Raw genomic sequence first — 57,671 nt, forward strand, 5'->3', positions numbered from 1 at the left:
CTGGATGTCGACGTGATCAAGTGCAGCGGTGTCGGGCTGGTGATCGAAGACGCGGCCAATGCGAACATCGTAGGTTTCTCGGTCGACGGTGGCGTCTATGGCATCTATGCCAAAGGCGTCGACGCTGCGTCATTGACTTCGCCCGCCGCGGTCAATGTCCGGCTGACAAGGTCCAAATTCACCGGCCAAAGCGACCATGTTATTCTGGCAACCGGAAACACGCAGATCTCCGTCGACGATCTGACCTGGGAAGCGATCCAGAAGGTCGGCGGGGCACAGACACTGTCACCGGCAAGCGTGTCGTTCAAAGACGGGCCGGCCAAGCCTTCGATGGTCGGCGAGGGGGGCTGATGGAAAGTCCCGGGGGCCGCGTTCCCGTTGGCTCGCGGGAAACCTCGCCTGGTGGAAAGCTTGGCTAAGAGAAACCTTGTCCGGGGTAGCGACCTTGTTGAAATCGGCGACAATGGACGGCAGCCAGTGACCGCCCGCCTTAAGCCTTCCGACGTCAGTGAATCCAGGGATGATGAAATTGCATAAAGCCGACGCTGAATCATCCGGCAAGCATACCGCTGCGTGGTCTCATCAATCACCGCAAACCTCGCCGCCGCCCGAGCCTGTAGCGCCGGACCCGGCGCCGCGGCGACCCAGATCGTTGCTGCGATACTTGATTGCATCGGTTTTCGTTTGCAGCGGAATCCTATTGATCGTCTGGCCCATGCTGGATTCCGGCAACCAATCCGACGCACCCGAATCCGCAGCCTCGGTGCCGATCCCCGCGCAGTACGATCCTGATCGGGCGATGGGGTATCTGCAGAAACTCTGTGACTTTGGCCCGCGTCCCTCCGGGTCGGAGGCGATGAAGTCCCAGCAGGACTATCTGCAGAGCTTCTTTGCCGATCGTGGTGCGACGGTGTCGATGCAGACGTTCGACATTCGGCATCCGGAAACTGGTTCGGATGTCACCATGGCCAACGTGATCGCATCCTGGGGGATCGATCGACCCAAACGCTTCCTGTTCTGCGCTCACTACGACACTCGCCCGTTTCCCGATCAAGATCGCCGCAATCGCCGCGGTGTGTTCATCGGTGCCAACGATGGTGCCAGCGGGACAGCCGCGTTGATGGAACTGTCCCATCAATTCGATCGGCTTCCGGCCGACATCGGTGTCGACATCGTGCTGTTTGATGGCGAGGAGTTTGTCTTCCAGCAAGGTCGGGACGACTACTTTCTGGGCTCGACGTTTTTCGCGCAAAAATACAAAGCGGCTCCGCCATCCGTCCCCTACCAATCCGGGATCCTGTTGGACATGGTCGGCGATCGTGAGCTGAAAATCTTCTACGAAGCCAATAGCCTCCGCTATGCGCGCGACGTTGCCAAAAGCGTTTGGCGGGTCGCTGACCAGCTTGGCGTGGACGCGTTCGTGCCCCGCAGCCGTCATGAGATCCAGGACGATCACTTGCCGCTGAACCAGATCGCGGGAATCCCGACCATCGATCTGATCGATTTCGATTACCCTCGTCCGGGCATCGGCGCACCGTCCTATTGGCACACCGAACAAGATATCCCTGCGAACTGCAGCGGCGATTCGCTGGCCGCGGTCACCTGGGTCGTCCACCAATGGCTGATTCAGCAGTAGTCCAGCCTGGCCGCCGCGCGGAGCAAGCGACAACGACCGAACCCGTCACCGTTCGGATCGGCATCAAGCCGGACCGCGATTCAACTGGCCCGAGAATCCACCGGCCCTGATTCCACCGGCCCGTCGGAGGAATGAAACCGCGTGACCCGCGGTGATGAATCGCCGCCCTAGGTTAGGACAACCTGGTCATCCAAACGACGCCGGCGATCGCCGAACACACGATCAACAGTCCCAATCCAATCGCAATCCGGATTTTGGATTTTTTGCTTAGCCCCGGTTTCTTTTTGCGTGATCCGCCTGCTGATCCCTTCCCGCCGGCGGCCGCATCGGCGCCACCCGCGGCCCCATTTTCCATTTCTAACGGGTCACCAGGAATCGGGCCGGTATAGACCGACTGGGCTCCGCTCGATGGGAATTGGCTGACGGCCGCCGTCGTGCTGGCTGTCGGGAAACTGATGCGGCCAAAATCGAAGTTCTCGTCATTCGGGTCGACCACCTTCGCCGCCGCAGCCGGCCGCCCTTGCGCTGGGGTTTTTCCTGCGGGAGCACCTTTCACGGCGATCACCGTCGCGCATTGAGGACACTTGACCCGACCGCTCGGGGGAGCCGCGGCCAACTTCAACGCGGTCGAACACTTCGGACACTTCACGTTCAACATCGTTTTTCAGTACTCTGACGATCGAATGGAATGGTGGTGGATGGCCCGCCCGAAAGGCGAGCTGCGCCGATCAGAACGGAAACTCATTTGCTCGGCCCCCCAATCCTAGCGAACTGCCGGTGTTTCGTCTTCGATACCAATCCCGTCCCAAGTCGACAATCGACGCCGGGCGATGCCCAAACGATCGGGGGCGTCGCGATTTACGCTCGCGCTAGTCGATCCGCGGTGAGGTCGTTTAGCCGTTTGGGCATTGGCCAACGCGTTTGTGCGGTTAGACGCGCGGCCCGTTGGGCACGCGGTTAAACGATTGGGGTGCGTCGCGATTTGCGCTCGCGCTGGCCGATCCGCGGTGGGGTCGTTTAGCCGTTCGGGCATTGGCCAACGCGTTTGTGCGGTTAGACGCGCGGCCCGTTGGGCACGCGGTTAAACGATTGGGGGTGCGTCGCGATTTGCGCTCGCGCTAATCGATTCGCGGTGGGGTCGTTTAGCCGTTCGGGCATCGCCCAACGCGTTTGTGCGGCTAGACGCGCGGCCCGTTGGGCACGCGGTTAAACGATTGGGGTGCGTCGCGATTTGCGCTCGCGCTGGCCGATCCGCGGTGGGGTCGTTTAGCCGTTTGGGCATCGCCCAACGCGTTGATGCGGTTAGACGCGCGGCCCGTTGGGCACGCGGTTAAACGATTGGGGTGCGTCGCGATTTGCGCTCGCGCTGGCCGATCCGCGGTGGGGTCGTTTAGCCGTTCGGGCATCGCCCAACGCGTTGATGCGGTTAGACGCGCGGCCCGTTGGGCACGCGGTTAAACGATTGGGGTGCGTCGCGATTTGCGCTCGCGCTGGCCGATCCGCGGTGGGGTCGTTTAGCCGTTCGGGCATCGCCCAACGCGTTGATGCGGTTAAACGATTGGGGGTGCGTTCTTTCGTTTAGCCGTTTGGGCATCGCCCAACGCGTTAGTGTGGTGAGACGCGCGGCCCGTTGGGCACGCGGTTAAACGATTGGGGGTGCGTTTTTTTCGTTTCACCGTTTGGGCATTGGCCAACGCGTTTGTGCGGTGAAACGCGCGGCTACACAACTTAGAACGATGCGTCGCTCGAAAAATCGCATAGCTTTTCGACCGCGTTGACGTCCAGGTCGCCGTCATAGGCGGCGAAGCGACATCGGGAAACATAGGGTTCCTGTGGCTTCAGCTGAAATTCACCCAACACCATCGGCGCGAAACAAAAGTATGGTTCCGATGGATGCATCCGGACCGGTTGAGGAGAGCGGAAATTGTCGGGATGGCTGATCGCAACAATACCCGCTAATTTCCCCTCGACTCTTCCGGACATCGATGCCCAAGTCGGTCGAGTGTGGTTTGCGGTGATGGCGTCCGGATGCGAATCGGTTTGCATCACACGGTTCTCGCCTCGCCATTGGTCGTTGCCGCGAACGCAAAGAGCACCGTAGTGATATTCCAAGATGTCGACCGGGTGCGGCAGCACGCAGACCTGTGTCGATTGGAGGTCAAAGACGGTCATCGTCGGATGTTCGACGCGAGTGATCTTCCAGGTTTCTTCGATCGCGACGCTGGGCGGCTGGGTGCCCTGATCGATGTGCTGCAACCGGACCACGATCTCGTCATCCGACGCGGAATCGATCCCGGCGTGCTGCACAAGACCTTCGATCTTAGCACTATTCCAGAAGTCGATCTTTCGACCAGAAATGCTGGAACTGGTCCATGCGAACATGATCCCATGCTGGTGCAGATGGTCGCTTGGAAAACCGTCGGTGACCGCTATGCCTGATGGAGTTCGAACGGGATCGATGAAACCGCTGCGGCCGAACCAAGGCGTCTTTGGATTGGGCGACGCTAGAAAGGCGGCGTTGTAGGTCACCACGTCGCGACCGTCCGTGCGCAGCGACAGCGATGTGGGTGACGTGGCGGTTGCTGGTCCTGCGACCTCGGATTCTGTGGCGGCAGTCTGGTTTGTGCTCGGGGGCGAACCGGTTGCCGGCGACTGCGCGGCGGCCAACGCGGGCCAGATTCCAGAAGTAGCCAGCGCTAGCCACAGCGACAATATTCCGGGTGATCTCGAAAACATGGCAGTTCTCTTGTTGGCGTTACGGTCAAACGATGTCGGATCAGATTTTAGCGGACCGGTTCATTGCCCGAGGGGGGGCAGGCCCCGTGGTGGTCGAGCCGACCGGACGCGAAAGACTACCATCCCGGCGTCAGCCGATGCGAAGAATGGTGTATAACTTGGGCCGGTAGGTTGCCCGCTTTCCGTGTCGCCGCGGGTTGCGAAAACAGCGTTCCGCCCCAGAAAGCTCTGTTGGTCGGCAGGACGCCGTCGTCTACCCCGTTCTCCTCTTTTGATTCTCGCTCATTCGTTTCTATGAAAATCCAATCTGCTAAAATCCTCGCCGGATTTCCCGAGAAAAATGCATCACTGATGAAACGTTTGGGGGTGCCGCTTGGCGACCCTGCGGCCTGGATTGAACTCGATTCCCGCCGGATCGGGTTGGTCCGTGACCTGGAAATGGATCGAGTGCGTTCGGCTGGCCACGTCGACGACGTCACTTGCCCGCCCGAACATGCACCGCCGCTAGGGCTGAGTGCTGACCGAGAAACGGCGACCGCAGAAGCGGCTGTCCAAATCCTTCGTTCGGCGCGTGTCGAAAAAGTCACCGCGGATCGATCGCTCCCCTACATCTTTGCCTGGCATCTTCAGCAAGCCGAGATCGAAGTCGGATACGACGAGGAACTGGGCGTCATCGACCGACGGACCAAGACGCGGTCCGAAATTGAGGCCCTGGCAACCGCCCAGTCGCTGACCGAAGAAGTGATGAAGTGGATGTGCACGCTGATCGCTCGCAGTGTTGCCGGTGACGATGGTGTGCTGATGCACGAAGGCGAAGCGTTGACCAGCCAACGTGTGCGTTCGATGGTTGCGATCGAATTCCTGAAACGCGACTGCACGATGTCGCATGGCGCGATCATCGCCACCGCACCGCAGGTCGCCGATTGCCACCACAGCGGTTCAGGCCCACTGAAAACCGGCATCCCGATCATCGTTGATCTGTTCCCCCGTCATGAACCCACCCGCTACTGGGGCGATTGCACTCGGACTGTGGTGCACGGAACCATCTCGGATGAAGTCAAGGCGATGCATGCGGCGGTCGTTGAGGCAAAGGCTGCATCGACGGAAGCCCTGCGAGTGGGCAATACCGCCGACGCGGTCCATCAAGCGTCCGAAGCCGTCCTGATTCGGCACGGCTATCCTCTGTCACGCGGTGCGTTGACCGATGGTCCGAGTATCCAACACGGTACCGGCCACGGTATCGGTTTGGATCTGCATGAACCGATTCTGTTGGACCACGGCGGTGGCGAGATCCTCGAAGGCGAAGTGTTCACGATCGAACCCGGTCTGTACGGGCGAAATTGCGGCGGCGTACGAATCGAAGATATGCTGCTGGTCACCGGCGGCGAAGCTAGGAACCTGAACTCGCTGCCCGATTCGCTGACCTGGGACTGATGTCCTGGGGCATCGGAGCCGTCGGCGGCAAAGCTTGTCAGCCCGGATGCCGATCAACTCGAGCGTGGGTCAACCCTAGCGCCGGTTCGACTAGAAATCGGATCGACTAAGAATCGGATCGGGTGTCGACGATGATGTCGGCCAGCGCTTCGGTCAATGGATCGTCGTCGGCGTCACAGAAACCCCAGTGTTCGCGGCGACGCCAACCTTCGGCGTACTCGAATCGACCGCTCATTTTGCCGACTTCGCGACCAACTTGACGACCAGTCTCCAGATAACTATCCATCCCCTGGCTTTCATCCAGCCATTGTTTCTGGCTGACGTGACAGGCTAGCGATTCGATCTTCTGCTCCATCACCGTCGTGACGTCCACAAACAGATGTGGGATCACCCATTCGCCCGTCGGGATTCGGTTGTGGACGGGCTGGCCGTGATAGACCGTCACCGGATCCATGTAGACCGGTGTCGGCGGATCGCTTTCGAAGTTTGGCATCCCGTGGGCGAACGCGGCGCTGACGGCCAACCGACATGCGACCTCGTGGTCTTCCATGTAATCGATCGGGCTGTGCGTCAGAACGATCGATGGTTTGGCTTGTCGAACCACCGCCGCCACCTTGGCTAGATGTTCGGTGGTGTAAGCGGCTTCCATGTCGCGGTAAATTGGCGGGTAGAATTTAGCGCCCAGGACGTCGCAAGCGTTCTTGGACTCGACAAGACGTGCTTCCGCACACTCGTCAAGCTTCATGGTGGTCGATCCACGCGAACCGTCGCAGCAATTCATGTAGTGCAGGTCCCATCCTCGTTTCGCCAGATGCAGCATGGTGCCAGCAAACAGGAATTCGATATCGTCGGGATGTGCAGCGATGGCGAGGGCAGATGGCATCTCGGGGACTCGTCGGGCGTGGTGTAGTTCGGATCGATGAACGGAAATTTTACCGGCTAGGGTCACCGTCTTCATAGGCCATCATGACGCGCACTGCGGAACCCAATCGCGATTCATCGCAGCGAATGCATTTCCATTCCTGTTTCCCCATTCCGTTTCCACCGATATCCGAAGTCAGCGACCGATCATGATTGCCCGACACCGAGCCCTGGCACTGCTGAGCGAATGTACCGGAGAAACTCTTTGGCCGGTCGCCTACTGTTTGGACCGAGGGGTGCCGCAAGTCTGGATCGACCAGCTTGCCGATTCATTCGAATCTGGGTTCGATCATGATCGCAATACGATCTATCGATCCGAGTCCGATTTTCAGCAAGGCCAGGCAACCAACCAATTTCATGGCATTCGAGATGTGGATCTGGCTGTCATGATCGGGCGGCACTTGGGTGTCGACGTCGACCGGCTACAGCAGACGGCGTTGGGAAGATCAGCCCTGGTCGATCGCATCCGCGAATCAATCATGGACGGCGAGTGAACAGCGGATGAACTGCCCGAAGCTCGGAACGGCTAACAGTCAGTTTCGAAACTGGACTGAACCAGCAAGCCGTTGACGAGACCCGGTACAGGCCAGCAGCACTGCGGGACCTATTCGTGGTGGGTGTGCTTCTGTGGATCGCGGTCGTGGTGGTTCTGGTTGATGTGAACGTGCAGGTGAGAATGATTGGTGAACAGCCATTGCCAACCCGCTTCGGTCACCGCGGAATCGTCCAGGTACAGCGATTCCAACAGAGGCATCTCTGCGATCGTTTTCAGACCTTCGTCCGTGATCGGTATGCCAATCAGGTGGACGGTCCGTAACGTTTCTAGCTTGGCGATCTGTCGGGCGGATTCGTTTCCGAGATTCGGCGAACCGATCCGCAACTGACGCAATCGGGGCAGCACGCTCAGTGACTTGATGGCTTCGGTCGAACAGGTTGACTGCGGCAGATTCAAAAACATCAGCGTTGGACACTTCTGCAGCTCTTTGACGCCATCATCGCTGATGGGTGACTTCCGCAGTCGCAGCTGGCGAAGGTTGGGCAGCGAGGCAATGGTCGCCATCGATGCGTCGGTGACCGCACCTTGGTCCAGGATCAACGTTTCCAGATGATCCAGTTCGCCAATATGCGCCGCCATCGCATCGTCGACTTCGAACTCCGTCACGCGAAGGGTCGTTTCACTGGGGTCTGCTTTGATTTCCTTGCACATCATTTCCAACAACACCGGCGGTGCGATGCTGAGATCCGATCCACCCAATTGGCCACTGAGACGCTTGATCGACCAAATCACCGCATAAACGAGGGAGCAGATCAGGATGGCGATCAGGATCAGTTGACGGCGGCGTCGAATCCGAGCCGTTCGTTCCGAAGCGATCCCCAAGACGGCCTGCTGGACATCGGCATCCACCACTTCGGCGTCGCCCTTGTCTACGCTTGCGTCGCCGGTGTCGCCGCTGCCGGTGTCGTCGCCGCTGTTGGGGCGGGCGTCGGGTTCGTCATCAGGGGAAGGCGATTCGGTTGCCACTTGATCTCTCCGGTGGGCACTGGTTCGGGCACCAGTCGGAAAATTCGGGATTGGATTCGGCCCGCCAGAAATCGCAGACCAAAATAAAAAGCATCAGGGCGCCGCCGTTGGCAACGCCCTGATGCAACAGTGAAGTTTCAACGTGAAGCTGCTGGTCGAGACGATTGACCCAGAAACCGTCGCAACCAACTTACTCCGCTTCGACCGCACAAGTGAGGCCGGTGAACATTTCCCGCAAAGCATTCACCTCGCCGAAACTTCATCGTGGAAGGTCTAGACCGCAGCCCAAGCCAGCAAGCTGTGCACCGCAGTATGGGTTGGATTAACAGGCCTTCGGAATTCGCGTCAACCGCGATTCAATCATTCCGCCCCCAAAGTTTTTTCGGACGCTGGATCTGGGGGCCTCGCCGATGCGGCTTTGGCGGCGTTGGCGACGCCGATCGGGAACAGGCCGACCGCGGCCAATCGCCGCGTTTCTGGGCGTTTGCGGCCCTGGTTGGCATCCGGGTGCTACGCGAATGCGACGGCCGTTTCGGGGACGGATTTTTCATCCAACCCGATAATGTACCGGCACGGCAATCCCCGCCGGACGCGAACCGGTCTGGCTAGAGCGTGTTCGGACAAACGTTTAAATTCGTCCGCGGTGAAAGCGGCGCGCACTGCCTGCCCAGCGTCATGATGGACGATCCGCGATCGTGAAATCAGATGCGAAGCTACCGCAGCGAAGACTAAATTGATCCGCGACCGATCCCAGTCACAGATCAGAATGCCCTCGTCGGTGACCGCTTGCATCGCCTGCAACAGCCTTGTCGCGTGATGGTTGTCCAATCGGTGCATGAACATCGAACAGGTCACCAGGTCAAATCCGGCTGGCAGCGGGCTGGCCAAGCAATCAAGCTGGATCGAATTCAGTGGGACACCCGCCTGTTCAGCTCGTCGCTGCTGCTGATCAATCGCTGCGGGGCAGATGTCGGTCGCGGTCACTTTCAACGGGATTCCGTCGATCGCCGCACGTCGGCACCACGCGATCGGCACTTCACCCGCACCGCTGGCGATATCCAGAACACGCAGTACGTTTCGCCCACCGCGATTCTTGCCACGCGCGATCGCTGCGCGACGCACATATCGGTACATCGCCGATGCGACGCCGGTGTAACGGTTCAGCCGAGAAAATCCGTTGAGGGTCTGATGCTGCAGATCCAGCGGTAAATCCAGATGGCTCATCCAATCGGGATGTCGATCGCGCGATAGCATGATCAGGACCTAGCGGTTCGGTGAGGTTTCCGAACGTAGGGCTGCGGTTTTCGATGAACGGTACAGCCACGCCAGGCCGCCGAGCGAAAGTGAAAACACGACAATGCTGACCCACTGAGAGATAGACAAGTTGGTTCCGAACTGACCCGCTTCGTCGACGCGTATCAATTCCAATACGAATCGAAGCACAGCATAGGACGCGAAGCCCAGCAACATAATGGTGCCGGTGCGGAAATCGAATCGTGACAACCCGCACAACGCCAAACATAACACAAGCGAACTTATGCTGCTGATCACTTGGGCTGCCTGGACCGGCAGCGCCTGATTGGGCAACTGGTCGGCTGACCAACGATGTCGACGTCCATCGACGGTGACCACCACTCCCGTCGGCACGTCTTCGGCCGGGATATCACGTGGTGCGGACTTCCATTCGCTGCGGTCGTCGTTCAATTCGTTCAATCGCCCGCCCACGCGGATCCCGGCTTGGTCGGCCAGCGATCCTTCGCGAACACTGGTGATTTCGCGAGTCTCGGCGTCGTACGAAAAACCCAACAATTGGCCATCAAACAACTGGTCCTGGTAAACCTTCGCGCCGGGGGGAAACTGCAGTGCCATCGGCCCTTCTTCGCACCGACCGCCATAGCAACATCCGTTCATCACACAGCCGATTCGGCCAAAGAAGACCCCAAGGAACATGCACGGCACGATCACGTCGCCAAACTTCAATACCGGCAATTTGTGCCGAATCAAAAAGTACGTGACGGCCAGGGACCCGCCGATGAACGACCCATAAACGACCAGCCCACCCTCGGTGAACCTCAACATGTTGCCGACGGTTTCAAAAAACGTGTCGCCAATGAATTGTCGGTGATACTGGGCCACAAAAAAGGCTCGGGCACCAAAGATGCCGCCAAAGAATGCCCAGGGCGCGATCGAATAGATCATGTCTGGATCGATTCCGTAGCGTCTGGCGCGATAGGCGGCCAACCAAATGGCCGACCCGACTCCCAGCAACAGCATCACGCCGTAGCCCCGAATCGCCATGCCGACCGGGTCGCCGTCCAGGTTGTGCAGCTCGACTCGCGGCAGCACCACCGTCACGGCGATTGCCGCGATTGCCCACAGTAGCCCCTCGGTCGCCAAAATCTTGCCCGGGGATTGGCCCCGGACCTTGCCGATCACGATTCGAGCGACCAGGCCGATCGCCAACAGGATCAGGAGCCAGCCGAATCCAAAGACTGGTAGCCCAGCGATCTCATGAGGAATCAGCAAAAGTGTGCGGCGCATGCAATCTATCCGTCTAACAAACGCCGTATCGGCGGGTTCAAAATTTACAAAATTGGTCGACGATTCGCCTCTTTGGGCCGCACCATCAGGGGCCGCCCATAGCCGGGGATCGTCGGTTGCCATCGCGTCGTCGGTCAGTTTTGCATTGATCTGGACGGATGGTGCACTCCTTTTCTACGCTGCTTCGGCCGGAAACGTCCAGCCGAGGTGCTCCCTTGCATCAACGCGATGCCGGCACAAACCGGGTTGGTCCCAAGATTACCGTCCGGCAGAATCGCTGTCAGACAGTAGAACACTGGCCCATCGGTGCCCCAAGCATGCCCCCCATCCGTCCTTTCGGGAGCTTCACTGCCATGTCTTCACGCCTTCATTTTATCGCGTTCTGTGTCTTGCCAATGGCGTTGGGCATGTTCGGTCCGTCGGTTTGCCCTGTGGTGGCGCAGGTTCCCGGTCAGACTTTTGTCAGTCAGCCGTCGCCCAGCCGACCTCATCACGGCAAAGTCGCCGGCACCGATTCAAGATTCACGGTGACGGTGAAGACCTTTGTGGGGGCCCAGTCGGATCCCATCGCCGAGCACCGCATCGTTTTCGACAACGGCCTGATATACGACTTGCCCCAGATCGATTCCGCAACCGTGACCGTCTATGACCCTGCCCAAGGGCATGTGACATTGATGGATCGTCCGCGTCAGGTCCAGTCGACGATCAGTATCGATGATCTGGTGAAGATCACCGCCCAGGCGCGGGCGTCGGCCGACACACCGGACAAACAAGAACAATTAGGCCTGACCGCGACGGTGCAAAAAAGCAATCGGATGATCGGTTACTCGATTCATTTCGCCGGCGCGACCTACCACATGTCGACCCAAAAGCCTGCTCACCCGACAATGGCGTCCGAATTCGGGCAATTCTCGGATCTGGCCGCACGCATGAACCTGGTTCGGCAAAGCTGGTTGCCCCCCTTCGCTCGCATGACGCTTAGTGATCGCATCACCGCGGCAGGCGAAATCCCCTTGGAAACCTCACTGACAATCCAGCGTGGCGATCGTACCGATGAATACCGGACAACGATGCTGATCGGTGAGTTGACCGAAGACGATGCGAAATCGATCCAGGAAGTTCGCGGGATGCTGACGCTGTACAAAACAGTGTCGCTAGACGAAGTTCCCAAGGCATAGCATTTCCAAGCCATAGCCGCGCTGTGTCCGTCCGCCAACGGTGCAGGCTTGCGACGCATTCGGCATGACCGACCGAATCATGGCCCGGAAACCGTCGCTGTAAATCGCGGCCGGTAGGTGCCGTTTGGGATCACGCCGCCCTAGTTTTCAAGCCGCAGAATATTTTCTACTGAAATGGACTGCGACTTGGCGGTCGTTTGGTCACGGCAGAAACAATGCAATGCCGCCGCCGATCATGCCCAAGAAGGGTGCCACGAAGACGATCATCACCAAGGGCCCGAGTCCGGCATTCCCGCATGCCGCGGAGCCGGGTGGCAGCGATGCGGCGTACTCCCACGACTGATACAGTCCGTACCCGCCAAACAACAACGGCAGCGCGGCACCGATTGCCGCCCCCAGCAACAGTCGCCGAAACTCAGAACGCGGTTGCTCTAGCAACGCTCTCGGGTCGGCGTCGGTGGGCGAATATGGGTTCGGGTCAGTCATCGTCTTCGCCTAAGAAGTCGGGATCGATCGGGCCGAAGGAATCGTCGTCTTGGCGTTCGAACGCGCACGGCGGCGGTGTCGCCAGCAATGGGATGATGTCGTGGTCATAGTTGGCAATGTCGTTGACGTTGTAGATCATCGTGTTTTCTGGATCGTCAACGTACTCCTGCGTTTCGTCGCCGGAAAAGAACCGCCATCCGCTGTCGTTGGGGTCATCAGGTTCCTCGCGGTACATGAACCCCACAGACGTGGCATCGACCGTGATCCGGTCCGTGGCAAAGCAATAGCCCATGGACTCCACCAGTGGAACGATTTGCTTGGCTGTCAGTGCGAATTTCTTTTCCATAAGAGCGTCGGTGTCGCGATTTCAGTGGTTCAGTGGATTCGGAATGGCGGGCTTCCCAGCCACCAACTTGCTTCATGATGATGGTTTTTCAGGACCCCGGCAAGCTTCCTTGGAAACGAAGCAAAACGGGGCGCTGGGATGCTACCGCGTCGAGGCGAGTCTGGGCGTGGGGGGCAGGTGGGAGCGCGCCTAGCGGTTCGAAATCGACACACGATCATCGTCCCGCCGCGTTTTCTGGACGCTTCAATCGGTGCCGTCGGTTCGAAGGAATTGGTCCAGGAAGTGGCCGACCCGGGATTCGTACTCTGCTGGATCCGCCTGGTGAAGATCAACGTGACCTGCCCCGTCGACCAACCAAAGCTCTTTCGGTTCCTGTGCGTTGTCAAAGATCGCAACCGTTTCAGCAGCGGTCGTGTGCCGGTCATCCGATCCAGACATGACCAATGTTGGGCAACCTGTCTCTGCGACTTTGTCGATCGGGCGAAGTTTCCAACGTGGGATTCCTAGTCGAGGTTCCAATTGAATCAGCAACAAGGTCGACGGAAGCCATGACAGGGGGCCCACCACCGCCGCGACGCGGTTGTGGATCGCGGTGTCAATGTCCGGATAGACCGATTCGACCACCACCGCGTCGACTTCCATCGGCGACCCCAGCAGGGTTGCCGCACCGCCCAGTGAGACGCCGATGATGCCGATCGGTTGGTCGGGGTGCTGCAGACGGGCGAACGTCACCGCCGCGCGGACGTCGTGTTTTTCAAGCTGACCGATCGTGATCGTCTCGCCTGTGCTTTCGCCGTGCGACTGCAGATCGATCATCACGGTGGCGTATCCCTTTTGATGGAGCCAGCGAGCACGTTGGATCATTGACAGTCGCGAACCGCGAATCCCGTGCACCAAAACGATCACCCCCTGGCTACCGTCGATGCTGGTGTGCCAACCATGGATCGTGGCGCCCGATTCGCTGGGGATCGTAAAGGGTTTCGCTTGCAGATCCGCAGGCGGTGCCCCAATCACGCGGTGGTTCGCTGCTACCAACGCACCTGCGACATACCAAGACACTGCAAGGCCAACTGCAGTCACCATCGCAGATGTGATCGCCAAGATCCGGACGATGCGTTTTCGTCGACGAGGTAGCATGACTATTGAAACGCTCCAATCGAACCAACTTCTGGAAGGTCTTCGAAACAAACTTGAAGGAATGTCTTCCTGTGCAATGGCGTCTCCGCCGTCCAGATCCGCCCACGGATGCCTGATCGTGGGCCGATCGTCGCGGTGCCGAATCGTCGCGGTGCTGGTCGTCGCGGTGCTGGTCGTCGCGGTGCTGGTCGTCGCGGTGCTGGTCGGCGGCGGCATGCACGACGTGCGACTATCGATCACTGCGGATAGTGGCGTTTACCGAGGTGGGCTGGGACTCTAAACCCACGGTGTTGACGGTGACCACGGAATAGTCGTGGTCGTCATCGTCCGTAGCGGTCTCATCAACGAACTCCATCTTTGCGAGCGGCTGAGCGGGCGTGTCGCTGTACTGCAAGTCCTGAAACAGTTGCCGTCCGTAGCGATTTTTGCCGCGACCGGCAACTTCCGCCAAGAACTTGCCATCGCGAAGAATCTTGAATTTCTGAACTCCACTTTCAACGTCCGCTTCGGCACGCCAACGCAAACGGTTTCCATCCAGTTCGACAGATGATGGTGCCGGAGGCGGTGTCGCATCGACCACATTGGTGTCCTTTCGGAATTGCATCCACAATTGGGCGGTACTCTCATCGGGAAGCCATCCGGCTTGCAGTGGATCACCCTTGTATTTCGTGGCGGGCATTGCGGTTGTTCCCGTTGGCTCGGCTAGCCACGCGGACTGAAGGGAAATTTCTCGCAGGGGCTGTCCTGATCGCAGCGGCAATCGCAGGGCGAGGCATTTGTCCAGCCACGGAATCGCCATGTATCGAGAGTTGCCGCATTCGTGAGCCGTCAATGGATCAATTGCGATACCGGTAAGGCCTCCACCACCGCGGACCTTCGCAAAGAATGCTTGGTTCGCGGGCCAGACCTTTGCGAAGCGACCGTCTGCCACGGTCACGCCTTCTTTGGTGCCGGGGTTGCACATCGTCGGAACGCTCAAGGCCGCCTTCGGTAGTGCATGCGGTTGGATTCCTGGTCGATCAGAATCCGCGTCCATCAACGGCACGCCCGAACGAAGCCAAGCTGCTGCGATACGCTCGGGTTGCGTCATCAACATCCCGCCGCACCAGTGCCCGCCTCCGCTGTGTCCCCACAGCGCAAGCGGTACGGATGCAAGTTCGGGATGGCCCGAGAGTTTGCCGAGATCAACCAGCGATCGATCAAACGCATCGCCGGATCCATTGCGTGGGTCGCACCACAACTGACAATCCGCGTTCTGCGGTTGTTCGTAGGCGGGAGACAACAACGCGCAGTCATGCTTCTTGGCCAATGCTTGCCAGTGCAGATCATACGCACCGGTTAGCCCGGAACTGCACGAACCTTCTCCGCAACCATGTTGATGAACCACGATTCCGCGAAGTGTATCTACGCCTGTAGGTATCCAAACGGTGTAGTTCACTGGAATTGTCAGTTCACCCGGTTCTTCCGATGCCTCGTAACGCACACGATAGTAAGGCGGCTTGGCTTCGGGGACCACGTCGTAAGGGGGGGCTTGAGCCGATGAGTCAACAACGGCTACCAAAGCAAACAACACGGCCGGGAAAAAGCAGCGACACAGCAAGGATTGCATGATGACAGTACGGTCTCAGGAAAAATTGGCGAGTAAAACGGGGCGGATGTCGATGGTCCAAATTGTAGCACAAGCAACTTGCCGCATTGCCCAGGTTGCCCTCTGTTGCGCTCTCTGGGTTGCATGTCCGCAGAGAATTCCAGTGGCGCCCTCGCTTGAAGCCGCCGCCGCAGCAGCGGTCGTCGTCGGCGAAGAAATCGATGATCGTCTTCAACCGCTGGGCCAAAACCGTTGAGTTGTCCGGCAAACTCCGGTGCAGATACTGGACTGTATTTTGCGTGAATTTACACTTGTCTCTCTGTCTTGGGCGGTCAGTATTTCCGGATCATATGTTGCACGACATGTCCTAGGATTCTCCGCCACGCCGCCTCGATCTTGTCGTCCCACTGATCGTCAAATTCGCTGGCCGTTGTGATGATGGATTCAAACCACAGGTCGTATAGCCGGGGTGCGATATTCAGGTGATCGCGATCGTGCGTCTTCGCTCGCATATTCATTTCCGCCAACGAATCCGCCTCGCCCGTCGTCGCCCCTGCACACAGTTCCAGCGATCGACGCAGCATCTTGTTCTGTTTTTCGAAGTCCGTGAATCGGAACTTGCGACGGATTTCGTCCGATGTGTTGATGAACCGATCGTAGAACGCAGGAATGAAAGCCTCGTTTGCTAAGCATCGCTCAGTGCTTTTCAGGAACAGTTCTTTTGGGGTCGGTTCGTCCATCATGAACTGCGTTCTAGCATCGGCGAGGAATAGGGCGGCGGAAGCAAGTGTGGATAGGGATCCGTCATCTTAGCAATGGCTGCCGTGGCGTGGGCTGATCGCGGTGCGACGGTGCCCATGGCGGCGCGGCACCCTGTTGATCGATTGCTCGATAAGAGCATGCGGGCAGCAGCCGCGATCGCGTCCGGATTGTAACGTGGTCGCCGTCCTCGGGTCAGGCATCGCTCGATCCATGTTCCAAGTCCCGCGTCCCAAATCCGCCCGACAATGCGGTTCACGCGTTCACGCTTTCCGGGCGATACCGTGCTAGCCGTGATTCTGGGCCGACTTGGGCGCAGCGGTGACGGCCGTGCCGCAGCAGCAAATCATCAGCATCGAATTGCCGACCGTCGAATAGTCATAACGCATTCCGACGACTGCGTTTGCGCCCAACGCATTAGCGCGTTCGGCCATCTCTGTCATTGCCGTGTTACGTCCCTGAACCAACAACGCTTCGTATTGACCAGAGCGTCCGCCGACGACATCCGTGATCGCGGCAAAGAAATCTCGAAGCACGTTCGCACCGTAGATCGTCTCTCCGAAGACCGGACCAAGATATTCTGAAATGTCGTGTGTTTGAAACGTCGGGGTCGTCGTGATCATCATTCCTGCAGTGGTGACCGCGGCGCCCGCATCGGATTCGGGACGCGGGCTTTGGCATGTCCAGCAGATGTTGTATCCAAGGTCGGTTTGGTTACCGCAGGATGGGCATGTCCAAGGCATATCGGGTGTCGCTTATGACTGGTGCGTGGGGTATCGGCGTCGTTTCCGTCAGAACCATCCGCTGGTTGCTGACGCTCGGGCTACCGTGTCGGTTATCGGTCACTGAAAAAGGATACTCCATCTGCAACGCCGCAACGAATCCAGCGTCGCTCGCGCCACCAGCAACACTGGCCTTAGGTATCTCGCCTGTCAGCGTCGGACGCGGCTACACTCGTCACCGATCGTTCTCGTGAAGGACCAAGAAGTCATGCAACGAGGTGGAGATGAACGATACGCCGCATTCGCATGAGCCAACGATGGCGGGTGATTCCGAATAGTCGTAATTGATCTCGAGCATGCGGTCTAAACGATGGGTGGATAACGTAAGGATGCCTTTGGCGGTCAAGACTGTGTCGGCAGTGACTTCTATCTCGCCAACGGATTCGCAGATGAATTGCTTAAAAGCGTCGACAATGATGCCAGTGGCGACGGGAACGTCATTCACCAGAAGCTGAAGATGGGAAGGCGAAAGTCGAATGGTGCGTTTTGCTTGAGGAGGGATCTTCCACAGCACCGTGACTCTCGAAGCCTCTAGGTGCTCCAGAAGAGTGGCCGCGTCTTCAATTCGAGTCACCTGTGTCTCAGACATTTTAGGTTTCTTCGTTGCTGCAGCCGGTTGAAGTTTCAGTTGGTTTGCGTTCAACGAAACGTGTTAACGGAGCATGATGTATTCGCAAGCAGGGGATCTGACTTGCAACTTCAAACGCGATTTTCAACCCCCACCGGTTCCGAGGCATCAACTTGTCAGCCATCTGATCCGCGTCCGATCGACGGTCGGCGGACACCGTCTCTGCAGTCACCCCACCCACTATACCCGCCGCCGTGGCACAACGGGCAATTGCGCTACCACGCAAACAGCAAAGTAGGCCGGATCAAGAAGCGCAGCGACGCCGATCCGGCACTCAAGTACCCCAAGCACCGCAAACCAATCCGTAGCAACGCAACGCGACAGGCTTTGCGTGTGGCCGAAACTCTTGGCGAGTCTCGCTACGGGCAATTCGCATCCCGCCAACCGCAAACCGATCCCTAACAACGCAACGCGACGGGCTTCGCGTGCGGCCGAAACTCTTGGCGAGTCTCGCTACGGGCAATTCGCATCCCGCCAACCTCAAACCGATCCGTAACAACGCAACGCGACAGGCTTCGCGTGTGGCCGAAACTCTTGGCGAGTCTCGCTACGGGCAATTCGCATCCCGCCAACCGCAAACCGATCCCTAACAACGCAACGCGACGGGCTTCGCGTGCGGCCGAAACTCTTGGCGAGTCTCGCTACGGGCAATTCGCATCCCGCCAACCGCAAACCGATCCCTAACAACGCAACGCGACGGGCTTCGCGTGCGGCCGAAACTCTTGGCGAGTCTCGCTACGGGCAATTCGCATCCCGCCAACCTCAAACCGATCCCTAACAACGCAACGCGACGGGCTTCGCGTGCGGCCGAAACTCTTGGCGAGTCTCGCTACGGGCAATTCGCATAGTGACGCGTGGGATGCACCGCGTGGGAAGGCATCCGGGATCTCGGCAATCGCCAGGTCGATTGCATTCGGCGTTCCGTGCGTGCCTCTGTGGTTTCCGTTGTCGCTAGTGGATGTCCTGGGGACTCAGGATGGATTGTTGGCGGGCTCGGTTTAGCCGCCGGGCCCAGGCTGCGATTCCAATGCACGGCAAAATGACCAGTGAGTTGATGATGATGACTGGCCACGCGTCACCAATGCTCATGACTAGCATCGCAGCGGTGATCATCAGTTGGACCCCTGCCGCGATCATCGCAGAGTCGCGGCACAGTCGTAACGAGACCGCCGATGTGAGCACCACTGCCAACACCACGGGGATGTTCGCGGCAAACATCATTCCGCCCGTATGGTCGTCGCCTCCTGATCGTAGCAAGATGACCGTGAACCAGCCGAATGCGATCGCGCAGGCTGCCGCAACGGTCGTCAGCAGCGCCGTTCCGCGCGATCGCGACTTCACACTTGTCGAACACTTCGTGCTAGGCGGTGCATACGGATTTGTTTCAGGCAGCGTCGTCACAAATTCATTCCTTCTCCAGTCGTGGGATAAGCATACTGCCTATCGATCCAAATCCTATTCCAAGAACTCCAACCGCAGAACCAAAAATTTGCTTCGTCACTGGCGCAAAATTGGTAAATTGATTTGTTGCACGGCGGCTGGTTGGCAAGGACGCATTTTCGATTCTACAAACTCGCGGGGCAAGCCATGAAAGAAATCTCCGACATCCCATCGTTCGAAGCCTGGGCGGCGAAGTCACCTGAACGCAAGCCGGCTGCGGTCCAGGACCTGGATCTCAGCAAGCATTCCAAGTTGATCACCGGCAAGAAATTTCCCGACTCGATCTTCTTGTCTTGTGACATGGACGCCGCAGTCGCCGGGCACATTGTCCAGACCGGCGGGGTCGTGATTCCAAACCTGAAAGGATACGAATTTCAGGTCCATCGCAAATCGCTGTACTCCGTCCAGGAACTCTTTGACGGGTTTGACATCAACGAACCCAAGGGTTACGAACTGACGTACGATTTCAAAGTCTACAAACAGTACTACTGCCAGGGAAAATCGCCCAAGCTGATCAACACCAGTCTCGCCCGCCGTCTGCACGACCATTCGATCACCGACGCGTTGGAAGAGGAGCTGGAGGGGCGGAAGGTCGTCGCCGTGATGGGCGGGCACGGGATGGAGCGAAAGGATCCTTTTTACGCCAAGGTCGCTCGAGTGTCGCGTCTGTTGACGAAGGCAGGATTCCTGATGGTCAGTGGCGGTGGTCCGGGAGCGATGGAGGCGACGCATCTGGGAGCGTATTTCGCTGCACGCAAAATCGATGAACTGACCGCTGCGATCGAAATGATCAAACAGCGTCCTGCCGATGGAAAACCAGGACAAGAATACGCCGATCCCGACTGGCTGCATCGTGCGTGGCGAGTGATGGGGACGTTTCCGATTCCGGAAGGGAAAGAGTTTGCGTGCAAAAGCATCGGTGTTCCGACGTGGCTGTACGGTCACGAACCGCCGACTCCATTCGCGACTCACATCGCCAAATATTTTGCCAACAGTGTTCGGGAAGACGGGCTGTTGGCGGTCGCGAACCACGGAGTCATTTTTGCACCAGGCAGCGCTGGGACGACCCAGGAAGTGTTCCAAGACGCCGCCCAAAATCACTACGGCAACCAAGGCGTTTTTTCACCCATGATCATGTTCGGCGAAGAACATTGGACCAAGACCCGACCGGTTTGGCCGCTGCTGGCCGCGGTCGCCAAGGGGAAAGAGTACGGTGAGTTGATTGCGTTGACGGATTCCGAAGATGAAATCGTTCGAAGGATCCAAATGTTTGACCCCGTGATCTACGCAAAGAAGGAAAAACCACGGTTCAAGTGCTAGGACTTCGCCCACTCGATCGCCTTGGTCCCCCAATGGTCAGACGACTCGTTACGATGTGGAACCCGCGCGGAGGTCGAAGTGCGGTTTTCGACAAGCGGAGTCCGCACCTTTCGGGATGCCGCTTGTGCAACGCCGTTTGAAAACGGCCATCGTGGCCCAGTCAGTGACGGTCGCGGGCACGTCGAGCAGAGCGAATGATGTTTGCACCACGAGTCTAAGAATCATGAATGTCAGGTCCGAAATGAAACGTTTGCTATTCGTCGGCATCGTCGCTGTGTTTTTGTTAGCGCCAAGCACCACACGCGGCGAAGTCTCTCGTGTTGAGATTGCCGAGCGCAAGCTTTTTGCAAATGGACATCCGTTCGGGCAGGTTGGGGCCTACGAGTCCATCTCTGGTCGACTGCATTTCGAGATCGATCCAATTGCGGAGGAGAACGTCCGGATCTGCGATCTAGAGCTTCCGCCCCGGAATGCAGGCGGGCAGGTCGAGTACTGGCAAGACTTCTTTCTGTTAAGACCTGTTGATCCCCGCAAGGGCAACGGTTGCTTGCTGTACGATGTCCACAACCGAGGCAGCAAGCTTGCGCTGTGGACTTTCAACGACGCTGAAATGTCTGCCACGCCATCAACGATGCAGCACGCGGGTAACGGGTTCCTGATGCGTGAAGGATATTCCGTTCTATGGACTGGCTGGAACGGTGATGTCGTCGACGATGGAACCGGTCGTCTGCTGGCGGGACTGCCGATCGCAAAAAACAGTGATGGAACCACGATTACGGGACGCAACTACGTTGAATTCATTGTCGATGAACCGAAGTTCAGTGAAGCGTTCTACTTTAGCCAATGGGGAACCGCCGCCGGATACCCGACGGTTGATTTGCACGATGCGGGCGCAAGACTGACACGACGCGAAAGTCGATCCGCTGATGCGATCGTCGTGCCTCGAACCGATTGGGCGTTTGCCGACTACGATGATGGAAAGGTCACTGCGAATCCGACAAGCCTCTACGTCAAAGCGGGGATGAAGCCGGGGTGGATCTATGAACTGCTGTATACGGCGCGTGATCCTCGAGTATCCGGGTTGGGCCTCGCCGGTATTCGCGACGCGGTTTCGTTTTTTCGATACGGCGAAGGTGATCGCTCGGCTGCGACAAATCAACCGCTTTCCGCTGCGTGTGATCGCGCCATCATTTTTGGCATTTCGCAGTCTGGGCGACTCGCCCATCACTTCATGTACGAAGGCTTCAATCGAGACTCCGACGGTCGCACGATTTTTGACGGTGCTGTGATCCATGTTGCGGGCGCCGGTAAAGGGTTGTTCAACAGTCGTTTTGGAATGGCAACAGTCTATGGAACCCAGCTGCGGCAAAATCTATCGCCTGCCGATTTCTTCCCGTTCGCTACCAGTGTGCAGGAGGATCCAGAGACCGGCGCAACGGGCGACTCATTAGCAAGATTACGAGGCCAAGGCGAACTGCCGAAACTGTTCTTCGTCCAATCCTCCACCGAGTATTGGTCCCGAGCGGCTTCGTTGCTGCATACCGATGTCAACGGATCGCGTGATGTCGATCCGGAAGCGAATACTCGCATCTATCTGATCGCAGGTTCTCAGCACTTGGGGGCGACTGCGACTGACCGTGGGATTTGCCGATACATGCGAAACCCGCTCAAACATCGTGGCCCGGTACTGCGAGCTTTGCTGACGTCGATGGACGCTTGGGTCGCCCATGAAATCGAGCCGCCGCCCAGCGAGTATCCCAGAATCGACGACGGCACGCTGGTGAGTGTCGAGGAGTTCCGAACTCAGTTTCCCAGCATTTCAAACGTGGACACGCCAACCACCTGCTACCAGCCGTTGCGATTGAATCCTGGACCGCGCTGGATGACCGATGGGATCGCCGATACAGTTCCTCCGACTGTGGGCAAACCGTATCGCACGCTTGTTCCGGCCGTTGATGCGGATGGCAATGAACGATCTGGAATCCGTTTGCCCGATGTTTCCGTGCCAACTGCCACATACATGGGCTGGAATCTGCGAGACGAGGCCTTGGGGGCGGTTGGTTCGCTGGCGGACTTAAACGGAGGCTATCTGCCGTTTCCTGCGGTTTCAGCGAGCGGCGATTCTCGTACACCCCTTACCGAGCGATATCGCAGTCAATCGGAATACCTTTCGAAATACTCCGCAGCCGTCAGCACTCTGTGGCAGCAAAGTTTCTTGCTAGCCGAAGATGCCATACGGATGTTGGCCGAAGCCCGCGATGCGGATCCCTGGAATCGATCGGCGCCCTAAGAACTGACGCGTCAACTTTCGCCCTGAATAATCGTCGCCGTTGTCGAATCGCGACTTGCATGTCGTTCGGCCTTCGTTTCGCCCGGACCTGCTCTGCACCGCATCGATGACGCTGCGGTCGTGTTCCGGGTCAGCCACGGTCAACAAGACCAACAGGTGTTGTTTCGAGATCGTCTGGATGCGTTTCAGGGATTGGCCTGTTCAAAGGCATCTAGAAATGTCTGCGGAGCCTGAGCACCAGACAACGAGATCGTATGGTTGATGACGAAGAACGGTACGCCTGTGACGCCAAGGCGCTGCGACATTTCTCTGCCGGTTGAGATGACGCTCATGCCATCGTCGCTGTCCAGCATGGCGTCGGCAGCTTGCCGGTCCAGGCCTGCTTCCGCAACGACTTCAATCAGTGTTTGCCGCTTGCCGATGTCTTTCCCGTCAATGAAGTAGGCTCGGAACAGTCCCTCGACGACCGTATCCTGACAACCCTGTTGGTCGGCCAGCCAGATGCATCGGTGGGCATCGACCGTGTTCGGTGTTCGCTCCGACTTGTCGAAGGCGAAATGGATTCCTTCCGATTCACCCACAGCAATGACTTGGGCATCCAGCTCCATCGATCGTTCCCAGCTGCCGAATTTTTGGGTGCGATACTCTTTGCGAGAGATGCCTGATTTTGGCATCGTCGGATTCAGTTGGAACGGATGCCAGTGAACCCGCACCTCGTGCTGGCCATCAACAGCAGCAATCGCCGTTTCGAGCCGCCGCTTGCCGATGTAACACCATGGGCAGATGACATCCGAAACAACATCGACGGTAAGATTCATGTCGGCTCTTTGCTCAGCGATAGAAATCGATCCAGATGAACGTGATCGACGTTGCATCAATTCTATCGCGGCACACAAAGCCGGGATAGAATTGGCGATCCCAACCTTGGAGAACACGATGACGATTTCACGCCGACAATTCTGCGGAACACTCGGGTCCGGCCTCGCGATGGCAAATGCGAACGTGTTCGCTGCAGAGCCAGAACCGAGGTCACTTCGAGTCATCGCCTACAACATTTACAAGCTCGCGGGCTGGCCACAGCAACGCCACTTGGCCGGGCAAGCTGTCGCCAAAGGCCAGATGGCAAGGCGATTGGCGCAGGAGTTGTCGCTGCACGATCCCGACATTATCAACTTCTCGGAGTCCCCCAAGGAGCAGCTGACGAAAGAGGTTGCGGAAATTTTGGGGATGAATCACGTTCGTTTCCCCAGTGGCGGAAGCTGGCCAGGAACCCTGCTGAGTAAATCCAAAATCATCGATTCCCAGAACGCGCCGGTGATTGGCGATAGACCGAAGGAGCTATTCACCAGGCATTGGGGGCGAGCAACCGTTGAAATTTCCGGCAACGAACCGCTAATTATCCATTCGGCCCATCTCTACCCAACCGCCGACCCCACGGTTCGCCTGCGAGAAGTCCGAGCCATGATCGAATCGATGCGAACGGATCTCGATGCCGGACGGTCGATGCTCTTGATCGGCGATCTGAATCACGGTCCCGACACCAAAGAATACAAGCTTTGGATCGACGCCGGATGGGTCGACACCTTTGCCAAGGTGGGGCAAGGCGATGGCCTCACGATCAAATCCGACATTCCCAAATGGCGAATCGATTACGTCATGGCCGCTGGACCGATTGCCGCCCGAGTTGTCGAATCGAAGCCGTTGTTCGAAGGAGCGTTTCGGCTGAACATCAACGACCAAGAATCCTTTGCCTTAAGCGATCACCTGCCACAGTTGGCCGTGTTTCAGTACTAGTCAAACGCCGCGAGTCACTCCCCCCTGAAACCCACCCAAGGCAATCAATTCAACATTGGGTTGGAAATTGATTGGCATCAAGTAGGCCGGATCAAGGAACGCCGATCCGGCAACCCATCACACCACCTCGCAGAATCGGACAAACGTTGCTCAATCCAATCAACGACAACCCAACCGTCCATCTGTCACACCGCCCCAACGGAACCGCGACCAGCGAACGATTTTTTAACTCCTCCATTTTCTAACCCCATACCGCCCGATCTTCCGGCCCATTCAGCTTCGCAAACAAAAGCTCCACCGGTTCAACCCGGTCCCGAAACCACATCGGCCTGATGGAACCCTAGACCTTGCCCATTGCGGTTCGGATCGTTTTCAAACGCCGAAGCAGCAACACGATATGCCCGCTTTCGAACATCGACGCCAGATGTCCTTCGCAGAATCGGTCCGCACGAACATGGGTGGTGAATAGCCTTTGGATCGTCAGAGCATCAGCGGTTTCGATTTTGGATGGCGTATCGATGAACGTCTTTGCCGTGTCCTGCCACTGAGTCCAGTTGCATTTGGGCGACACCCAATCCTTCAGATAGAGTAAGTCGAAGAACTGCCTGACATCGTCCGAAAATTGGAACCAGGGATATTGCCCGGGTTTGCCTTTCCACTCGCCAGCAACGAATCCCTCCACTTCGAATCGTTCAAGGAACGGAACAATCGAATCGATTTGTTCGGGGGTTACAGGGGGCATCTCGAGATTTTCGTCGGTCATGATTTGTATCGTTCTTGGCGCGATGGGCACGGGACGCGTGAATTGGGTCCAGCTGTGGACGCCTCCGGTCCCTTTTTGAACGTTTTCAGGGCAATTTTCAACCTGCAGTTACGCCCGGTAGTCTTCGTGTTCTCGGCCGATTGCAACAACCTATCGGACTAAGTGAATGAAGGTAAGCAATCGGTGTGAATCAACATCAACCAAAATTGTTTCCGAACACGCTTGACTTGCCTCGAAGAGCATGGCTAGCTCAAGCACCGGGAAGAGGGCCGCGGAATGTGTCAACGACATTGAGACAACTTTCTAAACGGTTCAGTGATTGATGCCAGCGCACTTGGGGGCCAGCCCCCGAACCCCCGGGATTTTTTCAGGCATCGCTCGGGTGTTCAAAGGTGTTTTCGGTGGTAAGGTTGATTCGTCCGGTGAAACGGAAGACGGCTCTGCGGGGACGCAACCGTCCAAGGGATAATCGGATCGAGGGTGCGTCAAAGACGTTTCTTCGGAAGCTCCCGGGCAGGTTGGCTCGGGGGCTTCCCTTTTGCGTTCATCGATTGGTTTGGGAGGGTTGATCCAGACGGCTTTGGGAACACTTGCTGGCTTGGGAATTCCGTGAACGAAACGCTCGGGTGTTTTTTTCCACGCACCATGAAGAGTCTGCGTGCGAGCGGCAGTAACTTCCTCGGCGCGGCCGAAGTGCAACGATGATGGAGTTAGCAACCCGATGCCGCTGTGATAGTGCTCGTTGTTGTACCAGGTGAAAAACGTGCGACAGAACTGCAAGCCGTCTTCGTAACAGCCAAAGCGTTTGGGGAACTCAGGTCGATACTTCATCGTTTTGAATTGGCTTTCCGAGAACGGATTGTCGTTGGAGACGTGCGGTCGGCTGTGTGATTTGGTGACGCCCAGCGAACTGAGTAGCTGCGCGACGCTGTGAGATGTCATCGAAGGTCCCCGGTCGCTGTGAATGATCAGTTGTTCGGGTGGAATGTTCTGCTTGTCGATCGTGGTTTCAATCAGCTGCTTGGCCAAGTCGGCGCTCTCGCTATCGGCCAGCATCCAGCCAACGACGCAGCGGCTGTAGATGTCCAGAATCACGTAGAGGTAGTAGTACGTCCATGTTTCGGGGCCCTTGAGTTTGGTGATGTCCCAAGACCAGACTTCGTTGGGCGCGGTGGCGAGCAGTTCTGGTTTGCGATACTCGGGATGCTTCAGCTGGTTTCGTCGTTCGCGTGTGCTTTGATTGTCGGCCAAGATGCGATACATCGTTCGCACGCTGCACAGGTAGTCGCCCTCGTCGAGCAACTTGGCGTAGACCTGTCGTGGTGCATGATCAGCGAAACGCTCGCTGTTGAGTTGATCAAGTACTTCTTGGCGTTCTTGCGGTGATAGAGCTCGAGCGGGCGCCGGCCTCGGCGCGGCTTGTCGATCGGGGTCGCGGCGACGATAGAACGTCGCACGCGACACATTCATCGCACGGCAAGCCGCCGCGACGCCGACTGTTTCACTCAGTTGTTTGGCGGCTGTCAGTCGTCCTTCTCGTGTGATCGTATCTGCATCATCTCCGAGACTTTTTTTTGGACGTCAATGATCAGCTCGGCGTGGCGGAGCTTCTCCTTGAGCCGCTCGTTCTCACGTTCAAGACGTTTGAGTTGATCGGCTGGTGAAGTTTTGCCGTTAGACTTTTTCGATGATGACAATGATTCCTCCCGCAATTGACGACGCCATTTTGCCAGGACCGAGGAGTAAATTCCCTCGCGTCTGAGCAACGCCCCGATTTCTCCGGGCTCGCTACAGCTTTCGGCCTCCAGGGCGATACGGCGTTTGTAGTCGGCGGTGAAGCGGCGACGGGCCGCTTTCTGTGTCACCTCGGGATCTTTTTCAATTTTTTTGTTGGCGGTATCGGTCATGCGAATGCTCCATGCCCTCAACTCTGATGAAATTCAAAGTTGTCTCACGCATGTTGGCACAGAGGGCCGAACGTTTTGGTATTCAGCCTTCCTTTTAAGAAGCTCTATCTATCCCGCTCAGCAGCTTGGAGCTTCTTGTGGAGAATCTCCACTTCTTTAGCAAGCGTTGGCTCCAGTTCGGCCAAACGCTCCGGTATGTCTTGTGACGCGTGAAGCACCGCCAAGACAATGATCGACGCCTTCTGTAGATCACAAACAAGCAGGTGCTTGTTAACGCGGTAGAAGCTGAGGTCGGTGTCAAGCCCCGGTTGAGAGCGAAGAAGCTCTGGCTGCTCTTGGATTCTGATGAGCCCGGCTTCGAGATCATCGATGTAGCGTGCAGCAACTTCGTTGCCCCAGTTCTCAATTGAGTACTGGTCGATTTCGTTGATCGATGCCAGGGCGGGCAGCGTGAGAGCTAGTCTTCGCGATTTCTTCGAACTCACGACTTGGCTTTCTTCATCGCCTTTCGAAGGTCGCCAGTGAACTCCACGGTGCGTCCCTCGATTGCATCCCGGTAGCCGGATAGAATGCTATCGCGAGCCTCAGCTGCTTCTTTCTTCAGCTTCACCTGCCGCAATACATCCCGCACAAACTCGCTGGGAGTTGCGTAGAGGGTGCCGTCGCCACAGTTCTCGTTGATGAAAGCCCGCAGTTCGTCGGTCAGGGATAAATTGAGTGAATTAGCCACTAGATCGATTCCTCGTGAAGTAATCAGACAAGGTTATCATTCGTGACGTTATTTGTCAATATTCGACACTTGGGCAGGATGGGGGGAAGAGCTGCGAATTTCCGAAGTGCCTCGGGTTGAGTCAGCTCCACGGTCGATCTTGCTCCGCCCCACTCAAACATCTGCACGTTGTTGCTGATTCGATGCCGACTGGTCTGGCATCGTGCTTGCGTGAGATTCATTCATGCCCGAATCCGCTGAACAATTGATCGCTGCTGCGTTGCAGCTTGCTCCTGCGACGTATCTGCAGGAAACGCGAGGCTTTCGCTTTCAGAAGTTCCCGTCTGTTTTCGCCTACGTCATTCGCGCCCAACAAGTCTTCGTCGTCGCGTTGGCTCACGCGAAGCGAAAGCCAAGCTACTGGCGTGATCGCTTGGAGCAATAAGCGTTGATTGCCGTCTTGCGGCAAGCAATGTGACTGAACCCGACGGCGCAGTGCATGTTGCCGAAGCGGTCGATGCTCGCCTTGCTCAGTCAATTGAGCAGCTTGACCATGAAACGGGCTGATTTTACCGCTCGTGTGCAATCCGGTGAAAAGCACTTCCACAGTCGCTGTCAGCTTCTCACAAGGCATAAAAAAAGCCCGCAAATTGCGAGCACTTTAAGTACACCCCAGTGGATTCGAACCACTAACCTTCGGTTCCGTAGACCGATGCTCTATCCAATTGAGCTAGGGGTGCATGGCGAGTTTGGCTCGCGTGGAGGGAATTTAACAATTTCTAGTTTGGGACGCCAGGGCGTTGGGGGCGGTTCGTGGCCAGGAATTTGAATTTTGGGTTTCGATGGGCTGTTCGTGACGGTCAACGCGGGTTTTCCGAGGAAATGATGCGTGGATGGTGGTGCGTGATCGAGGGGGGGATGGCGTGTGAGAGGAATTTTAGGGAATTGAGGGCTGTGGATCGGAGGGCGATGGTTGGATTTTGGATCGGAGTGGTGGGGATTTTTGTGCGCAAGGGTTGGGGGGCGGAAAGGACGAACGGTCGATTCGGTGCCGCGGTGGGGGATGGATGGGGGGCCGAAAGTCTTGGCGACGTTCGCTACGGGGCATTGTGCGGGGGCGGGTGTTGGGTCGTGGATGGAATGGGGTTTGGTTTAGAATGCTGGAGCAGGCTGAGTGGGGGGACGTTTGGGCGTTCTGTGGCGGCTTGGGCATGGCTTGTGTCCCGATTTGTTGCGGATGACGCTTGGCCGGACTGGTCGCCCCTTCTCCGCTCCCTCGTTTTCCTTTCCCCACCCCTCCGGTTCGATTCTTTTCATGGCTCTATCGAAAACCTTTTCTGCCTGCTGGCTCGGCCGTCCAATCGTTCGGCTTCCGATCGCTGTTTCGGTCTGTCTTTTCGTCATCGGCGTCGCGGCTTCAGGTCGTGCGGCGGCCGATGGCGTGTGGCCTCAGTTTCGTGGGCCTGCCGGTGACGGCATCGTGGCAGACCAGTCGGTGCCGATGACGTTTGGCGAAGATTCGCACGTCACTTGGAAAACGCCCGTCCCGGGGCGAGCTTGGTCGTCCCCGGTCATCGCTGACGGTGTGATCTGGTGCACAACGGCGATCGAGCGCGCTGCGACCGACGAAGAGAAGGTCGCGATGATGCGGGAATCGGGGATCGAGGATCGTAAAATGAAGGAGTTGGCGATTGCCAAGGCGATCGAGTTGAAACTTGTCTCGATCGATCTGGCGTCGGGAAAGATCCTGGGGACCATCGAGTTGACCAGCATTGAAAAGCCGGATGCGATCCATTCGCTGAACAGCTATGCCTCACCGACGCCCGTCATCAACGGTGACCATCTGTATTGTCACTTTGGCACCTACGGAACCTTTTGCGTTAATCGTCATACCAGCGACATCGTTTGGCAGCGTCGATTGCCGCTGGAACACGGTGTGGGGCCGGGCAGTTCGCCAATCGTCATGGACGATGTGTTGGTGCTGATCCAGGACGGCATGGATCGCCAGTATGTCACGGGCCTGAACACGCAGACCGGCGAAACGATCTGGGAAACGGATCGGCCAGAGTTCACGGGCGCTTCGCCGGAATCCAGCAAGTCGTACTGTACGCCGATCGCGATCACCGATCCATTGGGACGCGAGCAGTTGGTCTGCATGGGGGCCCAGTGGATGGTCGCCTACCAAGCCAAGACGGGCAAAGAGATTTGGCGACTGCGCCATGGCAGGGGGTTTTCGGTCGTGCCACGACCTGTCTACCACGATGGCGTGGTTTTCTTTTCGACCGGATTCGGAAAGCCCGAACTGTGGGCGGTCCGTGTCGATGGATCGGGAGACGTGACGGACACGCACGTCCAATGGACCATGAAATCAGGCATCCCCGCCCGACCATCGCCGCTGTTGCACGACGGACTGATCTACGTGATCTCGGACAACGGAGTTGCCAGTTGTTTCGACGTCGAAAGCGGAGATCCTATCTGGAAGAAGCGAATCGGCGGTGATTACTCGGCGTCGCCCACACTGATCGGCAAGCACCTGTATTTCGGTTCGCATGACGGCAAGGTGACCGTGATGACGCCAGGGCCGGATGCGGAAGTGGTGGCCGAGAGTGAATTGGATGGCAAGATCATGGCGTCGCCGGCGGTGGTCGACGGCGCGTTGATCTTGCGGACTGATCAGGCGGTCTATCGCATCGAAAACTAACGGCGTTGTTGTTTTCGTTTGGGGCCCAACTCTAGGGGACTCAGCACACGCTGGTCGTACGCTCCGTGCGTAGTACCGGCTTCAGCCGGCTTTTCTTGTCTGGGTCGGCTCCGATGTTCGGTTCCGAATCCGCCTAAAGGCGGTACTACGAACATTTTCCGAGCGCTGCTTACGCCGTTGGATCTTAAGTGGTAGCTGCAGCAAGTCTGGAAACGGTTAACCACGAATGACACGAATAGTCCAGCGCGGGTGTGTTTCTGATTCGTGTCGTCCGCGTGATTCGTGGTTAAGACGTCTTGGTTGCATTCACCTGCACACGTCCATAACGGACCCCAGCACGCAGGGCCGCTAGTGCCGCGGTCACTTCCATTGGTGGGAATCCTGTTTGCGGAATCCGGTCAATTGCAGCGTGCCGTCGGCGGTGATGTCTAGCAACGAGTAGCCGTTGTTCTGCTCCCCGCTTCCTTCGACCATCGCCACCAGGGTGCAATAATGGATGCCGCCGATTTCGTTCCAATCGTTTTGGTGGCTGTGTCCTTGGAACACCGCCAAGACGTTTCCGGATTGTTCCAGAATGCGTCGAACCTCGGCGTTGTTTTTGACACCATGATTGTTTTGGACGTCCATCCGTTGATGGGCGAAGACCACCACGGGGCGATCATTGGCGTCCAGGTCCGACTTCAACCATTCCAGTTCCGACGCTGGGACATTGGCGTCGGTCCACTTCGAATTTTTGCGTCCGTAGGGTTCACCGTCGCTGCGGAAACAAGAGTCCAGGACGATAAAGTGAACTCCGCCGCGATCGAACGAATAGTACGACCGCTGCTGTTCCACGCTACCGAGGAACTCTTCCTTCTTCAGAGTGTCGACACAGTGGTTTCCTAAGACGTAATGTCGATCATGACTGATCGCGGAAAACTTTTGGTTGACCGTTTTTAGGTACCGCAGTTCCACGTCTACCGAATCGGCGGCATCGATCAAATCGCCCAGTTCGACCAGGAAGGTCGGTCGGTCCTGCTGGAACTGTTGGCCGGCTTCGTCCAGCTTCGTCAGCGTTTCGCGGTAGTGTCGGTTTCCGGCCGGTGATTTGTCCGCGTAGTGCAGGTCGGTGATCAAGCCGACTCGCAATCCCGGGGATGATTCCTGTGACAACAGATGGGGGGCGACGCCACAGCCGGCGGTCAGTACCAGTGTACCGCCACGCAGGAAAGCTCGACGGCCGATTTGAATGGATGAATTGGAAAGGGGCATGTTCATTCCTGGTTGGGGGCGACTTGGATCTGGAATCCGGATTTGGCGTCTGGCAAGGCCGTGCGGCAACCTCCGGTGCATTCATGAGATTTGGAAGTCTTGCCGTTCGCGATCAGCAGGCGTCCGTCGGCCAGTCCTTCGATGCCCAGCGATCCGACATTTTCGTATCTTCCGACCATTTGGAAATTGGCATCCGTGACCAGCAGAATTGCGGGGTTGCCGTAACATCCGAACCACCAGCGGTCGTTTGCGAACGTGGCTGCCTGGATCCCCAGATGGGTATGGCCACTTTCGACCACGTGCTTTTTCACGAATTGAAACTTGGGGTCGTACTGGTAGACGTAGTTTTGGTTGACCGCATCGGGCAATCCGCCCACGACATAGAACTGGCCGTCGCGATATCCGATACCGCCGGCCCCGTGGAAGACTTGTTGGACTTCGTGCTTTTCAAGCTCGGTCAGATCGGCCGCATCGTAGACGTAGACCCATGAGTCTGCGTTTCCGGCGGGATCGTTGAATTTGCCAAGGTTCACCGCGACATAGAGTCGGCCGTCATGCATACACAGATCGCCGTGATGGTCGACGACGGGGATCTTTCGGATCACGTTTCCGTCCATGTCGGTCTTGACCAACGTCGTCGTGAAGCTCCAGTAGATCGCGGTTTCGTCGCTGCAGATCCCTTGCAAGTGCCGCGGATACGTGCCGCTGCATTGGACGTCGAGCACGCGTCCGCCAAGCTTATCCGCAGCGGACTGGCTTGCGATGGTTGGGACGGAAACTTTCTTGCCGGTATCGTTATCGCCGGAGGTCGTGGGTGTTTGAGCGTTACACGTTGCCAGCCCTGCGCACGCCAGCAGGATCAAAGTGGATAGTGCAGTCGTTGGATGGTTCATGATGGTGGGATTTAGGGGTGGGATGATTCCAGAGGTGGGGAGTTTTTGTTCAGCGATCGATATGTTTTCTTGGCATTGCCGAGTTTGGGTTGGTCGGCATCGACGACGTTCCAAAGGCTAATCCCTTCGGTGACCAGCGGTGCCTCGTGCCTGGGAAGGAACGATCGCAGTCGCTTGATTTCGGATACGTAGGCGGGATCGTCGGCAAGGTTGGTCCACTCTTCCCCGTCGGAATCGTGGTCGTAGAGTTCTTCGCTGCCATCAAAATAGCGGATGTAGCGCCAGTCTTGGTCCCGGGCCGAATAATTACCGCGGCCCCAGGTGGTGATCGCTGGTCGATTGATGGAGGCAGATCGGTCGCGGATCAGCGGCACCATGCTGGTTCCATCGACATAGTCGGGCGGGACGATTCCGGTCATGTCGGTCAGCGTCCGGTACAGATTGATCAACGACACGGGGGCGTCGCAATCGCCGGGCGACATTTCCGACTGTGGCCGGGGATCGTGGATGATCAGTGGAACGCGAGTCGCCTGTTCCCACAGCGAAAACTTTCGGAAGCTGCGTTTTTCGCCTAGGTGATATCCATGGTCGGACCACAGCACGACGATCGTATTGTCGGCATACGGGCTTTCGTCCAATGCGTCCAGCACGCGGCCGACGTTGAAGTCGACCCACGAGATGCATGCTAGGTAGGCGCGACGGACTCGGTTCCAAGCTTGGTCTTTGCGATAGCGTGCATCGTCGTTCAATTTCGCCATCGCTCGGCCCGCCCATGGGACATCGCTCAGATCATCGGTCTTGATCCGCGGGGCCGCGACTTCCTCGGGATACAGATCAAAGAACTGTTGGGGGCAAACAAAGGGGAGGTGTGGTTTGACAATCCCAACGGCCAAGAAAAATGGCTTATCGTGCTGTTGGCCAAGGACGTCGATCCCGTAGGACGCGACCTGGTAATCGGGATGCACTTCGACGGGATCCGTCGTGGGGCAAAACGCCATCTTGCGGGAATCGCCTTGTTGGTAGCCGGCGGCAGCGTTGTAGTGCAGTGCGTGCACGCTGCGTTGATGATAATCGGTCCATTCGTCGGGCCGTTGTTTCGAACTGTGGTGGATCTTCCCGGCTCCGAACGTCTGGTACCCGTTGGACCGAAACAGAGTCGGAAGGCTGGTGAATGGTGCCAGCACTTCTTCGGGAACTTTGTCGAGGTCGTAGAACGGGTACAGACCGGAATGGAAGGGTTCGACACCGAACAGCAAGGCGTTGCGGCTGGGCGAACAGGCGGGAGCGGCGCAGTGAGCGTTGGTGAAATTGACACTCCGACGCGCCAGCGCCGCCATGTTGGGCGTTTTCGCTTGCGGGTGTCCGTCCAGGAATTCGGTCCAGTCGTTCATGTCGTCAATCGCGATGAACAGAACGTTGGGCCGTTGTTGGGCCTGGGCCGCTGCCGAGCAAAACAGGCTGGCGACGGTCACGATCCAGAGTGCAATTTTCATCTTGTCGCCATTTTTGGGATGATGGTGAGCGGTGCGGAGCATGGGTTGCGGTGGGCTGCCAGGTAGACCGGGGCTCCGAGAAGCTTCCACTAGTTTAACCGACACAGAGTTGGCGATTGGACGTTGTTGCGACCAGCGGATGATCGTGCACCATCGCCGCGACGGCGTGCAGTATGATACGGATCGTGCGAGAAAAAAGTGTCCGGCCCCGTTTGCCGGGAACGGGCCCCTCGGGTGCTTCGCACAAAAGGGGGCGGACTCTTATTTTTCGCTCAGTCCTAAGCATCACGTCGTCCAAGTTTCTTGGACCTGAAAGGATCAAGATGAGCCAAGCCAATCCTTATGCACCGACCACTTCCATCCCCATCAACGACACGGACATCCGCCGCGTTGCCATCCGTCCGATCGGCTTATTGAAGCGTAGTTGGCGGATGCTGGGGGACCAATATTGGCTGTTCCTAGGGATCACCTTTGGCGGAATTCTGATTGGATCGGTCGTCCCATTCGGTTTGATCCTGGGGCCGATGTTGGTCGGGATCTACCTGTGCTATCTATCACTGGAACGGCGCGAGAAGGTAGAGTTTGGGACGGTGTTCAAGGGATTTGATTTCTTCAAAGAGTCGTTCATCGCCACGTTGTGTCTGATTGCGTTGACGATGGTGGTAATGATTCCGTTCATGATCGCGATGGCGGTGTTGATCATGCCTACTTTCGCTCAGGCTGCCCAGAACAATCAGCCGCCTTCGTTTCCCGTCGCGATCTTCCTGATGTACCCGCTGATGCTGATGGCCAACATCGTCATCACTCTGCCGTTCATCTTTACGTTTCAGTTGATCGCAGACCGGAACTTGTCGGCGATGGAAGCGATCAAGGCGAGCATCCAAGGTGTGAGAAAGAACCTATGGGGCATCGTATGGTTCTTTGCACTGCTGATGATCATCTCGTTCGCACTGGCGTGCATGTGCTATGTCCCCGCGATCCTGTTTTTGCCAGTGTCGTTCGGATCGTTGTTTCTGCTGTACCGTGACATTTATCCACACCAAGGCGGTGCCGACCCCGCAGCGAATACGTTCGGCTGATTCGTTGTGCTGCGAGTTGACGCAGGCAAAACCGTGAGTTGTGCGATCGACACAATTTGCCCCCTCTGCCCCCGGATTGGCGGAAGAATCGGACGAGGCATAAGCAAGCCGCGTGTGATAACCGACGCTATCGCGTGGCGGCTGATAGCGTGGCAGTTGGTTGGTTGCTAATTCGGGAAAACCGTGAGTTGTGCGATCGACACATTTTGCCCCCTCTCCCCCGGATTGAATGCGAGTTCTGCTCGCATTGAATCTGGGGGAGAGGGTTGGGGTGAGGGGCAACGCCGTTAAGGAAATTTTTCATGCTGCATTTGAGAGGTCCAGTGTAGCTTTGGCAAGCTTCTGTTGCTCTGCGGTGGCGAGTTCAATTGTGGGTGGGCCGGTCCGGGGTTCCTCTTTTCGGCGTGGGTAGTTGCGACTTTTCTTTTTACTTGCGCGGTCGTATGTATCCGTCAACGCACCGGCCAAGAGACTCCGAAGCGATTCGCCCCGCGCGGGTATCTCGTTGGGGCAGTGCAGGATGTTTTGCAATATTCGTAACACCATCGCGACGCTCGTTTGAGCCGCCGGTTCGATCCGATCGATTTGTTCGCGAAGCGCAAGTAACTGCGCCATCCAAAGACCGACAAGCGACCAGGTTAACTCGTGCTCGACGACATCCGGCGTTCGCCCGAGCAGTTTCGAACGACCGTAAGTTTGCTTTAAGGATCGGAATTGCACTTCGATTCCCCAGCGTTTTCGATAAATTTCCCCAGCACGCGAATCACTTAACTTGCGTAAGTTCAATTCGTTGGTGACGAGATAGACTTCGCCACGTCCGTCGTGAAAGCGAAGTAGCCGAAGGACCAACGGCGGCTGCTTGCGTTGCTGTTTTTCTTTCGGCCAGCAGTACACGATGCCATCACGTTCGCGAACCCGTCCAAGTTGCTTCAGGAAGCGACAATTGCTTCCGACACGCGTCAGGAAGTGATGGCCGTGGCTGTCGATCGCGTTCCAAAAGTCGTAGCCGACGAAACCAGCATCACCGCAGATGAGCGTGTTTTTCGGTAGGTCTAAAGCATTCAGCATTTCCAACAGATGGGCTCGTTCGCTGGAATAACTCGGTCCGATTTTCCATGCCCATGGCAATCGCTGTCCGACATGCCACAGTAGCGTAAGCCAGACTTGAGGACCGACGGGCTGCGGATTGTAGTTCTTCTTTTTGCTCACCGGTTTTCGTTTGTTGGCGTGTCGACCACGCTTGTTCTTCTTGTTCTTCTTGTTCTTCTTCGATCCCCTTTTGTTCTTTGGCTTGCAGAACCGCTTCTCGTTGGCCAGGGTTCGGCAAGCATCCAAGCGGGAACCGTCGACGGCCAACACCAACCAAATCCCAATGCGAAAACTTGCTTGATCTGTCTTCTCCATCAAATGATGCATTCGTTGGACCAGTGGCGGAAGGATTTGCTCGGTGTACTTCTGCAGTGCAGTGATCAGCGTCTGATACGAATGAATCCCGGTCGTACCGAATAAGCTCTCGACACTTTTGATCGCGTCTTTGGTGGATTCGACGAGCAATGATTGACTACTCCAAACCCATAGAATTGCGACCTGCATCAAGTGAGTCGGCACCCAATTGGCATTGCCGTGAACACGAACCTTTGCGAATAATTGGTCGTTGGCGATCCAGCGAATCGCTTTGGCCAGCTGTTCACCTTGAGTCATTGATTGCTTCTGTTTCGAAGCAGCATCCTTGCCACTGTTACTCATAGCCAGGCTCCTTTTCTTTCGACGGTGTAGTCGAGGATTTTGGGGGGAGCCTGGCTTATTTCATTTATGGCCCTCCAAAAGCTATCCTGGTTACCTAATTCACTCGAAAAATTTCCTTAACGGCGTTGGGTGAGGGGGCTGTGGGACAGAAGAATCGTGTGAGGCATGAGCAAGCCGCACTTAGGAACCGACGCTATCGCGTGGCGTCTGATGGGCTGGCGGCTCATTGGATGGCGTCTGCGAGCGAGGGAATTGGTATCGGTGGTTGGTTTTTGACTTGCTTGGTTGATTTGGGACCTGGTGTAGTCGGTGTTCGTGCGTTTTTTGCGTTTCTAAGCGACGTTGGTACGGGAATTGTTCTCTGAGTGGGTTGTGGCTAACGCGTTTGAATCGTTGAGAACACTTTCGAGCTTGCGAAGGCTACCTTTGTTTACAACAACACCTAGGTAACGTTCATGTTTTGGTTGATTGGTTGGATCCTGTTTGGCTTTCTGGTGGGCTTGATCGCTCGTGCAATGATGCCTGGCGTGCAGTCGCTGGGGTGCCTACGGACGATGGGCTTGGGGATCGCCGGATCTCTCGTCGGTGGAATGATCGGGTACTTCTTGACCGGCGGCTCGGTGATTCAGTCCAGCGGTTGGATTGGATCGGTGATCGGGGCCGTCGTGTTGCTGGCGGTCCAGAGTCGACGTCAGGGTCGCATTGAATGATGCGCCACATTGCGGGCGACCGCGGTGGGAATGCTGCGTGTTTGATCGCAAGCGGTTTCGCAGCGGGCCGCAACTACCAACCAAGCGTACAGGTCACCGATCGGTGATCCGATCCGACGTTTTTGCCCACTGTTTTGGATAGGCACGTTAGCGTTGGACTGATCAGCACGTGATCAATCATGATTCCGAAAGGGAACCAGCTGGGGCCGCTGTAGTGCGTGGGCGTCCAATCGAGACCGACGTTAGCGAGTCGAAGTCGAGTGGTGTTTGAAAATTGACTCAGCGCGGGCGCCCAAGGCGTCGCATTCATGTCACCCACGACGACCGTGGGCAGACCAGGCGATGTTTTGCGATCAGTAAGAATCTTCCGAGCCAAGCGAGTTAGATGATCGTTTCGCTGGTTGAAGTTGAACTCGCTGACCGGGGGCAACGGGTGCGTTGCATAAACGCGGCACTTTCGCCCATCGATATCGATCGTTGCGGCGATCGAATCGATTTCATGAGCGAACGAAAAAATCTCGCTGTGTGAAATCGGATGTTTGGAAAAGATCCCGATGCCAAAGGCGTGATCACTGATCGGACGGGTCATGCGATGCGGGTAACAATGTTCGGTGTGAGCCGAAATCTTGTCGGACAGTTCGTGGCTGAGTTCGATCACCACGAAGACGTCTGGATCGGACTGCAGAATTTCCGCAATCACTTCCCCATGTCGTTGGTTCGAAATCAACGCATTCACCACGGTGATGGTCCATGGTGCTGCATCGCGGACGGCCCGGTTGCTAGGTCCCGACGAACGCGCTGACGCCGAACTGAGCCCGATCCCTGAAAAGATCGCGGGAGCATGCATCGAAAGTGTCATCAGCAGGATGGTCAACACGATCCATTGACGCCGAAGCACTGTCAAGGCAGCGACGATTAAGATTGCGATGCACTGCTGCAGCCTTAGTTCCGCTAGCAGATTGGCGATCCAGTTGTACGGAGCCGCCGCCGTGACGACTGCGACCAATAGCAACATGCTTGCCAAGACAGCAACCACCACGTGAACTGGCGGCCGAGCTGTGTTGCCTGCCAACGCAGAGACCGGTTGCTGCCAGGGCCCTATTACCGAGGAAGCCGAATCCAGTGGTCCAGGTTGGGGGGATCTGCGTGGCACCGTGTTGGATATCCGTTCATCAAGTTTTCTAGCGATTGTCAAACGGTGACGCATCGGGCACGCGGCCAGACCCTGTCCGCGAACGTTCGCGGAACACTGAACTGGAATCCCGAACTGGAACGACAACCTTCTGTTTTGACCGAAGGCTATTTAGACCTTGGGTTGCCAGCCATCAGCATACGATCGCGACCACAGTTTCGCTGCGTCGGGGTTATCGACGATCCGGCCATTTTGCGGATCGGTGTGCAGCACCGATTCGGTTCGGTATGCGATGTTGCCCAGGTGGCACAGCAGTGTACTTTGGTGTGCGATTTCGATATCCGCATTCGGACGACGGTCGTTGCGAATTGCGTCAACGAAATCGGCAAAGTGGTCCTGATCTCCGCCTGCGCCGGTTTGCTGATCGATCTGTTTGTCCTTCATGTCGTAAAGCACAAATCCGGATCCATTGATGACGATGGAGCCTTCGGTGCCATGAAAACTGAGCCCGAATCGGGATCCGTGCGGCCCCAACGGCGACCAGCTAAGTCCTTCCCAGGTGATGGTCTTTTTGTCCGGGAAGTCGTAGGTGACCATCATCGTGTCAGGCGTTTCTTGGTCATCATCGTGACGGTACTTGCCACCACCGGCAGTGACGCGTTCGGGGTAGGTGGCCTGCAGTCCCCAGCGTGCGACATCGATGGCGTGAACGCCGTTGTTGCCCAGTTCGCCATTGCCCCACAGCCAATTCCAGTGCCAATTGTAGGGGACGACATTGTCTTTGAAGGCGACGCGTGGGGCAGGTCCCTGCCACAGGTCCCAGTCGAATCCGTCGGGCGGTGTTTGTTCGGTTCCATGTCCGATCGAAGGTCGGCGATTGTTGTACCAGCATCGCGAATAGAGTGCTTCGCCAATGGTCCCCGAGTGGATCCGATCGACCGCTTCGATGATCGCGGGCCAACTGCGGCGTTGGGTGCCCATTTGCACCACACGGTTGGCAGCGCGAGCGGCCTGGATCGCCATCTCGCCTTCGGCCGGATTGTGGCTGCAGGGTTTTTCGACATAGACATGTTTGCCCGCTTGGCATCCCATGATCGTCGCCGGAGCATGCCAGTGGTTGGGGGCTGCGCAGACGATGGCGTCGATCGAATCTTGGTCGAGCATTTGGCGGAAGTCGCTGAACACTTCGGGACGCTTGGTTTGGGACTTCGCGATCGAGTCAGCGGTTCGCTGTGCGGCCGCCTGGTCGACGTCGCAAACCGCGGCGATGTCGACGCTGCCTAGTTTCAGCATGCCCTTGGAGATCGCACTGCCGCGTGAACCGGTGCCCATGATTCCGATGGATACACGGCTGTTGGCATCCGTTTTCTCTGCCGCAGCGGCAGGGGATGACATCGCGTTTGCAGACAACGCGGATGCGGACAGTGCGGCAACGCCTTGCAGGAACAGACGGCGATCGGCGGTAGGGTTCATGGAAACAGCTCGTTAGCAAAAAGGTGGGAAACGATGCGAAGGCGGGATCCACGTCGATGGGGCATCGAGCGTGGAGTGTGATTCTAGTCAGGCGCCAACGAGGCCGGCGTTGACTTGGGGCAAGAAATTGAAATCAGTTTTCTCTTGGGTGTCGTCCCAGCGGAGCCAGGTTTTCAGCAGTTCGGCTTCGGGACTGTCGGGCCAGTTGGCCATGATTTGGACGACATGTTCGCGTGCTTTGGCGGGGTCGACGATCGGCAGTTGAGCGTTTCCCCAATCCCCAGCATACAAGCCGGCCAGCATCCAATGTCCGCGCAATTGAGTCGCCAGCGGTTGGTCGTCGGCGGTCATCTTCAGGTATTGCTGAGCCGCTTTGTCGGGTTCGCGAGATTCCAGTAGATAATAATCGGCTTCGATTTCGGTGATCAAGCTTGGGTTGGCGATGGATTCACGGAACTGCATCGCACGCCCGAGAGAGGATCGCATTTGATCCATCCGTTTGGATGCTGCATCACGCTGGCCCGTTTGGAACAGCCGCGACGCTTGGTTGTAGGCGACGTTGGACTGCAACCAGTGGGCGATCGCGTTCTTCTTGTCGGCATTGATTGCGTTTTGGCTAGCCAAGTCGGCCTCTTGCAACAGTTGCACCGAATCCTCGCTGCCCGATTCGTACTGCAGTGCCTGGTCCAGCGATTCGAGCGCACGCAGCAGGTGACTATTGGTGGCAGCGTCCTTGGACATGGGTGCGGTCAGCGCCGATTTTTGAGCCGTCATGCGGCTGACCAGCTGGGCCAACGCAACATCGTCAGGAGCTTGTGCAGAGGATGCCTTTACCAGTGCGTAGGCGACATCGCCACCGTTCTTGGCCAAGCGAATGGGGATGGCGTGTTGACCATTGTCGCGGTGATAGGTGGTGGTTTGGAACGTCGCTTGATCGGAGGCGAGTGACCCCCAGACCACGTAGTCGACACCCAGACGCGACGACAGACCGCGGATCGCTTGGGTGTCGCTAAGGCCTTCGGCGCGGAGCCGGCGAAGTTGGCTTTTGATGTCACGCGGGCTTGCCACTTGGACTCCCGCGACGCTAGCGAGTTGCGACCGCAGGGCCGTCGAGACCTGCACCGCTTGGTTGGACGCATCGAACGTCATCTGATTCAGTGGCAAGTGGGGCAAGACGGCGATGCGGACAGGATCCGAATGGGGCGATGCGGCAAGGTTGTCTCGTCGGACCGCGGCCAAATCGATCGCAGCAATCGGCTGGATCGCTGCCAAAGCGACATCGGGCTGTTTACCCGCGTCGATCATCGCCGTGCGAATTTCGGGATAAGACATGTCCAGCATCAGCCCATCGGTACCCTGGGCCAAGGCGCCAAAGAAGGTGCGTGTTTGGTTGATGGCGGTGTCGTACGAACGCGACACATTCTGGTTGCTGGTACACAGCACACAATTGACACGAATGTTCTTGGACTTTGCCAAGGCAACCAACAACGGCGTGTCGAATCGCCGAAACGCTTTGTTCTTGGGGTCTTTGAATGCGGCCGCGTAGGGCGGAGCGTCACCGAACATCAAGATCCATTTGGAAATCGATGCATCGTCGGACCATTCCAGTTCGGTGATCGCAGCGTGGATCCCCAGGTCGGGCAGTTCGTGAAAAAATGGAGCGCCGCTTTCGGGCGACAGTGCTTCGACAGCTTTCGCGATCAGTTCGTCATCGGCGGTAAACTGTTTGCTAGGGATGACGATTTCGCCCGACGGCGAACCCGCGTCGCGGTAGACGACGATTGCGGCGCGGACGTCGTTGTTTCGGTACCGTCGCAGGTCGGCCAACATTTGGTGGATCGATTGACGAACGCCCGCCAATTCGCTGGTCATGCTGTCTGTGCCGTCGACGACGATCGCGACCTCCAGTTCTTGATCGCCTTGGTCCGCCAGATCCAGGAAACTGCGTTGCAGCAATCCCATCGTTTTTCGCTTGGGGGCGCGAGCGGGCGAAAACAATGTCGACATCGCGGAACCGGCGGGCGATGTCGTTGGCGTCGTTGGATCGGGCGCGGTTTCGATGGTGGGCGAATCTTGGGCCGTCAACGCACTGGCGATCAGGCAACCTAGAAAGAGGCAGGGTACAAGATGTCGCGTCATTCGAAAGCTCCGTCGAAATGGTCCAGCATGGCGTCCGCTGCTACGATACCATGAACCCAAGGGCGCTTGATGATTCAGTGAGGCAAGCGAGCGACTTTTCTGGTTCATTCGTTCGGTTTTGGCAGTGCATGTGACATTGGAAATGAATTCAAACATCGCGACGGGATTGCGATCGGTGGTGGCGGGCTGCTTGGTGGCTGCTTGGTTGACGACGGGGGCGGTTCTATCGACCCACGCACAGACCCATCTGCCCGATGAATCCCAATTGCCCGGACAAGCGGGACCCGACCAGCCCAAGCCGCTTGATCCGTCCGGTTTGCCAAGCGAATCCGATCTGCCGGGTCAGGCGGATCCGTCGCAATTGCCGGGTGAAGATCGTTTGCCCCCTGAGTCGTCAGCCGACCAGCGGGCCGACGGTGGTGGTGAACCAGGAAACAATGAATTGGCTCCGATCGCGGGATCCGCCCCGCTTTTGCGATTGTCGTTCGACGGTCATACCGGCGTCATTCGTTCGATGGATTTGAGTGACGGTGGACGCACGTTGATCACCGCCGGTGAAGACAAGGAAGTTCATGTGTGGCGGCGGTCCGACATCGGCAGCAGCGGATGGATGCACCGGAGGACGATTCGATGGCCTGTGACACGCGGGCCACGTGGATTGATTTATGCAGCGACCTTGAAGGGAGATCAGTTGGCGTTTGCCGGATATGGGGCGTCCGGTGGTGCGGGCGAAATCCGAGTGGTGGATGTGGCCAGCGGGGATCTGCAGCGAACTCTGTTTGACGATCAAACCGGACATCGATCGAACGTCGTTTCGGTGGGCTGGGCACCGGGGGATGCCGTGCGTTTGGTATCAACCGATGTGGAGGGCAAATTGATCCTGTGGCAGCCCGATACGACCACTGGGTTCTGGTTGCCCAAGGTGTTGGTCGCTGCGGACAGCCAGACTTATTCGGGACCTGTGGCGGCGGCATTGGCGGCGGCCGATCGACGCGCCTTCGTACCGACCACCTTCGTCGGCAATGACTATGTGGTGGTTCCCCGCTATACCGGCCCCGGCGAAAACGGTTATGCGGGCTGGCAATTGCAGCGTGTGAATATGGTCACCGGGGCCTCGGATCTGTTGACGAACTTGGTCCATTTGAAACATGTGCGATCGATGTCCGCCACCGATGATGGTCGTCGATTGGCGTCCTGTGATTGGGCGGGAACGATCGGTGTGTGGACTTTCCGCGACGGGTCAATCGCATCGTTCGAATCGTTTCGACCGGATGCTGCGCCCAACTTCGTTCAGCTCAGCGATTCCGGGGACCAATTGTTTTTTGGTACCGACGCGGTGGGGGACGAAGGCGCCCAATTGCAAACATGGGACATCAGCAAAGGAAAGCCGACCTTGGTCAGCAGTCGCCGCGTGGACGGTTTGGTCCGAGCCGGTGTGATCGACGAATCCAGACGGGAGGTTCTGGTTTCGCAGGGCAACGAAGTGCACTGGTTTTCGTATGACACTGGTGGTGCCTTGGATGATTCGCCGCCGAAGCGATTGAAGACTCCGGTCGATGTGGTTCGCCGGGTGGCGTTTGCAAAGGATGGTGATTCGTACCAGATTGCGATGGGGCACAGCAAAGGTGGCGAATTCGACGATGTGTTCGATTTGTCCGAGAGCAAACTGCGGGGCGGTGCGGACATCGACGCAGATGCTTTTGTTCCTGCCCAACGCTTGCCCAACATGTGGCGAATTGGCGACCCCGAAAAAGAACCGTTTCAGTTCTTCGAATCGGATCAGGCACGCGGCACCCTGCCGCTGGTTCAACATTTGAACGGTTCGCCAACCGCGATCGCGACGATGCCCGGGTTGGTGATCGTGGGGACAGACCGCAACAACAACATCTATGCGTACCGAGCCGACGACGCCGATCCACCTGTGCTGGTCCGGCAGATGCGTGACCACAATGGCGCGGTCACTTCGCTGGGCACTTCGTCCGACGGGAAGTATTTGGTCAGCGCCGCCGAAGACGCGACGGTCTCGCTATGGAACCTTCAGGACATCGACACCGCCACCCCGATGGTCAATCGGTGGGGATGCGAGTTCGAATTGGAATCCGATGCGTTGATCGCTAGTGGAGTTCGCGAGGACGGTCCGCTGTACTTTCGCGGCGTTCGCGGTGGTGACGAATTGGTTTCGATCGGCTGGGTGAACCACGATGGAGAATTGTTTGCCGAATCGGACGTGGCTGCGATGCGTGATCGCTTGTTGGATCTGCCGTTCGACGTGATGGTCGAACTGAAGTTCAAACGTTTGCGATCAGCCGGTCCGCATTTCAACAGTTTGCCGGCTTGGCGGCCCATCGCGACGCTGTTTGTTGACCAAAATCGCGAATGGGCATGGTGGACGCCCGCCGGTTATTACGACGCGTCATTCAACGGGCACCAGAATTTTGGATGGCAGTTGAACCGTGGGCGTGACAACGAGGTAGAGTATTTTCGGGCTGCGCAGTTCAGAAAACAACTGGAACGCCCCGACATCATGCGTCGATTGCTGGCGGCTGGCAGTCTGCCGGAGGCGATGCGGCAAACCGTCAGCCAGATCGGTCCCGCGGCTGGTCAAGGTGCGATCGTCAACCAATACGAAAGCAAGCCGACCATTCGACTGTTGAAGCCAGCGGCTGGCGAGAAGATCGTCGGGGACGAATTGGTTGTCGAAGCGTCGATCGATGTCCCACTGGGGGCCAGCTTGGTCAAGCCGAAGGCATTCGTCAGCGGAGTGCCAGCGATTAGCTGCGAATTGGTCCAAACCCCGATGATCGCAGCCGGATCGACCAGTGCAGCCGAGGCAGCCAACGCGGCGGGCAATCCGGCTGAGTCCGCCGATACCGATCAGTCCAACGCGGCGATCTATCGGTGGAAGTTTCGATTGCCACAGGATCGACAGTTGCAGTTAGAAATTCTGGCTGCGACGGAAGCCGAGTCGGTGGACCGTGTGCTGGTGGAATTCGATCATCAACCCAGTGACGTCTCCAGAGCGAAGCCCCGATTGCACGTGTTGGCGATCGGCGTGGGCAGCTATCGCGATCCACAGATCCAGTCGCTGGATTTTGCCGCCGGCGCCGCCGGTACCGTCGTGAACTTGTTCCGTGAAAAGTCCGCGTTGCTGTACCAGACCAGTGCCGATCAATTGGTCGATACGGATGCGACGCGTCCGCTATGGCGTGTCTTCGCTCGCGATGCAGCGGACCGACTGCGTCCGGTGGTGTCACCGGACGACTTGGTGATCATGTATCTGTGCGGTCACGGGCTTCGAGATCGGCGGACGAACCAGTGGTACTTCGTGACCGCCGACGCCCGCTACAACGACTTGATGAATGATCGATACGATGACTGCATCGCGTTCAGTGACCTCGCGTCGTTGGCACAGTTGCCCTGTCGCAAACTGGCGATCCTGGACTCCTGCCACAGCGGTGCTGTGCAACCGCTGATGCGGACGGACGACCTGAAAAGTGCATTGCGATTCTTGCAGGACGATGTCGTGCTGACCCTGACCGCTAGTGAGGGTGACGAGGAAGCGGCGGAACAACGCGAATCAAGGATGGGACGGTTCACCGCGACGATGGTCGATGCGTTGGGCGGCAAAGCGGATCAAATGGACGAATCTTCGATCAACCGCGAGCCTGCAAATGGCGCAGCGCGTGCTGCACAGAGCGTTGACTCGCTTGGTCGTGATTCCACCGGAAACGGTGATGGAGTCATTTCGATCACAGAACTGGTCGACTATGTGTCACGCCGTGTGTCGCGAGAATCCGAAGCCGAGGGAATGCCACAGCACCCCACAGCCAGCCCGGGTTACCTGCTGCGAACTCTGACTTTGCCGCTGACCACACGCTGACCGATCGCCGCCACTGGCATCGTTTCACTTTGGGTTTGTGGACGGGCGCTGCGGCGCCGTCCGCTGGCGTGCTGCTCGGGAATCTCCACCGCCAATCGCACGGGTGACTGGGCGTTAGGGGCGGGATGGGAGGTTTGCGTTCAGTTTTGCGATCAAGTAGATCGGTCTGGTGGTGTGGTTTGTAACTAGATTAACAAGGGGGGTGTGCCGATCAGATAGGGGGTAGCGGTTGTTTCGACAGGTCCGGTTAATTTGCAGGATGCGTAGTGATGTTTCCATCGAAGTTCATTCGAGATTTGCCGAGTTCGGCAAAAAGAGCGTCGCTCGCGTCCCTATTGGCCTTGGCTTTTGGCCAGGTAGGTTTTGGCCAGGTCGTTGATTTAGCAGCCGAAACGCTGGACCGATCGGGACGCGTGATCGCAGAGGATCGTGACAGCCGTGTTCGCCGCACCGCGGTGGCTCGGATCAGCGACCAGTACCAATCGCAGGTCGTCCAATCGCCGGTCGTCCAAACGCAATCGCAGGTACCACAACCGACTCCGCTGCAGCCCGCACCGATGCAATCGATCGAGGGACAATCGATTCAGGGACAGGCACCATCGCCAGGTCAGCCGCAGCCGCTTTCCCAACCACAACCGCTGAACCTGAATCCGGGGGCGCCGATCGATGATCTTTTGCCGCCGCAACCGCCGCCGATCAACAATCTGAACAACGCCAACATTTCGCCGCGACAGCAGGCGAGTGCCGGAGCCGTACGAAATTCATTTTCCTCGGCGCCGAATATGATGGGCGACTTCTACGGCGGAGCGTATTCGAACTTTGTTGGGTCGCAAACCGTTGGTTTCAGCCAGCATCTTCCGGGCGTCATCATCATGGGCGGCAGTGGCGACCCGCAAGCGATCCTCGCGTTCGAGGTTGGGTCCGATACTTTCGCCAATGACCTGTTCACCGGCGGGATGGGGATGGACGGATCGGGCGATAGTCTTGCCGACACGTTTTCATTGTTGGAACCGATTCCGCCCAGCGACGCCCCGACATCTCCGGGGGCTTCGTTTACCTATGACGGTGGTTCGGCGACCTACACCTTCGTTGCGTCGGGTGACACGCCCGTCGACGGGACGTTTACAAACGGCGACATGTGGTTGGTCGAATACAGTTATTCGTCAACGCTGAACGGAACCAGCACGAAGGTTCGTCCTGTGCCGGGCCCGGGCGTTGCGTCTCGCCGCGTCAAGCTGTCCGAAAACTTCAGCCCCGATGTTCGCGATCGGTTCTTTGCCAACTATAACTTTTTCAACGATGCCTTTGGCGGACTGGGCGATGTCAGTCGCTATGTGCTAGGGATGGAACGAATCTTGGTCGACGACCTGGTGTCGGTCGAGTTTCGCTTGCCGATGGCGGGCACCTATTCCAGCAACCAAGATCTGGCCCAGGCCGAAGCAAGAGACTTCGAGTTTGGGAACTTCACGGTCATCAGTAAAGGCATTCTGCTGCGGAACGATCGCTTTATCTGGAGCGGCGGTTTGGGGATCAATGTTCCCACGGCTGACGACACCGTACTGCGACAAAACGGCGAAAAGCTTTTAGAGATTCGGAACCGGACGGTTCACCTTTTACCGTTCACGGGACTGTTCGTGCGGAAGAGTGCGGATACGACTTTCCAGGGTTACATCCAAGGTGACTTTGCAACCAATGGCGACCCGGTCTTTGGCAGTTTGACCGGCGGTGACCTGCCCAAACTGGGAACCTTTACCGATGCCAGTCTGGTGCACATTGATGTCGCCGGCAATCGCGTGCTATATCGCAACCGGTGTGCTCCACTGCGGCAGGTGATCGCCAACGCCGAGCTTCACTACACCGGCACGATGCAAGATTCCGACTCGGTCGGCAACGGAACACTGACGTACGAAAATCTGAAATCGAATTTCAATATCGTCAATGCAACGGTCGGAGCCCACCTGTTGATTGGAGACAAGTTGGTGCTGTCGCCCGGCATCTCGGTGCCACTGCGAGACGGTCTGGACGAACAGTTCGACTACGAAGCAATGGTTCAGTTGAACTATCTGCGATAGCGACGACCGCCGAGTTCGACCGGAATTCATTTGCGGGCGGACACGAAACGCAAATCGCGTTTTGCAGGTGCGACGTCGCCAATCCGAACGTCAACTCCGCTTCTTCCAAAAGCGCTATCGGCTTAGCAAAGTAGCAACGTAGGCCGGATCAAGGAGCGAAGCGACGCCGATCCGGCAATCACGCAGCACCGCCGGGCGTGACGGCCAGCGGCTGATTGTTCGGAGCCACCTTCGGCAATTCAAAAACCAGCGATAGCCCCGAATCCCAAACGTTTCCTACAAGTCAACGGTCAGACGCCAGCAAAGCTAGGCGACGAATCCAAGCCGACCAGTCACTAGCCGGTCAAAAACGGATGCGTGGGCTCCGTTCGTAGTACTGGCTTAGAACAGCCTCGGAGAGGCGAACGCACTCTGCCGTTGGCCTTGGCCAACGGTGCCTGCGGGCGACTCCATTCATTGGTCCTTCTCCGATCGCCGCGAACCCCGGCGATCGGAGAAGGGCTAATGAGGCGCGGTCCATTGAAACAATCCGTTGGCCAAGGCCAACGGCATGAGGGCTGTCGCTGCTTCCGCAGCTGGTTTGCTGCTTGTGTTCATCCCACTGCATCGCCGATGGCTCGCCATACAGTAAAGAGCTTCTGCCCGGTCCGCGGCTAAGCTGGTCGCTGTCTTTAGCCGGAGGATTGGGGCCCAGGACCAGGGCTGATCGAGCCAAGGATATCCGGCTGAAGCCGGTACTACGAACGGAGCGGACGAACACGTTGAGGGTCATCGATCGTCGTCTGCGACATGAATGATCGTGCGTGTGTTGAGCCGGGCTCCACCGCTTCATCTCGCTGCTCAACTACAAGGCCTGTGAGGACCGGTGCCAATCATTGCAACGAAGGCGTTTGAACCACGAATCACACGAATGACACGAATTCAAACTACACCCAGGCTGGCTTATTCGTGTGATCTGTGTGATTCGTGGTTTGCGATTCTCAGACTTTCTTTAGGTACCAGCTGAGATCCGACAGGCTAAATGCCACTGGGGAACTGGCCTTCGTGTGAATGCGGCTATCAATTTGGCCAATACCCACAAGTTACGAATCCACGTCGGTAACCGGCAAGCATCTAGCCGGTCACAAACGGATGCGTGGGCGCCGTTCATAGTACCGGTTTACAACAGCCTCGGAGAGGCGAAAGCCTTCTGCCGTTGGCCTTGGCCAACGGTGCCTGCGGGCGACTCCATTCATTGGTCCTTCTCCGATCGCCGCGGTTCGCGGCGATCGGAGAGGGAGGAATGCAGCGCGGTCCATTGAAACAATCCGTTGGCCAAGGCCAACGGCATGGGGCTGTCGCTGCTTCCGCAGCTGGTTTGCTGCTTGTGTTCATCCCACTGCATCGCCGATGGCGCGCGCTACAGTAATGAGGTTTTGCCGCTCCGCGGCTATGCTGGTCGCTGTCTTTAGCCGGAGGATTGGGGCCCAGGACCAGGGCTGATCGAGCCAAGGATATCCGGCTGAAGCCGGTACTACGAACGGAGCGGACGAACACGTTGAGGGGCATCGATCGTCGTCTGCGACACGAATGATCGTGCGTGTGTTGAGCCGGGCTCCACCGCTTCATCTCGCTGCTCAACTACAAGGCCTGTGAGGACCGGTGCCAATCATTGCAACGAAGGCGTTTGAACCACGAATCACACGAATGACACGAATTCAAACTACACCCAGGCTGGCTTATTCGTGTGATCTGTGTTATTCGTGGTTTGCGATTCTCAGACTTTCTTTAGGTACCAGCTGAGATCCGACAGGCTAAATGCAACTGGGGAACTGGCCTTCGTGTGAATGCGGCTATCAATTTGGCCAATACCCACAAGTTACGAATCCACGTCGGTAACCGGCAAACATCTAGCCGGTCAAAAACGGATTCGTGGGCTCCGTTCGTAGTACCGGCTTACAACAGCCTCGGAGAGGCGAAAGCCTTCTGCCGTTGGCCTTGGCCAACGGTGCCTGCGGGCGACTCCATTCATTGGCCCTTCTCCGATCGCCGCGGTTCGCGGCGATCGGAGAGGGACCAATGAGGCGCGGTCCATTGAAACAATGCCGTTGGCCAAGGCCAACGGCAGAGGGCTGTCGCTGCTTCCGCAGCTGGTTTGCTGCTTGTGTTCATCCCACTGCATCGCCGATGGCGCGCGCTACAGTAATGAGGTTTTGCCGCTCCGCGGCTATGCTGGTCGCTGTCTTTAGCCGGAGGATTGGGGCCCAGGACCAGGGCTGATCGAGCCAAGGATATCCGGCTGAAGCCGGTACTACGAACGGATTGGACGATCACGTTGAGGGGCATCGATCGTCGTCTGCGACATGAATGATCGTGCGTGTGTTGAGCCGGGCTCCACCGCTCCATGGCGGTGCTCGACTACAAGGCTTGTGTAGACGTGTGCCGATCATCGCAACGAAGGCGTTTGAACCACGAATCACACGAATGACACGAATTCAAACTACACCCAGGCTGGTTTATTCGTGTGATCTGTGTGATTCGTGGTTTACGATTCTCAGACTTTCTTCAGGTACCAGCTGGGATCCGACAGGATACATGCCACTGGGGAACTGGCCTTCGTGTGAATGCAGCAAACAATTGGCCGTCACCCACAAGTGTCGGATCCAAATCGGTAACCGGTAAACATCCAGCCGGTCACAAACGGATGCGTGGGCGCCGTTCATAGTACCGGTTTACAACAGCCTCGGAGAGGCGAAAGCCTTCTGCCGTTGGCCTTGGCCAACGGTGCCTGCGGGCGACTCCATTCATTGGTCCCTCTCCGATCGCCGCGAACCCCGGCGATCGGAGAGGGAAAGAATGCAGCGCGGTCCATTGAAACAATCCGTTGGCCAAGGCCAACGGCATGAGGGCTGTCGCTGCTTCCGCAGCTGGTTTGCTGCTTGTGTTTTGTGTTCATCCCACTGCATCGCCGATGGCGCGTCCCACAGTAAAGAGCTTCTGCCCGGTCCGCGGCTATGCTGGTCGCTATTCTTTAGCCGGAGGATTGGGGCCTAGGATTGGGTCTGATCGAGCCAAGGATATCCGGCTGAAGCCGGTACTACGAACGGATTGGACGAACACGTTGAAGGTCTTTACCCCTTCGGTCACGGCTTGGGCGGTTGGCTTGGTACTGCTAGCGACGATCTTGTTTTCGGACGGTTGGGGCGTGCGAGCGGGAGGTTTGCCGCGGGTCGGGCGATTGTGTTGGGAATGCGGTGACACCCGATCGCTGCATTTGATTTACAATGCCAGGGTTCGTGGTTCTTGAAAATTGAAATTTGCATCGAAAGAGTGTATCGATATGCCGTGTCCGTTTTTCCGTCGCTTGTTCCGTTTTGGCTTGGTTGCCAGTATGGCGGTTTCGTTCGCCATGGCGTTGTCGCACAGTCGCGTGATGGCGGCCGACAAACCGAACGTCGTGATCGTCATCACCGACGATCAGGGCTATGGCGATTTGTCGTGCACGGGAAATCCGGTCCTGAAGACGCCTCAGATTGATCAACTGTACGCCGATTCGGTTCGCTTAGCGGACTACCACGTGGCCCCCACCTGTTCGCCAACGCGTTCGGCGTTTCTGACCGGGCATTGGACCAATCGAACCGGTGTCTGGCACACGATCATGGGGCGGTCGATGTTACGAGCCAACGAAGTCACGATGGGAGACGTGTTCCAGGCGGGCGGTTATCAGACCGGTATGTTTGGGAAGTGGCACCTGGGCGACAACCATCCGTACCGTCCCGAGGATCGCGGTTTCGGCGAAGTGCTGCGTCACGGTGGTGGCGGAGTTGGACAGACGCCTGACTTTTGGAACAACGCGTACTTCGGCGGTCACTATTGGCACAACAGCACACCCACGGCGGTGACCGGATTTTGCACAGACGTGTTCTTTGACTATGCCAAGCAGTTCATTCAGAAGAGTGCCGAGGCGGACCAGCCTTTCCTGGCCTACATCGCGACCAATGCACCGCACGGTCCGATGCACTCACCGCCCGAGTACAGCAAGCCGTACGCGGATCAAGGAGTATCGCTGGCGAACTTCTACGGGATGATCGCCAACATCGACGACAACGTCGGCAAGCTTCGTCGTCACTTGGACGAATTGCGAATCGCCGACAACACGATCTTTATTTTTACCACGGACAACGGGACATCTGCGGGCGACAAAGTTTTTAACGCGGGCATGCGAGGCAAGAAGGGTAGCCAATACGACGGTGGCCACCGCGTCCCGTTCTTTGTTCATTGGCCGCAGGGCAAACTGGGCGGCGGACGCGATGTGGAACCGATCACCGCGTACGTCGACGTGTTGCCGACGCTGATCGATATGTGCGGCATCGCCCCGCCCAAGGACGTTGTGTTTGACGGGACGTCGATTGTGCCGCTGTTGAATTCGACGGCGACCGATTGGCCCGACCGGATGTTGGTGACCGATTCCCAGCGAGTGAAGGACCCCATCAAGTGGCGTCAGTCAGCCGTCATGACCAGCCAGTACCGACTGATCGACGGCAAACAGTTGTTCGATATCAAGGCGGACCCAGGACAAACCACCGATGTGGCTGATTCGCATCCCGAGGTGGTGAAGCGACTGCACGATTTCTATGAAGCATGGTGGACTGAGTTGGAGCCTTCGTTTGCCAACTCGACCGCGATCGACTTGGGGCATCCCGCCGACAATCCGGCCCGGCTGACTTCGCATGACTGGATCACTACCCGGATGACACCTTGGAACCAGGGCCAAGTTCGTGCTGCCATGAACGGTGATGCGAACACGGGGTTCTGGAATGTCAACGTCGTCGAAGATGGTGACTATGAAATTCGGCTGCGACGTTGGCCATTGGAAGCCGATGCGGCGATCGACCAGTCGTTGCCACCTGGCGAATCGGTGCCCGGTGTGTCTCCTTACCGAGCGAAGGCTGGGAAGGGAATCGACGCCGTCAAAGCGAAGCTGCAGATTGCCGATCAGTCGTTGGACGCAGCGGTCAGCAAGAACGACGCAGAGGTGGTTTTCGAAACCCAGCTTCGGTCCGGACGGACGCGTATGTCGGCGACCTTCGAAACCGCGGACGGCGAAGTGTACGGAGCCTACTACGCGTATGTGCTCAAGAAGTAGCCGCATCGTAGTGAATGATCCATTCCGGCTACCGGTCCGATTCTTTCGGCCGCCGGTTGGATGGTCGACCCATTGGTCGGCCATCACGCTGTCGATCGCCGTGTGGATGGTGGGGTTGGGCGGATGTCGCCCGCCCGATCCGATCCGACAGGCGATTGGGGGCACCGTCGATGTATCGGGAACAACTAGCCCGGACGCCATCGAAGGCAAGGTGACGTTTTTGCCCACGGGCGGAATGTCCGGACCGGCCGTTTCGACGGCAGTCAGCGGGGGACGGTATGCGTTTTCGGCTGACAATGGCCCGTTGCCGGGAACCTACCGAGTGGTGTTGGAGCGTGAAGTGTCGGGATCCGACTTGGCGGGGCCTGATCTGCGGCCACCGGACGACGGTGGCGTGGCGGGCAAGGCAGACTTGTTGTCGCCCGCGATGCAGGACTTGATGGAACCGAGCACTCGCAGAGGCAGCGCGATTCTGGAGATTCGAATCCGGGTGGATGAGCAAAACGCGGGCGAGCTGGACTTGCGATTCCAGGCAGGATCGTGAGGAACTGTTCCTCGTGATTTTGCGTCGAAAGTTTTGACGCGGATGCGGAAAGGCCTCTATGATACGGACATCGGTTGCCCGATCGGCCGTGGTTCCGACCGTGGCGTGCTGCGGCTTATCATTTCATCCGTCCTGCAGGAAACACGGATTGGCTTTCTCGGCATCCCTTCCAATCGATGCGAATTTCGATGCGAATTTGCGGGTCGAAGATGTTTGTCGTCGCAGCGGCAGCCCATCGGCGTCGTCATATCATCGGTCCTGGTCCCAGGGACGGTTCAAGTCCCGCGTCGGAGCACGGTCTGGGTTCACGTTGGTCGAGTTGTTAGTCGTGATCGCCGTGATCGGCGTTTTGGTGGGGTTGTTGTTGCCCGCCGTCCAGTCGGCGCGAGCGGCGGCACGGCGGATGACCTGTTCGAACAATTCGAAACAGTTTGCCTTGGCGATTCACAACTACCATTCTGCGTTTCAGCAGTTTCCCAGCGGATCGCGCCGTTCGTCGCCGTATGGATTCTGGTGGGGAATGTCGGCGGCGGCTCTGCCGTTCATGGAACAGGCTCAGCGTTTCGAGACCATCAACTTTGGTGCCGGGCCATGCGGCCAACACTTGAAAGATCTGCAGGAACTGGGGGCCGCGGACCCCGCGTCGACTCCGATCCAAACGCTGCAGTGTCCCAGTGACATTCGTAGCGGGGATCAGCTTCTAAGCGGGCCCACCGGACCTTTGCCGCGGTCCGGCGACGTGGGCTATTTGTATCCGACCAACTATTTGGGGATGGCCGGTTCCAGCGACGCGGACATCACGGATTCCATTTATGGTTGCCAGGGGATCCGCAATGGTGACGGCTTGTTCTATACCGACCAATCGCGGCGGTTTCGTGACGTCACCGATGGCACCAGTCAAACAATCCTATTTGGCGAACGTGCGATTCCCGAGGATCTGGGGTGGGGGTGGCCGCTATGTGGTGGTGACGAATGCGAACACTACGTGACGGCAAAGGCCGGGTTATTCAAAGGCAATCACAATCCGGCCGAGTACTACCTGCATCTGCAGCACTATTGGAGCTGGCATGAAGGCGGTTGTCACATCACGATGGCCGATGGCAGTGTTCACTTCATGAACTACAGCTTGGACTACGAGATCTACAACCAACTGGCCACTCGATCAGGGCATGAAGTCATCGTTGCCGAGAATCTGTTTCCGTAAGCAACGAGCGATCCATCAGTATCGCGATTCAAGTCATCTCGCCCCCGCCGCGTAGCGGTTTGCGGGGGAGAGAGTTAGAGAGAGGGGGAAGAAAGAAACGACACTTGTTGATCGTTCGTTGCTAAGTCGCCGTGTTTCGAATCCGCTTTAGCAACGAAACCGAATTCGGGCGATGCAGGAAGTCGGAAATTCTGGCGAGCGAAACTGACGTGGGGGCATCGCCGCGGTAAAACTTTCACGTGGGACAGAACTTTCGCGTTCAATAGGGGTTCAAGTTGTAGACCCGGTTCTAGGTTTCCCCGATCTGACGATTTTCCAAAGCTGTATCGACATTGTTCACGTTGTCACACAGACGTCGAACAGATCTGCCATTCGCACGGATCGAGTGCAGAAAATTCTGCGAATCAGATGCCGCCGCTTTGGTTTCGAATGTCGCTTGTGCAGCAACGGGGGCTTTCAGGGTCGCTATATTGGACAAGGCGGTTGCAGATGGAATCCGAGTTCGGAATGCCGTTGTCAACATCTCTCGCCCGCCCGTTCACCATCCTGCCCAACGATCGAGGTCCAATTGCCGATGTCCGCTCCCATGATGACGGTCGAAGAAGAAGCGCGTGTCGTCCAGCAGATCCGCGACGGCCGCGATCGGATCAACACGGAACTGTCCAAGGTGATCGTCGGTCAGCATGACGTGATTGAACAGCTTTTGATTTGCTTGTTCGCGGGGGGGCACTGTCTGATCACCGGGGCACCGGGACTGGCCAAGACGTTGTTGGTTCGCAGCGTGGCTCAGATTTTCCACCTGAATTTCCAGCGGATCCAGTTCACGCCCGATTTGATGCCAGCGGACATCACCGGCACTGAGATTTTGGAACAGGATGCTGACGGGCGCCGGAAACTGGAATTCGTCCCCGGCCCAATCTTTGCCAATGTTTTGTTGGCCGATGAAATCAACCGCACGCCGCCGAAGACCCAGGCAGCGTTGTTGGAAGCGATGCAGGAGCACCAAGTCACCGCGGCTGGACGTCGCTATCCGTTGGAAGAGCCGTTCTTTGTGCTTGCGACGCAGAACCCGATTGAGATGGAAGGGACCTACCCGTTGCCCGAGGCTCAGTTGGATCGGTTCTTGTTCAACGTATTGATCGACTACCTGCCGCCCGCCGACGAGTTGTCCGTTGTCTTGAAGACCACGTCGTCCAAACCGGAACCCATCGAACCCTTGTTCACCGGCGACGATGTGATGCGATTCCATGAAGCGGTTCGCCGGGTTCCGATTGCCGACGAAGTCGGTGCCTATGCGGTGCGGTTGGTCGGTGCATCGCGGCCCCAACGCGAAGGGACGCCCGGGTTCGTGAACGATTGGGTCAGTTGGGGTGCGGGATTGCGAGCAGCCCAAACATTGGTGCTAGGCGGCAAGGCCAGGGCGCTGTTGGCTGGCCGGGCGCATGTGAATTTTGACGACATTGCGGCGCTAGCGCATCCGACACTGCGGCACCGTGTGTTGCTTAGCTATCGGGCCGAGGCCGAGGGCGTGACGATCGAGGACGTGATTGATCGCTTGCTAAGCGATGTGCCCAAGTCGGTGACGTCGTGAGCTCGGGATCGCCCAAAGGTCAGCCGCGACAATCGACCGATCGCAACGTGGCGTCATCGGATCCCGTCTCGTTGATGCGGATCAAGAGCCTGGCGCTGCGAGCCAAGGCGGTGGTCGAAGGTTTTTACAACGGGTTGCACCGGAGTCCGTTTCATGGATTTTCGGTCGAATTTAGTGAGTACAGACCGTACACCGTTGGCGACGACTTGCGGGCCCTGGATTGGAAACTGTTCGCCCGCAGTGATCGCTACTACATCAAAAAGTTCGAAGACGAAACGACACGTCGATGCTATCTGGTCGTCGACCAAAGTCGGTCGATGGGATTTGGGACGCTGGAGTATTCCAAGCTGGACTACGCTCAAACACTGGCGGCGACGCTTGCCCACTATTTGACTCTGCAACGTGACAGTGTCGGGTTGATGACCTTTGACGCCAAGCTTGGCGACTTTATCAGCGCCAGGAATCGCCCGGGGCATCTGCGAAGCGTGTTGGTGGCTTTGTCCAGACCGGTTGCGGGTGAGGGAACCGATATCGATGCACCCCTTCGCCAGATCGCGGCGCTGGTGCCGCGGCGCGGTTTGATCGTGTTGGTGTCCGACCTGTTGTCACCGATCGAATCGCTGCGTACGAATTTGGCGTATCTACGCTCGCGCGGGCACGAGGTGATGATCCTGCGGGTGCTGGATCCGGGCGAAATGGAATTGCAGTTGTCCGAAGCGGG

General features: G+C 57.5%; 46 protein-coding genes, 1 tRNA gene and 1 pseudogene (2 of these 48 running past the window's edge). 21 read left to right on the forward strand and 27 right to left on the reverse strand.

Translation table 11 applies throughout. From position 1 onward, the window contains the following. Positions 1 to 351, forward strand: partial view of a serine/threonine-protein kinase gene (locus K227x_RS13205; protein WP_145170077.1) — the 3' end only. 3,081 nt of this gene lie to the left of the window's left edge; 351 of the gene's 3,432 nt are visible here — the last part of the coding sequence; its start codon lies off the left edge, out of view; its stop codon occupies positions 349 to 351. A 169-nt stretch (positions 352 to 520) separates the two neighbouring features. Next, on the forward strand, positions 521 to 1,636 hold the full coding sequence (locus K227x_RS13210; RefSeq protein WP_391540434.1) for a M28 family peptidase: 1,116 nt from the start codon (positions 521 to 523) through the stop codon (positions 1,634 to 1,636). Between the two features lie 172 nt (positions 1,637 to 1,808). Here K227x_RS13210 and K227x_RS13215 read toward each other — a convergent pair whose 3' ends face one another. Together K227x_RS13215 and K227x_RS13220 are read right to left on the reverse strand one after the other, a co-directional pair. Further along, positions 1,809 to 2,294 carry a hypothetical protein gene (locus K227x_RS13215; RefSeq protein ID WP_218933985.1) on the reverse strand — a complete coding sequence of 162 codons (486 nt, stop codon included), beginning with the start codon at positions 2,292 to 2,294 and terminating at the stop codon, positions 1,809 to 1,811. A 1,070-nt stretch (positions 2,295 to 3,364) separates the two neighbouring features. After that, entirely contained in the window at positions 3,365 to 4,372 is a 1,008-nt protein-coding gene (locus tag K227x_RS13220) for a DUF6807 family protein (RefSeq protein ID WP_145170081.1), read from the reverse strand. 294 nt (positions 4,373 to 4,666) lie between these two features. Between K227x_RS13220 and K227x_RS13225 the strand changes: the two genes are divergently transcribed. Further along, positions 4,667 to 5,806, forward strand: coding sequence for a M24 family metallopeptidase (locus tag K227x_RS13225; RefSeq protein ID WP_145170083.1), 1,140 nt, complete (start codon positions 4,667 to 4,669; stop codon positions 5,804 to 5,806). 106 nt (positions 5,807 to 5,912) lie between these two features. On the opposite strand, the gene K227x_RS13230 is transcribed toward K227x_RS13225, so the two are convergent. Next, positions 5,913 to 6,689 (reverse strand): PIG-L deacetylase family protein, encoded by a 777-nt coding sequence (locus K227x_RS13230; RefSeq protein ID WP_145170085.1) that lies wholly within the window; start codon positions 6,687 to 6,689, stop codon positions 5,913 to 5,915. A 187-nt stretch (positions 6,690 to 6,876) separates the two neighbouring features. On the opposite strand from K227x_RS13230, the gene K227x_RS13235 reads away from it, so the two are divergent. Next, complete coding sequence (locus K227x_RS13235; RefSeq protein WP_145170087.1) at positions 6,877 to 7,221, forward strand: hypothetical protein; 345 nt, start codon at positions 6,877 to 6,879, stop codon at positions 7,219 to 7,221. A gap of 110 nt (positions 7,222 to 7,331) precedes the next feature. Here the strand turns inward: K227x_RS13235 and K227x_RS13240 are convergent, their stop codons facing one another. Next, entirely contained in the window at positions 7,332 to 8,249 is a 918-nt protein-coding gene (locus tag K227x_RS13240; protein WP_145170090.1) for a leucine-rich repeat domain-containing protein, read from the reverse strand. A gap of 142 nt (positions 8,250 to 8,391) precedes the next feature. Here K227x_RS13240 and K227x_RS31420 point away from each other — a divergent pair, with 142 nt between their 5' ends. Continuing rightward, positions 8,392 to 8,526, forward strand: a complete 135-nt coding sequence (locus tag K227x_RS31420; protein ID WP_261343443.1) for a hypothetical protein — start codon at positions 8,392 to 8,394, stop codon at positions 8,524 to 8,526. A 233-nt stretch (positions 8,527 to 8,759) separates the two neighbouring features. On the opposite strand, the gene K227x_RS13245 is transcribed toward K227x_RS31420, so the two are convergent. Further along, the gene (locus K227x_RS13245) at positions 8,760 to 9,503 is read right to left on the reverse strand and encodes a methyltransferase domain-containing protein (RefSeq protein WP_145170092.1); all 744 of its coding nucleotides are present in this window, start codon (positions 9,501 to 9,503) and stop codon (positions 8,760 to 8,762) included. Between the two features lie 9 nt (positions 9,504 to 9,512). Next, entirely contained in the window at positions 9,513 to 10,790 is a 1,278-nt protein-coding gene (locus K227x_RS13250) for a prolipoprotein diacylglyceryl transferase (protein WP_218933986.1), read from the reverse strand. A 353-nt stretch (positions 10,791 to 11,143) separates the two neighbouring features. On the opposite strand from K227x_RS13250, the gene K227x_RS13255 reads away from it, so the two are divergent. Further along, complete coding sequence (locus K227x_RS13255) at positions 11,144 to 11,968, forward strand: hypothetical protein (protein WP_145170096.1); 825 nt, start codon at positions 11,144 to 11,146, stop codon at positions 11,966 to 11,968. A gap of 201 nt (positions 11,969 to 12,169) precedes the next feature. Here the strand turns inward: K227x_RS13255 and K227x_RS13260 are convergent, their stop codons facing one another. From K227x_RS13260 to K227x_RS13270, 3 genes are all read right to left on the reverse strand, one after another. Further along, on the reverse strand, positions 12,170 to 12,454 hold the full coding sequence (locus K227x_RS13260) for a hypothetical protein (protein WP_145170098.1): 285 nt from the start codon (positions 12,452 to 12,454) through the stop codon (positions 12,170 to 12,172). Then, entirely contained in the window at positions 12,447 to 12,800 is a 354-nt protein-coding gene (locus tag K227x_RS13265) for a DUF2185 domain-containing protein (protein ID WP_145170100.1), read from the reverse strand. Before K227x_RS13265 ends, K227x_RS13260 begins: the two co-directional genes overlap by 8 nt. A gap of 243 nt (positions 12,801 to 13,043) precedes the next feature. After that, on the reverse strand, positions 13,044 to 13,937 hold the full coding sequence (locus tag K227x_RS13270) for an alpha/beta hydrolase (protein ID WP_218933987.1): 894 nt from the start codon (positions 13,935 to 13,937) through the stop codon (positions 13,044 to 13,046). Between the two features lie 61 nt (positions 13,938 to 13,998). Between K227x_RS13270 and K227x_RS30545 the strand changes: the two genes are divergently transcribed. Continuing rightward, positions 13,999 to 14,217, forward strand: coding sequence for a hypothetical protein (locus K227x_RS30545; protein WP_218933988.1), 219 nt, complete (start codon positions 13,999 to 14,001; stop codon positions 14,215 to 14,217). Here the strand turns inward: K227x_RS30545 and K227x_RS13275 are convergent. The 5 genes from K227x_RS13275 to K227x_RS13295 all read right to left on the reverse strand — a co-directional run bounded on the left by K227x_RS13275 (position 14,167) and on the right by K227x_RS13295 (position 19,095). After that, complete coding sequence (locus K227x_RS13275; protein ID WP_145170104.1) at positions 14,167 to 15,546, reverse strand: hypothetical protein; 1,380 nt, start codon at positions 15,544 to 15,546, stop codon at positions 14,167 to 14,169. The genes K227x_RS30545 and K227x_RS13275 overlap by 51 nt on opposite strands. 311 nt (positions 15,547 to 15,857) lie before the next feature. Continuing rightward, complete coding sequence (locus tag K227x_RS13280) at positions 15,858 to 16,268, reverse strand: globin (protein WP_145170106.1); 411 nt, start codon at positions 16,266 to 16,268, stop codon at positions 15,858 to 15,860. Positions 16,269 to 16,571: 303 nt separating this feature from the next. Next, positions 16,572 to 17,027, reverse strand: a complete 456-nt coding sequence (locus K227x_RS13285) for a YbjQ family protein (protein WP_218933989.1) — start codon at positions 17,025 to 17,027, stop codon at positions 16,572 to 16,574. A gap of 214 nt (positions 17,028 to 17,241) precedes the next feature. Beyond that, positions 17,242 to 17,655 (reverse strand): hypothetical protein, encoded by a 414-nt coding sequence (locus K227x_RS13290; RefSeq protein WP_145170108.1) that lies wholly within the window; start codon positions 17,653 to 17,655, stop codon positions 17,242 to 17,244. 990 nt (positions 17,656 to 18,645) lie between these two features. Further along, entirely contained in the window at positions 18,646 to 19,095 is a 450-nt protein-coding gene (locus K227x_RS13295; protein ID WP_218933990.1) for a hypothetical protein, read from the reverse strand. A gap of 186 nt (positions 19,096 to 19,281) precedes the next feature. On the opposite strand from K227x_RS13295, the gene K227x_RS13300 reads away from it, so the two are divergent. Both K227x_RS13300 and K227x_RS13305 read left to right on the forward strand, forming a co-directional pair. Then, positions 19,282 to 20,454, forward strand: coding sequence for an LOG family protein (locus K227x_RS13300; protein ID WP_145170112.1), 1,173 nt, complete (start codon positions 19,282 to 19,284; stop codon positions 20,452 to 20,454). Between the two features lie 223 nt (positions 20,455 to 20,677). Continuing rightward, entirely contained in the window at positions 20,678 to 22,744 is a 2,067-nt protein-coding gene (locus K227x_RS13305; RefSeq protein ID WP_145170114.1) for an alpha/beta hydrolase domain-containing protein, read from the forward strand. A gap of 185 nt (positions 22,745 to 22,929) precedes the next feature. On the opposite strand, the gene K227x_RS13310 is transcribed toward K227x_RS13305, so the two are convergent. Further along, entirely contained in the window at positions 22,930 to 23,562 is a 633-nt protein-coding gene (locus K227x_RS13310; protein WP_145170116.1) for a DsbA family oxidoreductase, read from the reverse strand. Between the two features lie 118 nt (positions 23,563 to 23,680). Between K227x_RS13310 and K227x_RS13315 the strand changes: the two genes are divergently transcribed. Next, positions 23,681 to 24,538 (forward strand): endonuclease/exonuclease/phosphatase family protein, encoded by an 858-nt coding sequence (locus K227x_RS13315; RefSeq protein ID WP_145170118.1) that lies wholly within the window; start codon positions 23,681 to 23,683, stop codon positions 24,536 to 24,538. 340 nt (positions 24,539 to 24,878) lie between these two features. On the opposite strand, the gene K227x_RS13320 is transcribed toward K227x_RS13315, so the two are convergent. The 4 genes and pseudogenes from K227x_RS13320 to K227x_RS13335 all read right to left on the reverse strand — a co-directional run bounded on the left by K227x_RS13320 (position 24,879) and on the right by K227x_RS13335 (position 27,938). Beyond that, positions 24,879 to 25,301: a DUF6508 domain-containing protein gene (locus K227x_RS13320; RefSeq protein WP_145170120.1), complete on the reverse strand. Its 423-nt coding sequence runs from the start codon at positions 25,299 to 25,301 to the stop codon at positions 24,879 to 24,881. A gap of 543 nt (positions 25,302 to 25,844) precedes the next feature. Beyond that, positions 25,845 to 27,208: pseudogene (locus tag K227x_RS13325) on the reverse strand (IS3 family transposase); the annotation flags it as partial. Between the two features lie 104 nt (positions 27,209 to 27,312). Then, on the reverse strand, positions 27,313 to 27,693 hold the full coding sequence (locus tag K227x_RS13330; RefSeq protein ID WP_218933991.1) for a type II toxin-antitoxin system RelE/ParE family toxin: 381 nt from the start codon (positions 27,691 to 27,693) through the stop codon (positions 27,313 to 27,315). Continuing rightward, the gene (locus tag K227x_RS13335) at positions 27,690 to 27,938 is read right to left on the reverse strand and encodes a ribbon-helix-helix domain-containing protein (RefSeq protein WP_145170124.1); all 249 of its coding nucleotides are present in this window, start codon (positions 27,936 to 27,938) and stop codon (positions 27,690 to 27,692) included. The genes K227x_RS13330 and K227x_RS13335 overlap by 4 nt, the downstream gene beginning before the upstream one ends. A 223-nt stretch (positions 27,939 to 28,161) precedes the next feature. Here K227x_RS13335 and K227x_RS13340 point away from each other — a divergent pair, with 223 nt between their 5' ends. After that, positions 28,162 to 28,362 (forward strand): hypothetical protein, encoded by a 201-nt coding sequence (locus tag K227x_RS13340; RefSeq protein WP_145170126.1) that lies wholly within the window; start codon positions 28,162 to 28,164, stop codon positions 28,360 to 28,362. Between the two features lie 221 nt (positions 28,363 to 28,583). Here the strand turns inward: K227x_RS13340 and K227x_RS13345 are convergent. Then, positions 28,584 to 28,657: transfer RNA gene (locus K227x_RS13345), tRNA-Arg, on the reverse strand. A 575-nt stretch (positions 28,658 to 29,232) separates the two neighbouring features. Here K227x_RS13345 and K227x_RS13350 point away from each other — a divergent pair. Beyond that, positions 29,233 to 30,618 carry an outer membrane protein assembly factor BamB family protein gene (locus K227x_RS13350; protein ID WP_145170128.1) on the forward strand — a complete coding sequence of 462 codons (1,386 nt, stop codon included), beginning with the start codon at positions 29,233 to 29,235 and terminating at the stop codon, positions 30,616 to 30,618. 360 nt (positions 30,619 to 30,978) lie between these two features. Here the strand turns inward: K227x_RS13350 and K227x_RS13355 are convergent, their stop codons facing one another. From K227x_RS13355 to K227x_RS13365, 3 genes are read right to left on the reverse strand one after another with little or no spacing between them, the layout of a single operon-like run. Next, positions 30,979 to 31,869, reverse strand: a complete 891-nt coding sequence (locus tag K227x_RS13355) for a metallophosphoesterase family protein (RefSeq protein ID WP_391540435.1) — start codon at positions 31,867 to 31,869, stop codon at positions 30,979 to 30,981. 2 nt (positions 31,870 to 31,871) lie between these two features. Continuing rightward, positions 31,872 to 32,762 (reverse strand): Kelch repeat-containing protein, encoded by an 891-nt coding sequence (locus K227x_RS13360; RefSeq protein ID WP_246146776.1) that lies wholly within the window; start codon positions 32,760 to 32,762, stop codon positions 31,872 to 31,874. An 11-nt stretch (positions 32,763 to 32,773) separates the two neighbouring features. Continuing rightward, positions 32,774 to 34,255, reverse strand: coding sequence for a sulfatase (locus K227x_RS13365; protein ID WP_145170132.1), 1,482 nt, complete (start codon positions 34,253 to 34,255; stop codon positions 32,774 to 32,776). Between the two features lie 323 nt (positions 34,256 to 34,578). On the opposite strand from K227x_RS13365, the gene K227x_RS13370 reads away from it, so the two are divergent. Then, entirely contained in the window at positions 34,579 to 35,334 is a 756-nt protein-coding gene (locus tag K227x_RS13370; protein WP_145170134.1) for a hypothetical protein, read from the forward strand. Positions 35,335 to 35,634: 300 nt separating this feature from the next. On the opposite strand, the gene K227x_RS13375 is transcribed toward K227x_RS13370, so the two are convergent. Further along, positions 35,635 to 37,080, reverse strand: coding sequence for an IS4 family transposase (locus K227x_RS13375; protein ID WP_145167794.1), 1,446 nt, complete (start codon positions 37,078 to 37,080; stop codon positions 35,635 to 35,637). A 455-nt stretch (positions 37,081 to 37,535) separates the two neighbouring features. Between K227x_RS13375 and K227x_RS13380 the strand changes: the two genes are divergently transcribed. After that, a complete protein-coding gene (locus tag K227x_RS13380; RefSeq protein WP_145170136.1) occupies positions 37,536 to 37,790 on the forward strand; it encodes a GlsB/YeaQ/YmgE family stress response membrane protein in 255 nt (84 codons plus the stop codon). Positions 37,791 to 37,863: 73 nt separating this feature from the next. Here K227x_RS13380 and K227x_RS13385 read toward each other — a convergent pair whose 3' ends face one another. The 3 genes from K227x_RS13385 to K227x_RS13395 form a co-directional block, all read right to left on the reverse strand. Next, positions 37,864 to 38,862: an endonuclease/exonuclease/phosphatase family protein gene (locus K227x_RS13385; protein WP_218933992.1), complete on the reverse strand. Its 999-nt coding sequence runs from the start codon at positions 38,860 to 38,862 to the stop codon at positions 37,864 to 37,866. A gap of 231 nt (positions 38,863 to 39,093) precedes the next feature. Then, positions 39,094 to 40,395, reverse strand: coding sequence for a Gfo/Idh/MocA family protein (locus K227x_RS13390; RefSeq protein ID WP_145170140.1), 1,302 nt, complete (start codon positions 40,393 to 40,395; stop codon positions 39,094 to 39,096). 87 nt (positions 40,396 to 40,482) lie between these two features. Next, a complete protein-coding gene (locus K227x_RS13395; RefSeq protein ID WP_145170142.1) occupies positions 40,483 to 42,534 on the reverse strand; it encodes a vWA domain-containing protein in 2,052 nt (683 codons plus the stop codon). Positions 42,535 to 42,676: 142 nt separating this feature from the next. Between K227x_RS13395 and K227x_RS13400 the strand changes: the two genes are divergently transcribed. The 7 genes from K227x_RS13400 to K227x_RS13430 form a co-directional block, all read left to right on the forward strand. Continuing rightward, entirely contained in the window at positions 42,677 to 46,414 is a 3,738-nt protein-coding gene (locus tag K227x_RS13400; RefSeq protein WP_145170144.1) for a caspase family protein, read from the forward strand. 269 nt (positions 46,415 to 46,683) lie between these two features. After that, positions 46,684 to 48,486 carry a hypothetical protein gene (locus K227x_RS13405; protein ID WP_145170146.1) on the forward strand — a complete coding sequence of 601 codons (1,803 nt, stop codon included), beginning with the start codon at positions 46,684 to 46,686 and terminating at the stop codon, positions 48,484 to 48,486. A gap of 3,319 nt (positions 48,487 to 51,805) precedes the next feature. Next, a complete protein-coding gene (locus K227x_RS13410) occupies positions 51,806 to 53,611 on the forward strand; it encodes an arylsulfatase (RefSeq protein ID WP_145170148.1) in 1,806 nt (601 codons plus the stop codon). 10 nt (positions 53,612 to 53,621) lie between these two features. Beyond that, the gene (locus K227x_RS13415; protein WP_145170150.1) at positions 53,622 to 54,155 is read left to right on the forward strand and encodes a hypothetical protein; all 534 of its coding nucleotides are present in this window, start codon (positions 53,622 to 53,624) and stop codon (positions 54,153 to 54,155) included. 310 nt (positions 54,156 to 54,465) lie between these two features. After that, complete coding sequence (locus K227x_RS13420; protein WP_218933993.1) at positions 54,466 to 55,359, forward strand: DUF1559 domain-containing protein; 894 nt, start codon at positions 54,466 to 54,468, stop codon at positions 55,357 to 55,359. Positions 55,360 to 55,948: 589 nt separating this feature from the next. Next, the gene (locus K227x_RS13425) at positions 55,949 to 56,950 is read left to right on the forward strand and encodes an AAA family ATPase (protein WP_145177837.1); all 1,002 of its coding nucleotides are present in this window, start codon (positions 55,949 to 55,951) and stop codon (positions 56,948 to 56,950) included. Continuing rightward, positions 56,947 to 57,671, forward strand: the 5' portion of a protein-coding gene (locus tag K227x_RS13430) for a DUF58 domain-containing protein (RefSeq protein ID WP_246146777.1). Its footprint extends 268 nt past the window's final position; only the first 725 of its 993 coding nucleotides appear in the window; it begins with the start codon at positions 56,947 to 56,949; its stop codon lies beyond the right edge, outside the window. Before K227x_RS13425 ends, K227x_RS13430 begins: the two co-directional genes overlap by 4 nt.

The sequence above is a fragment of the Rubripirellula lacrimiformis genome, assembly GCF_007741535.1.
GTDB lineage: Bacteria > Planctomycetota > Planctomycetia > Pirellulales > Pirellulaceae > Rubripirellula > Rubripirellula lacrimiformis.

Excerpts from the sequence above, each read along its gene's own strand:
- K227x_RS13390 (WP_145170140.1), bottom strand. The coding sequence starts at position 40,395 with ATGAACCCTACCGCCGATCGCCGTCTGTTCCTGCAAGGCGTTGCCGCA.
- K227x_RS13275 (WP_145170104.1), bottom strand. The coding sequence starts at position 15,546 with ATGCAATCCTTGCTGTGTCGCTGCTTTTTCCCGGCCGTGTTGTTTGCT.
- K227x_RS13255 (WP_145170096.1), top strand. The coding sequence starts at position 11,144 with ATGTCTTCACGCCTTCATTTTATCGCGTTCTGTGTCTTGCCAATGGCG.
- K227x_RS13315 (WP_145170118.1), top strand. The coding sequence starts at position 23,681 with ATGACGATTTCACGCCGACAATTCTGCGGAACACTCGGGTCCGGCCTC.
- K227x_RS13265 (WP_145170100.1), bottom strand. The coding sequence starts at position 12,800 with ATGGAAAAGAAATTCGCACTGACAGCCAAGCAAATCGTTCCACTGGTG.
- K227x_RS30545 (WP_218933988.1), top strand. The coding sequence starts at position 13,999 with ATGTCTTCCTGTGCAATGGCGTCTCCGCCGTCCAGATCCGCCCACGGA.
- K227x_RS13230 (WP_145170085.1), bottom strand. The coding sequence starts at position 6,689 with ATGCCATCTGCCCTCGCCATCGCTGCACATCCCGACGATATCGAATTC.
- K227x_RS13400 (WP_145170144.1), top strand. The coding sequence starts at position 42,677 with ATGAATTCAAACATCGCGACGGGATTGCGATCGGTGGTGGCGGGCTGC.
- K227x_RS13235 (WP_145170087.1), top strand. The coding sequence starts at position 6,877 with ATGATTGCCCGACACCGAGCCCTGGCACTGCTGAGCGAATGTACCGGA.
- K227x_RS13380 (WP_145170136.1), top strand. The coding sequence starts at position 37,536 with ATGTTTTGGTTGATTGGTTGGATCCTGTTTGGCTTTCTGGTGGGCTTG.
- K227x_RS13350 (WP_145170128.1), top strand. The coding sequence starts at position 29,233 with ATGGCTCTATCGAAAACCTTTTCTGCCTGCTGGCTCGGCCGTCCAATC.
- K227x_RS13260 (WP_145170098.1), bottom strand. The coding sequence starts at position 12,454 with ATGACTGACCCGAACCCATATTCGCCCACCGACGCCGACCCGAGAGCG.
- K227x_RS13310 (WP_145170116.1), bottom strand. The coding sequence starts at position 23,562 with ATGAATCTTACCGTCGATGTTGTTTCGGATGTCATCTGCCCATGGTGT.
- K227x_RS13405 (WP_145170146.1), top strand. The coding sequence starts at position 46,684 with ATGTTTCCATCGAAGTTCATTCGAGATTTGCCGAGTTCGGCAAAAAGA.
- K227x_RS13290 (WP_145170108.1), bottom strand. The coding sequence starts at position 17,655 with ATGTCTGAGACACAGGTGACTCGAATTGAAGACGCGGCCACTCTTCTG.
- K227x_RS13285 (WP_218933989.1), bottom strand. The coding sequence starts at position 17,027 with ATGCCTTGGACATGCCCATCCTGCGGTAACCAAACCGACCTTGGATAC.
- K227x_RS13425 (WP_145177837.1), top strand. The coding sequence starts at position 55,949 with ATGACGGTCGAAGAAGAAGCGCGTGTCGTCCAGCAGATCCGCGACGGC.
- K227x_RS13365 (WP_145170132.1), bottom strand. The coding sequence starts at position 34,255 with ATGAAAATTGCACTCTGGATCGTGACCGTCGCCAGCCTGTTTTGCTCG.
- K227x_RS13245 (WP_145170092.1), bottom strand. The coding sequence starts at position 9,503 with ATGCTATCGCGCGATCGACATCCCGATTGGATGAGCCATCTGGATTTA.
- K227x_RS13210 (WP_391540434.1), top strand. The coding sequence starts at position 521 with ATGATGAAATTGCATAAAGCCGACGCTGAATCATCCGGCAAGCATACC.
- K227x_RS13340 (WP_145170126.1), top strand. The coding sequence starts at position 28,162 with ATGCCCGAATCCGCTGAACAATTGATCGCTGCTGCGTTGCAGCTTGCT.
- K227x_RS13220 (WP_145170081.1), bottom strand. The coding sequence starts at position 4,372 with ATGTTTTCGAGATCACCCGGAATATTGTCGCTGTGGCTAGCGCTGGCT.
- K227x_RS13320 (WP_145170120.1), bottom strand. The coding sequence starts at position 25,301 with ATGACCGACGAAAATCTCGAGATGCCCCCTGTAACCCCCGAACAAATC.
- K227x_RS13305 (WP_145170114.1), top strand. The coding sequence starts at position 20,678 with ATGAATGTCAGGTCCGAAATGAAACGTTTGCTATTCGTCGGCATCGTC.
- K227x_RS13300 (WP_145170112.1), top strand. The coding sequence starts at position 19,282 with ATGAAAGAAATCTCCGACATCCCATCGTTCGAAGCCTGGGCGGCGAAG.
- K227x_RS13370 (WP_145170134.1), top strand. The coding sequence starts at position 34,579 with ATGAGCCAAGCCAATCCTTATGCACCGACCACTTCCATCCCCATCAAC.
- K227x_RS13280 (WP_145170106.1), bottom strand. The coding sequence starts at position 16,268 with ATGATGGACGAACCGACCCCAAAAGAACTGTTCCTGAAAAGCACTGAG.
- K227x_RS13360 (WP_246146776.1), bottom strand. The coding sequence starts at position 32,762 with ATGAACCATCCAACGACTGCACTATCCACTTTGATCCTGCTGGCGTGC.
- K227x_RS13355 (WP_391540435.1), bottom strand. The coding sequence starts at position 31,869 with ATGCCCCTTTCCAATTCATCCATTCAAATCGGCCGTCGAGCTTTCCTG.
- K227x_RS13225 (WP_145170083.1), top strand. The coding sequence starts at position 4,667 with ATGAAAATCCAATCTGCTAAAATCCTCGCCGGATTTCCCGAGAAAAAT.
- K227x_RS13215 (WP_218933985.1), bottom strand. The coding sequence starts at position 2,294 with ATGTTGAACGTGAAGTGTCCGAAGTGTTCGACCGCGTTGAAGTTGGCC.
- K227x_RS13410 (WP_145170148.1), top strand. The coding sequence starts at position 51,806 with ATGCCGTGTCCGTTTTTCCGTCGCTTGTTCCGTTTTGGCTTGGTTGCC.
- K227x_RS13375 (WP_145167794.1), bottom strand. The coding sequence starts at position 37,080 with ATGAGTAACAGTGGCAAGGATGCTGCTTCGAAACAGAAGCAATCAATG.
- K227x_RS13250 (WP_218933986.1), bottom strand. The coding sequence starts at position 10,790 with ATGCGCCGCACACTTTTGCTGATTCCTCATGAGATCGCTGGGCTACCA.
- K227x_RS13395 (WP_145170142.1), bottom strand. The coding sequence starts at position 42,534 with ATGACGCGACATCTTGTACCCTGCCTCTTTCTAGGTTGCCTGATCGCC.
- K227x_RS13270 (WP_218933987.1), bottom strand. The coding sequence starts at position 13,937 with ATGCTACCTCGTCGACGAAAACGCATCGTCCGGATCTTGGCGATCACA.